At 59.3% G+C, this 57,671-nt stretch carries 43 protein-coding genes and 9 pseudogenes (2 of these 52 running past the window's edge); 21 read left to right on the top strand and 31 right to left on the bottom strand.

Annotated features, from left to right (window positions below; all coding sequences use genetic code 11):
* Window positions 1–145: pseudogene (locus tag ABID59_RS21450) on the top strand (PAS-domain containing protein); its annotated part reaches 11 nt to the left of the window's first position; the annotation flags it as partial.
* A 158-nt stretch (window positions 146–303) separates the two neighbouring features.
* Complete coding sequence (locus tag ABID59_RS21455; protein ID WP_354084686.1) at window positions 304–645, top strand: PAS domain-containing protein; 342 nt, start codon at window positions 304–306, stop codon at window positions 643–645.
* 719 nt (window positions 646–1,364) lie between these two features.
* Here ABID59_RS21455 and ABID59_RS21460 read toward each other — a convergent pair.
* From ABID59_RS21460 to ABID59_RS21485, 6 genes are all read right to left on the bottom strand, one after another.
* Window positions 1,365–2,648, bottom strand: coding sequence for a type II toxin-antitoxin system HipA family toxin (locus tag ABID59_RS21460; RefSeq protein WP_354084687.1), 1,284 nt, complete (start codon window positions 2,646–2,648; stop codon window positions 1,365–1,367).
* Entirely contained in the window at window positions 2,645–2,932 is a 288-nt protein-coding gene (locus tag ABID59_RS21465) for a helix-turn-helix domain-containing protein (protein WP_354084688.1), read from the bottom strand. Before ABID59_RS21465 ends, ABID59_RS21460 begins: the two co-directional genes overlap by 4 nt.
* A gap of 499 nt (window positions 2,933–3,431) precedes the next feature.
* Window positions 3,432–4,307, bottom strand: coding sequence for an ABC transporter permease (locus ABID59_RS21470; protein ID WP_354084689.1), 876 nt, complete (start codon window positions 4,305–4,307; stop codon window positions 3,432–3,434).
* Window positions 4,300–5,163, bottom strand: a complete 864-nt coding sequence (locus tag ABID59_RS21475) for an ABC transporter ATP-binding protein (RefSeq protein ID WP_354084690.1) — start codon at window positions 5,161–5,163, stop codon at window positions 4,300–4,302. The genes ABID59_RS21470 and ABID59_RS21475 overlap by 8 nt, the downstream gene beginning before the upstream one ends.
* Window positions 5,160–6,230: an ABC transporter substrate-binding protein gene (locus ABID59_RS21480; RefSeq protein ID WP_354084691.1), complete on the bottom strand. Its 1,071-nt coding sequence runs from the start codon at window positions 6,228–6,230 to the stop codon at window positions 5,160–5,162. The genes ABID59_RS21475 and ABID59_RS21480 overlap by 4 nt, the downstream gene beginning before the upstream one ends.
* A 26-nt stretch (window positions 6,231–6,256) precedes the next feature.
* Window positions 6,257–7,186: a TauD/TfdA dioxygenase family protein gene (locus tag ABID59_RS21485; protein WP_354084692.1), complete on the bottom strand. Its 930-nt coding sequence runs from the start codon at window positions 7,184–7,186 to the stop codon at window positions 6,257–6,259.
* 565 nt (window positions 7,187–7,751) lie between these two features.
* Here ABID59_RS21485 and ABID59_RS21490 point away from each other — a divergent pair.
* From ABID59_RS21490 to ABID59_RS21515, 6 genes and pseudogenes are all read left to right on the top strand, one after another.
* On the top strand, window positions 7,752–9,095 hold the full coding sequence (locus tag ABID59_RS21490) for an LLM class flavin-dependent oxidoreductase (protein WP_354084693.1): 1,344 nt from the start codon (window positions 7,752–7,754) through the stop codon (window positions 9,093–9,095).
* 303 nt (window positions 9,096–9,398) lie between these two features.
* Complete coding sequence (locus tag ABID59_RS21495; RefSeq protein WP_354084694.1) at window positions 9,399–9,803, top strand: DUF1045 domain-containing protein; 405 nt, start codon at window positions 9,399–9,401, stop codon at window positions 9,801–9,803.
* Between the two features lie 441 nt (window positions 9,804–10,244).
* Window positions 10,245–10,619, top strand: coding sequence for a MarR family transcriptional regulator (locus ABID59_RS21500; protein ID WP_354084695.1), 375 nt, complete (start codon window positions 10,245–10,247; stop codon window positions 10,617–10,619).
* 386 nt (window positions 10,620–11,005) lie between these two features.
* A complete protein-coding gene (locus tag ABID59_RS21505) occupies window positions 11,006–11,269 on the top strand; it encodes a DUF3551 domain-containing protein (RefSeq protein ID WP_354084696.1) in 264 nt (87 codons plus the stop codon).
* Between the two features lie 261 nt (window positions 11,270–11,530).
* Window positions 11,531–12,210: pseudogene (locus tag ABID59_RS21510) on the top strand (aldehyde dehydrogenase family protein); the annotation flags it as partial.
* Between the two features lie 257 nt (window positions 12,211–12,467).
* Window positions 12,468–13,698 (top strand): annotated as a pseudogene (locus ABID59_RS21515) (diaminopropionate ammonia-lyase).
* A 250-nt stretch (window positions 13,699–13,948) separates the two neighbouring features.
* Here the strand turns inward: ABID59_RS21515 and ABID59_RS21520 are convergent.
* The 11 genes and pseudogenes from ABID59_RS21520 to bioB all read right to left on the bottom strand — a co-directional run bounded on the left by ABID59_RS21520 (window position 13,949) and on the right by bioB (window position 29,006).
* Window positions 13,949–14,521: a GNAT family N-acetyltransferase gene (locus tag ABID59_RS21520; protein ID WP_354084697.1), complete on the bottom strand. Its 573-nt coding sequence runs from the start codon at window positions 14,519–14,521 to the stop codon at window positions 13,949–13,951.
* A 1,224-nt stretch (window positions 14,522–15,745) separates the two neighbouring features.
* Window positions 15,746–16,519 (bottom strand): polysaccharide deacetylase family protein, encoded by a 774-nt coding sequence (locus tag ABID59_RS21525; RefSeq protein ID WP_354084809.1) that lies wholly within the window; start codon window positions 16,517–16,519, stop codon window positions 15,746–15,748.
* 1,138 nt (window positions 16,520–17,657) lie between these two features.
* A complete protein-coding gene (locus ABID59_RS21530) occupies window positions 17,658–19,577 on the bottom strand; it encodes a methyl-accepting chemotaxis protein (protein WP_354084698.1) in 1,920 nt (639 codons plus the stop codon).
* 1,017 nt (window positions 19,578–20,594) lie between these two features.
* Window positions 20,595–20,834 carry a hypothetical protein gene (locus ABID59_RS21535; RefSeq protein ID WP_354084810.1) on the bottom strand — a complete coding sequence of 80 codons (240 nt, stop codon included), beginning with the start codon at window positions 20,832–20,834 and terminating at the stop codon, window positions 20,595–20,597.
* 439 nt (window positions 20,835–21,273) lie between these two features.
* Window positions 21,274–21,474 (bottom strand): hypothetical protein, encoded by a 201-nt coding sequence (locus ABID59_RS21540; protein ID WP_085398914.1) that lies wholly within the window; start codon window positions 21,472–21,474, stop codon window positions 21,274–21,276.
* A gap of 479 nt (window positions 21,475–21,953) precedes the next feature.
* Window positions 21,954–22,805, bottom strand: a complete 852-nt coding sequence (gene panC, locus ABID59_RS21545; RefSeq protein ID WP_354084699.1) for a pantoate--beta-alanine ligase — start codon at window positions 22,803–22,805, stop codon at window positions 21,954–21,956.
* A gap of 13 nt (window positions 22,806–22,818) precedes the next feature.
* Window positions 22,819–23,691, bottom strand: a complete 873-nt coding sequence (panB, locus tag ABID59_RS21550) for a 3-methyl-2-oxobutanoate hydroxymethyltransferase (protein ID WP_354084700.1) — start codon at window positions 23,689–23,691, stop codon at window positions 22,819–22,821.
* A 1,212-nt stretch (window positions 23,692–24,903) separates the two neighbouring features.
* Complete coding sequence (locus ABID59_RS21555; RefSeq protein ID WP_354084701.1) at window positions 24,904–26,169, bottom strand: adenosylmethionine--8-amino-7-oxononanoate transaminase; 1,266 nt, start codon at window positions 26,167–26,169, stop codon at window positions 24,904–24,906.
* Window positions 26,166–26,798 carry a dethiobiotin synthase gene (bioD, locus tag ABID59_RS21560; protein WP_354084702.1) on the bottom strand — a complete coding sequence of 211 codons (633 nt, stop codon included), beginning with the start codon at window positions 26,796–26,798 and terminating at the stop codon, window positions 26,166–26,168. Before bioD ends, ABID59_RS21555 begins: the two co-directional genes overlap by 4 nt.
* Window positions 26,795–27,790: pseudogene (locus ABID59_RS21565) on the bottom strand (8-amino-7-oxononanoate synthase); the annotation flags it as partial. The gene bioD and the pseudogene ABID59_RS21565, both read right to left, overlap by 4 nt.
* The gene (gene bioB / locus ABID59_RS37445) at window positions 27,678–29,006 is read right to left on the bottom strand and encodes a biotin synthase BioB (RefSeq protein ID WP_502916814.1); all 1,329 of its coding nucleotides are present in this window, start codon (window positions 29,004–29,006) and stop codon (window positions 27,678–27,680) included. The gene bioB and the pseudogene ABID59_RS21565, both read right to left, overlap by 113 nt.
* A gap of 202 nt (window positions 29,007–29,208) precedes the next feature.
* Here bioB and ABID59_RS21580 point away from each other — a divergent pair, with 202 nt between their 5' ends.
* The 4 genes from ABID59_RS21580 (at window position 29,209) to ABID59_RS21595 (ending at window position 32,449) form a co-directional block, all read left to right on the top strand.
* Entirely contained in the window at window positions 29,209–29,853 is a 645-nt protein-coding gene (locus ABID59_RS21580; RefSeq protein ID WP_354084704.1) for a GntR family transcriptional regulator, read from the top strand.
* Window positions 29,854–30,009: 156 nt separating this feature from the next.
* The gene (locus ABID59_RS21585; protein WP_354084705.1) at window positions 30,010–30,369 is read left to right on the top strand and encodes a Dabb family protein; all 360 of its coding nucleotides are present in this window, start codon (window positions 30,010–30,012) and stop codon (window positions 30,367–30,369) included.
* Window positions 30,370–30,485: 116 nt separating this feature from the next.
* Window positions 30,486–31,883: an aminodeoxychorismate synthase component I gene (gene pabB / locus ABID59_RS21590; RefSeq protein WP_354084811.1), complete on the top strand. Its 1,398-nt coding sequence runs from the start codon at window positions 30,486–30,488 to the stop codon at window positions 31,881–31,883.
* Window positions 31,880–32,449, top strand: coding sequence for an anthranilate synthase component II (locus ABID59_RS21595; protein ID WP_354084706.1), 570 nt, complete (start codon window positions 31,880–31,882; stop codon window positions 32,447–32,449). The genes pabB and ABID59_RS21595 overlap by 4 nt, the downstream gene beginning before the upstream one ends.
* Before the next feature lie 881 nt (window positions 32,450–33,330).
* On the opposite strand, the pseudogene ABID59_RS21600 reads toward ABID59_RS21595, so the two are convergent.
* The 4 genes and pseudogenes from ABID59_RS21600 to ABID59_RS21615 form a co-directional block, all read right to left on the bottom strand.
* Window positions 33,331–33,528 (bottom strand): annotated as a pseudogene (locus ABID59_RS21600) (hypothetical protein); the annotation flags it as partial.
* The gene (locus tag ABID59_RS21605; RefSeq protein ID WP_148750447.1) at window positions 33,525–33,749 is read right to left on the bottom strand and encodes a hypothetical protein; all 225 of its coding nucleotides are present in this window, start codon (window positions 33,747–33,749) and stop codon (window positions 33,525–33,527) included. The pseudogene ABID59_RS21600 and the gene ABID59_RS21605, both read right to left, overlap by 4 nt.
* Window positions 33,750–34,568: 819 nt before the next feature.
* A pseudogene (locus tag ABID59_RS21610) lies at window positions 34,569–35,126 on the bottom strand (transposase); the annotation flags it as partial.
* A gap of 180 nt (window positions 35,127–35,306) precedes the next feature.
* Window positions 35,307–35,663 (bottom strand): annotated as a pseudogene (locus tag ABID59_RS21615) (transposase); the annotation flags it as partial.
* Between the two features lie 552 nt (window positions 35,664–36,215).
* On the opposite strand from ABID59_RS21615, the gene ABID59_RS21620 reads away from it, so the two are divergent.
* The 3 genes and pseudogenes from ABID59_RS21620 to ABID59_RS21630 all read left to right on the top strand — a co-directional run bounded on the left by ABID59_RS21620 (window position 36,216) and on the right by ABID59_RS21630 (window position 39,666).
* Entirely contained in the window at window positions 36,216–38,018 is a 1,803-nt protein-coding gene (locus tag ABID59_RS21620) for an ABC transporter ATP-binding protein (RefSeq protein ID WP_354084707.1), read from the top strand.
* A gap of 100 nt (window positions 38,019–38,118) precedes the next feature.
* Window positions 38,119–38,448: pseudogene (locus ABID59_RS21625) on the top strand (transposase); the annotation flags it as partial.
* 191 nt (window positions 38,449–38,639) lie between these two features.
* Window positions 38,640–39,666 (top strand): annotated as a pseudogene (locus ABID59_RS21630) (IS110 family RNA-guided transposase).
* A 944-nt stretch (window positions 39,667–40,610) separates the two neighbouring features.
* Here ABID59_RS21630 and ABID59_RS21635 read toward each other — a convergent pair.
* The 3 genes from ABID59_RS21635 to ABID59_RS21645 all read right to left on the bottom strand — a co-directional run bounded on the left by ABID59_RS21635 (window position 40,611) and on the right by ABID59_RS21645 (window position 42,504).
* Window positions 40,611–41,051: a hypothetical protein gene (locus tag ABID59_RS21635; RefSeq protein ID WP_354084708.1), complete on the bottom strand. Its 441-nt coding sequence runs from the start codon at window positions 41,049–41,051 to the stop codon at window positions 40,611–40,613.
* Between the two features lie 198 nt (window positions 41,052–41,249).
* A complete protein-coding gene (locus ABID59_RS21640) occupies window positions 41,250–41,651 on the bottom strand; it encodes a hypothetical protein (protein WP_354084709.1) in 402 nt (133 codons plus the stop codon).
* Between the two features lie 721 nt (window positions 41,652–42,372).
* A complete protein-coding gene (locus tag ABID59_RS21645) occupies window positions 42,373–42,504 on the bottom strand; it encodes a hypothetical protein (RefSeq protein WP_354084710.1) in 132 nt (43 codons plus the stop codon).
* 515 nt (window positions 42,505–43,019) lie between these two features.
* On the opposite strand from ABID59_RS21645, the gene ABID59_RS21650 reads away from it, so the two are divergent.
* Window positions 43,020–43,883, top strand: coding sequence for a radical SAM/SPASM domain-containing protein (locus tag ABID59_RS21650; RefSeq protein WP_354084711.1), 864 nt, complete (start codon window positions 43,020–43,022; stop codon window positions 43,881–43,883).
* Window positions 43,884–44,697: 814 nt separating this feature from the next.
* Here ABID59_RS21650 and ABID59_RS21655 read toward each other — a convergent pair.
* The 7 genes from ABID59_RS21655 to nifH all read right to left on the bottom strand — a co-directional run bounded on the left by ABID59_RS21655 (window position 44,698) and on the right by nifH (window position 51,688).
* Window positions 44,698–45,225: a hypothetical protein gene (locus tag ABID59_RS21655; protein ID WP_354084712.1), complete on the bottom strand. Its 528-nt coding sequence runs from the start codon at window positions 45,223–45,225 to the stop codon at window positions 44,698–44,700.
* A gap of 242 nt (window positions 45,226–45,467) precedes the next feature.
* Window positions 45,468–45,764, bottom strand: coding sequence for a ferredoxin family protein (locus ABID59_RS21660; RefSeq protein ID WP_354084713.1), 297 nt, complete (start codon window positions 45,762–45,764; stop codon window positions 45,468–45,470).
* 41 nt (window positions 45,765–45,805) lie between these two features.
* Entirely contained in the window at window positions 45,806–47,113 is a 1,308-nt protein-coding gene (locus tag ABID59_RS21665) for an FAD-binding protein (protein WP_354084714.1), read from the bottom strand.
* 10 nt (window positions 47,114–47,123) lie between these two features.
* Window positions 47,124–48,239 (bottom strand): electron transfer flavoprotein subunit alpha/FixB family protein, encoded by a 1,116-nt coding sequence (locus tag ABID59_RS21670; protein ID WP_354084715.1) that lies wholly within the window; start codon window positions 48,237–48,239, stop codon window positions 47,124–47,126.
* 1,110 nt (window positions 48,240–49,349) lie between these two features.
* Complete coding sequence (gene nifW / locus ABID59_RS21675) at window positions 49,350–49,682, bottom strand: nitrogenase stabilizing/protective protein NifW (RefSeq protein WP_354084716.1); 333 nt, start codon at window positions 49,680–49,682, stop codon at window positions 49,350–49,352.
* Between the two features lie 344 nt (window positions 49,683–50,026).
* Window positions 50,027–50,731 (bottom strand): nitrogen fixation protein NifQ, encoded by a 705-nt coding sequence (locus ABID59_RS21685; protein ID WP_354084717.1) that lies wholly within the window; start codon window positions 50,729–50,731, stop codon window positions 50,027–50,029.
* 66 nt (window positions 50,732–50,797) lie between these two features.
* A complete protein-coding gene (nifH, locus tag ABID59_RS21690; RefSeq protein ID WP_085398584.1) occupies window positions 50,798–51,688 on the bottom strand; it encodes a nitrogenase iron protein in 891 nt (296 codons plus the stop codon).
* 536 nt (window positions 51,689–52,224) lie between these two features.
* Between nifH and ABID59_RS21695 the strand changes: the two genes are divergently transcribed.
* The 5 genes from ABID59_RS21695 to ABID59_RS21715 form a co-directional block, all read left to right on the top strand.
* Complete coding sequence (locus ABID59_RS21695; protein WP_354084718.1) at window positions 52,225–52,779, top strand: peroxiredoxin; 555 nt, start codon at window positions 52,225–52,227, stop codon at window positions 52,777–52,779.
* A gap of 507 nt (window positions 52,780–53,286) precedes the next feature.
* Window positions 53,287–53,679: a DEAD/DEAH box helicase family protein gene (locus ABID59_RS21700; RefSeq protein ID WP_354084719.1), complete on the top strand. Its 393-nt coding sequence runs from the start codon at window positions 53,287–53,289 to the stop codon at window positions 53,677–53,679.
* A 240-nt stretch (window positions 53,680–53,919) separates the two neighbouring features.
* Entirely contained in the window at window positions 53,920–54,111 is a 192-nt protein-coding gene (locus ABID59_RS37450; RefSeq protein WP_502916815.1) for a transposase, read from the top strand.
* Between the two features lie 1,081 nt (window positions 54,112–55,192).
* The gene (locus ABID59_RS21710; protein WP_502916816.1) at window positions 55,193–56,650 is read left to right on the top strand and encodes a M16 family metallopeptidase; all 1,458 of its coding nucleotides are present in this window, start codon (window positions 55,193–55,195) and stop codon (window positions 56,648–56,650) included.
* A 56-nt stretch (window positions 56,651–56,706) separates the two neighbouring features.
* Window positions 56,707–57,671: the 5' portion of a M16 family metallopeptidase gene (locus ABID59_RS21715; protein ID WP_502916820.1), read on the top strand. 421 nt of this gene lie beyond the right edge of the window; 965 of the gene's 1,386 nt are visible here — the first part of the coding sequence; the start codon lies at window positions 56,707–56,709; the stop codon falls past the right edge of the window.

The raw sequence follows: 57,671 nt of genomic DNA on the forward strand, positions 1-57,671 counted from the left end.
CTACCGCCGGGTGTATAATCTGCCGGAGACCATCGAGTCAGGGTCCTCGCTCGAGGAGATCCTGGAGCACGGGCTGTTCAGCGGCGACATCAAAAAGTACGTTTCGGCCATTCTCGTTCGCATCGGAAAGAAGGAGCCGGCAGCTTACGAGGTAAGGCTCAACGACGGCCGGATCGTCAAGATTTATGAACGGCCTATGGATGGGGCGGCTGGGTCTCCGTCCAGGAGGACGTCTCGGAACAGCGGCAGAAAGAGCGTATTCTCGAGCGTACCGAACGGCTGCTCGCCACGGTCGTCGAGAACGTGCGCGAAGGTATCATCGCCAAGGACGCGCGCAGTCTGCGCTATCTGTTCATCAACAAGGCGGCCGAACAGCAGATCGGCATGTCGCGCACCGACATTGTCGGCAAGACCGCGCGCGAATTGTTTTCCCCGGAAACGGCCGAGCTGATCGAAAAGCGCAACCGGCAGCTACTTGCACAAAGCCAGCAACTCGAGCCTATTGTCGATACGATCTGCAATCCAGTTCGTGGCCGCCGGGTGATCTCGTGGAGGCGTTTGCAGATTGGCGCCCCCGGCGAGGACTCGCACATGTTCGTGAGTATGGTCGAAGACCTCTCCGATCAGATTGGGACCGCCGACTAGCAGCCGGCCTTACGTCACCCTCTGCGCAGGCGAATGCGGGCACTGTCGCTCACTTCTGTGCCAAATGGTTGGCTTCCGCCCGAGGAAGAGCTCTCCACCAGTGCTGGGCCTAGCTTGTCAGGTGTGTCGCTCTCGCAACGTCACAATTGTTCCGTTGGCCTTCGAATCGTTTTTGACTTCACTGGGTGGCGAATCCGGCGTTTGATCATGGTGGACCCCGGGGTAAGATCTTTGCCTCGAAGACATTTTAAGGCGGGTTCAAGAGGCCGCTGTCCAGCGCCAGCGGTCTCTTCGTTAGCTTCATCGGGAAAATTCGTCCGATGCCGACGCAAGTATGGGCTCTCGCCACGTCAATCGGCTGGACAGTCGCCGTCGCCGTGATCCTGCTCTATTTGATCTTCGGACCTGGCTAATCCGACGCCCAAAAGGGTGCGAGACGGCCTAATCTAAACGTCATTGATTTGGGGCCCGTGCCAAACAGCGAATTAGAAAAGCCCGCAGAGGAGAGGCGCTGTCTGCCGGAGCCATGTCGTAAGGTGATGCTACCCGCAGGGACTACGCGGCTGCCACAGATCGCGAGGACCCACTGACATCGTCGACATCGATATCGATATCGGGCTGCCGATCACGGTGGCGCTGATGCTGGTGCTGCCGATGATGATCATCATTGGCGTCGACAAAGACATGTCGATCATGCTGCTGGCGGTCATCGCCGGAAACTACGCCTCACCGAGCAGTCGACGGCATTGCCCGGCTCTTGCGATCAGGTCCTCGGCGAGACGTCCGATGATGGCATTGTCCAATCCGTCTCTCTGCGCGTGTTTCCGCACGGTGGCTACAATATCCGGAAGCTGCTCGGCCATGGAAATCAGTCCGGCGATCACCTTGTCAGGATCGAGGCGGGTTTCGCGCGCGAACTTCTGCCAATCGCGCAAACTAATCTGGCTGAGCTTGTAATCACCGCCGATTTTCATCGCGAGCTTGATCTTCTGCAGATCGACGTCATCGTAGGGAAGAATGCTGGCGATGTCGTAAAGCGGGGCGAGTCGTACGTGAGGGCCTCCGGCCAGCAGCAGTGAATAATTCTTGGCATGGGCATCCGTACCCGCAATCAGCCAATTGAAGCCGAGCGCGTCGACAAACGTGTCAACGTCGGCGACGCGATCCGTGGAGTAGGTGCGCAAAAGCTCGATCACATCGGCAGGGCTCGGTCCGCCATCGTTTTGATACTTCCTGGTCGGCAGGATGCCGAGCGCCTGGCAGATATCTTCCTGGTGGACACGGACGATCTCGTTCCCACTGAACTGCCGGTCGTAGCGCTCGATGACGATGGCGATTTCCTTTCCGAAATGCATCACCTGGGTGTCGGCGACGGGCAAACCGAGATTGCGCGCAAGTATGAGGCAAATATGTTCATTTTCCGCGTGTCCATCGAAATGGCCGGTCGGCGGTTTGAGGATATGCGTCGTCGGAATGCGCCCAGAGGGAATTCCCCATTTGCCCTTTTGCAGGAGCAAGGCGGTTTTGGGTTGGGCGCCCGCAAGGCTGAATTGTCCGGTGTCGCGCGGCAACCGCCATGCGGCGTGATCCTCGCGCAAGGTTTGCAGGCGTTTGGCGATCGCCGTCTCATCAAGCCATTCGACCTTGTCGTCGGCACCGCTTCGCAAGGCCTCCAGCCGATCGGGCGTGACGAACTGAACGGCACCCGCGCAGTCCTCGCCGACATGGGAAATAAGAGCAAACACGCTGCGCGCGGACACCTGAAATCTTCGGGCCCACCGTTCGAGCACGCGTTCGTTGTCGGGCAGGAGTCCCCAAAGGAAAGCCTGCACGGCGGAAGGACCGTGCTCTTCGGCCGCGAGCGGCATGGACAGCGACAGCGGATAGGCTCCTTCGGCCTGGCGCCAGTCCTTGTCATAGACAAGGGTGAGCCGGCCGCGGGCGTCATTGCGCACGCGGCCGATTTCCCGACCATCGAGCAGAGCAACAAGTTCGCTCGTCATGCCTTTTTCTTCCTGGCCTTGGCCACGATGGCGTTGATATCGACGGCTGGCCTGGTGCCCCCGCGGGCGGGCGCTTGTCCGGTGCCCGCATCCAGGCGAATGTCCAGGGCGTCAAGGGCGCGAAGGATCAGCCCGAGCTCAGCGCGCGCGTGACCGTGCTCGACTTCGATCACCCATTGGCGGCTGACGCCAATGCTCTTGGCAAACGTCGATTGGTCGAGTTTGAGCTTCTTGCGCCGGTCGCGAAGGACGGCGCCGAGTTCGGCCGGCGTGCGTACAAGCATGGGATTTCCAAATGTCAACGTTCGCTTACTTTTAGCATATGTCGGCATTCGTTGACAATTTGTAAATGTCACCGTTCGACGACATAGCTAGATGTCATCGATCGCTGACATAGCCCCAAAACCCATGTGTTTTCAATTGAGCCAAGCGGCATCGTTTCACCCGGGCGCCAGCATCGGCTTCGGCTCCGGCTCTTCATCGATTACGGCACCGGGTCGTGATCGGCCATTATCGGCGACAATGTCTGCATCTATCAGGCGGTCAGCTCGAGGCGCGACTTTCCCACGAATGACGGGGCAATGTGATCAGGGGCGACAACCGCCATCCGATCGTGGAGGACGACGTCGGATCTACGCCGGCGCGACCATTCTCGGCCGCATCACGATCGGTCGCGGATCGACCATCGGCGGCAACGTCTGGCTGACGAAGGATGTGCCGCCGAACAGCCTGGTGACACAGGCCACCGCTCGAAACGTTCCGGGCGGGGCCTGATTCCAGATCTCACGCCGTCACGGGCGCCTTCCACCGCATGAAGCGCCGCTCCAGTGCCTTGAGGACGGCATTGAATGCCAGCCCGATGACCGTGATCCCGAGGATACCGAAATACATCTGCGGAATCAGGAAGCTGTACTGGCTGTTGATGATGAGATAGCCGAGGCCGGCCTTGGCGCCGACCATTTCGGACGCAACCAGCACCAGCATGGCCGACGCGCTGGCCAGGCGAATACCGACGAAGATAGTGGGAAGCGCCGCCGGAACGATCACCTTGCGAAACAGCTGCTGCGGGGTTGCACCCATGGTCCGCGCCGACTTGATCAGCAACGGATCGACCTGTTTCACCGCGGCAATGGTATTGAGCAGGAGTGGCCAGGCGCAGCTATAGATTACCATTGTGATCTTCGACAGCTCGCCGATTCCGAGCAACAGGATGAAGACCGGCAGCAGCGCCAGTGGCGCCGTGTTGCGGCAGATCTCGATGAACTGGTTCACGAGATTGCCGAGTCGCGCATACCAACCGACCGCCACGCCAAGCGGGACGATCAAGGCGACCGAAATCAGAAATCCGCTCAGGGCACGCAGCAGGCTGGCGGAGACGTCATCATAGAGCTCGCCGGTTTGCGCAAGCTGCCAGCCGGCCGCGATCACCTCCAAGACTGGTGGCAGGAACACGGCATCGATCAGCCCGAGCCGCGGCGCCGCCTCCCACGCCGTCAACAGGGCAATCAGCAGCAATGAGCGGTGCCCGAAGGCAGCCAGCCCGCGGGCCGCGGCGCGGATCCGGTCCACCACCGGCGATGCCGGTCTTTCCACGCTGGTGAGCGGCTCTCGGCGCCCGTGCGCAACCTCCAGCAATGTCAACATTTCGAGACTAGACATGGGCAACCTCTTCCACTTTGCGATCGGCTCGCGCGAAAGTGCCGGCGGTCAATTGCCCTTGCTGCGCTTTCAGCACTTCCTCGCGTAGCAGGCTCCAGACCTCGTGGCGCACGCGGCCGAACTCAGGCCGCGAGCGTACGTCGTCGTCCGCGCTGCGCAGCACGTCCGGAATGTCGATGATCTGTTTGATCCGGCCCGGGCGGGACGTCATGACCGCCACCCGCTGGCCGAGCACGATGGCCTCGTCGATACCGTGGGTGATGAAGACGATCGTCTTGCCGGTGGCGCGCCAAATCCGCAGCAGCTCGCCCTGCACCGTCTCGCGAGTTTGGGCGTCGAGCGCGGCGAACGGCTCGTCCATCAGCAGCACTTCGGGATCGTAGGCGAGGCTTCGCGCGATCGCGACACGCTGCTTCATGCCGCCGGAGAGTTGATGCGGATAGCGGTCGGCAAAGCCGGACAGCCCGACCAGGTCGAGGAAATGCCGCGCGATGTCGATCCGCTGCTTGGCCTTGAGCCCGGCGATATCAAGGCCGAACTCGACATTCTCAGCGGCGGTACGCCAGGGAAACAGTGCATACTGCTGGAACACGATGCCGCGGTCGCGACCGGGTCCGGCAATCGGCCGGCCATCGAGCAGAATCCGGCCGCTGGTCGGCAGTGTGAGCCCGCCCAGCAGATCGAGCAAGGTGGATTTCCCGCAGCCGCTTGGGCCAACCAGGGCCAGGAATTCGCCGGAGCGAACATCGAGCGTGATGTCCTCGAGCGCGGTGAAGCGCTGGCCTGGTCCGCCGCCCTCGCCGCGCAGGACGAACTCCTTGCGGACATGCTCGAAACGGATCTTGACGGAGGTCATCGGGCCTCCGCCGTCTTTCCGGGACGGAAATAGTTGAACGCATTGGTGTAGGTGTCGGAAGCCTTGACCTGACCCGGCTTGAACAGGCCGTCCTTCTCCAGCCAGTCGATCCATACCTGGATTTCGCCATCCGAGATCACGCCGCCCTTGGACGCAACGCCGGTGCTCTTCCAATATTTGATCGAGGAGGCATCCTCGTTGCGCTTGCGCCCCGCGATGATCTTGTCGAACCGGGCCCTGACCTCTTCCGGCGGTGTGATCTGGGCCCATTCGATGGCCCGCGAAATCCCCTCCACCAGCTTGCGCGAGGCATTGGGATTATCCTTGATGAATTTGTCCCGCAGTACATAGGCGCCGCCGGTGAACTGGCCGAACAGATCGGTGTCATTAAAAAGCGAGCGGATGCCGCCCCGTTCCAGCGCCTTGTCGCGCAGGACACCGCCCAGCGCGCTGACCTCGACCTGGCCCTGGCGCAACGCTTGCTCGCCGCTGACCGGCGGGATCGCCACCAGCGTGACCTGCTTGGCCTCGCTTGCGCTGAGGCCGGACCTAGCCAGGTACTCGCGCATCACGAATTCCAGATGGGCGCCGAGCGTGTTGACCGCGACCTTCTTGCCGATCAGGTCGCGCCCCGTCTTGATCGGGCTGTCCTCCTTGACGAAGTAGCCGTAATAGGTGTTGACGTCGGAGCCGTAATAGCCGACGACCGCCTTGACCGGCGCCTTCGCCGCGATCAACTTGAGGATCGCCCCATAGAATGCGCCGCCGATGTCGATATCGCCGGTGACGACGGTCTGAATGTCCTGCGGCCCGCTGATGGTGTTACCGACCCATTCGAGCTTGAGCGGCGCGAGATAGCCGAGGTCCTCGGCCAGCTCGATAAACGTCACCTGCCCGGCCGATCCCTGGTAGCGGATCTCGGTCTTCTCGAGCGGCGGCTCCGCGAATGCCGGGCTCGTGAGGCCGAGCGCCACGGCGCCGGCCAACAAAACCCGCAACGTCTTGCGGGTGGCGCGTCCCGACCGGGCGCGCCTTGCGGGGAGCAATCGAAGTATAACGTTCATCATTGCGAACTCTCCTGAGCGAATCCGGATCAAGCGGCTTTGGCGGACTGGGGCTTGGATGTCTTGACGCGGGTCACGCTGCGGCGACCGTCGACGCTGAGCGGTACATCGCCATCAATGGTGGCGCGGCGCACAACGCGGTGCTGATCGCCATAGTCGTTGACCGCGTAATGTTGCGTGGCGCGATTGTCCCAGATCGCAACGTCGCCGGCCTCCCAGCTCCAGCGAACGGTATTTTCCGGCGCCGTGATATGCGATTGGAACAGGTCGAACAGCTTTTGGCCGTCGTATTTCGGCAGGCCGACGAAGCGCTGCACGAAATTTCCGAGCACGAGCGTGCGCTCGCCGGTCTCGGGATGGACGCGCACGACCGGATGCTCGGTTTCATAGATCGTTCCGGTGAACACCTCGTCGAAGTGCTTTTTGTCCGCCTCGGTCGCCCGCGTCTTCACGGCATAGTCATAGGCGTTGCTGTGAACGGCCCACAGTTCGTCGGCGAGCTTGCGCAGAGGCGTCGGCAGGCCGAGATAGGCGGCTGCCGTGTTCGACCAGACGGTATCGCCGCCGTAGGGTGGAATCACCACGCCGCGCAGCACCGAGATTTTCGGATAGGCGTCGACGAACGTGACATCCGTATGCCATTGGTCGGCGCGGCCACCGCCCCGGCCCGAGTCCAGCTCCAGGATCGACGACGTGCCCTTGATCGCACCGACCGTCGGATGGGGCACCAGCTTGCCGAGCCTGATGGCAAAGCGCTCCTGCTCGGCATCGTCGAGATGTCCCTGGTCCCGGAAGAAGATGACCTTGTGTTCGAGCAGCACCTGATTGATGGCAAGGATGGTCCCGTCCGAAAGATCGCCCGACAGTTTGATGTTCTTGATCTCGGCGCCAAGCCTGGACGCACGCTTGACGATGTCGGCGCGCGGAATGGCGTTATCGATGGTTGTCGTGTTGCTCATGGTCGTGCTCTCGTCACTGCGATCCCCTGGATAAAGCTCCGCCATGCGCCGGTCGCGGAAACGACGGCGCAGATAGATGAAATCATTTCAGGCTAGGGGCCCTAGTCGGGCGCAACGTGCTCCGGCAGACGGCCCGAGCCGGGACATCGGTCACTGGGTTCGGATTGGAGCATGATGAAACGACCTCGCGTTGAGGCCTTGAATGGTACGAGCGATCGATCGTCAGTCAATGAAACGAAACCAGCTTTGTTTTCGGCGATAGGCAACGAACGCTTCGCCGTCGACGCTGACACTGAAATATTCGCAATGATGACTGCCCGCCCGGCTGCAAGAGGAACGCAATTTGACGCGACGCAACGCACTTCTCGTCCAGAGACGCGATAAAATCGCTATGACCGCCGCCGCTTCTCGTCGTGACGACTGCCCTCGTCTTTGATTGGCGTTCTGCTCGCAAGCTTCGTGCTTGCATCCAACTCAACAATGCAAATTCATTTCATCGACATCAGCGTGACTGCAGACGTAGAGTCTCGCTTGTTACAGCTCCCAATGCACACGGATCTCACAAATGAGCGCACGACGGCAGCTTTCCCTCAATTTCTTCATCTATCCAGACGGTCATCATGAGGCGGCCTGGCGCCACAGGAGTTCGGCAGCCAATCGCATCCTCGACGTCACCTACTATCAGGAGCTGGCGCAGCGCGCTGAAGCGCACAAGTTCGACGCGGTCTTCTTCGCCGATGGTCCGGCGCTGGCGGACAATGTCCGCTATGCGCAGCGGTTTCGGCTCGAGCCGATCACCCTGCTCACCGCGATCGCATCCGCCACCCAGCGGATCGGCCTGATCGCGACCGCATCGACCACCTATACCGAGCCCTACAACCTGGCGCGGCTGTTCGCCTCGCTGGATCACATCAGTAGCGGCCGGGCCGGCTGGAACATCGTGACAACGAGCACGCCGCAGGCCGCGCAGAACTTTGGCTTGCCCGAGCATCCTCCGCATCACGAACGCTACGAGCGGGCGCGGGAGTATCTCGACGTCATCACGCGCCTTTGGGACAGTTGGGAGGACGACGCGCTCGTCAACGACCCCAGATCGGGTGTTTTCGCCGACACCGGCAAGATTCACGCAATCAATCACATCGGAAAGCATTTCCGCGTGCGTGGACCGCTCAACATCTCAAGGACGCCGCAGGGACGACCGGTCTATGTCCAGGCCGGCTCTTCCGACGACGGACGCGCCTTTGCGGCGCGTTTCGCCGAGGCGATCTTCACCGCGCATCAGACACTGGCGAGCGCCCAGGAATTCTATGCCGACGTCAAGCGTCAGGCGCGCGCCTTCGACCGCAGTCCCGATCAGATCAAGATTCTGCCCGGCATCAGTCCTTTCATCGCCAGCACGCAGATCGAGGCCGATCGGCTGCAGGACGAATTCAACGAGCTGATCCAGCCCGAGTACTCGCTGACCCAGATGCGCCAGATGATCGGTCTCGACCTCTCCGGATTTGACCTCGATGGCCCCTTTCCTCGTCATCTGATCGATACCGGGGGCGCCCGCGGCGTCGCCAGCCGTTTCAAGCTGGTGATCGACATCGTTGATCGCGAGAAGCCGACCATTCGCCAGCTCGTGCAGCGCCTGGCCGCCGCCCGCGGCCATTGGGTGATTGCCGGACCGCCGGAGAAGATCGCCGACAACATCCAGACCTGGTTCGAGAACGGCGCAGCCGATGGTTTCAACGTCATGCCTCCCTGGCTGCCCGGCGGCTTCGACATCTTCGCCGAGCAGGTCGTGCCCATTCTGCGCAAGCGCGGCCTGTTCCGTCACGACTACACGGGCACAACGCTGCGCGATCATTACGGCCTGAGCCGGCCGGCCAGCATCTTCTCCAACGCCATTCAGGCGATCGCATAATTCGCCTGACAACACTGATTTGAAGATGGCGCGACAGATGCCTAACGGGTTGCTTTCATTGGGTCGCTGGACGGCTAAGGCGTAAGCGAGGGGGCATTCATCTATGCCCCTGATAGCAACCCGGGTTCGGAGCGAGGTTCACTCCCGGTGAACCAGGTTCTCACGGATTCGGCGAATAGATCTGTCCTTCCGCGGCCGTGCCTTCCAGATTCTTATGGTGAGTTGTCGCGCCGGGTTTAGCCGGCGGGTGATCAAGTCTCGACGGCAAGGAAGAATGACTCGGCGTCGGAAGGCGGGATCTGGATGTGCCTCGTCCGATGGGGCTACCCGTACGTTTTCGATCGCCGCTCCCACATGACCCTAACCGATCGCGCTCCCGCGGATACTCAACCCGAGGCACGGCAGGAGTTGGATGCGGTCTTTGCACCCTTTCCTCGAGGATTAAAGGCCTGGATAGTCGGACGGCCCACGATCGAAATCCCCTGCCTCGTCGGGCGGCAACACGCGCTCGTGGGCGGCAATAGAGGAGATGCAACGCTACGATGGCGCTTGAATTCGGCGTTCGGGCGATCGTTTTTGATGAATTCCACCGTATCGATTGTGCAAAGTTGCGATTCCGTTAAGCGCAGAGCTGCCGAGACATTCGAGCCCGTTGCCCGGATCCGAGTACGGCCTTCCCGCATTGGGCAACCTGTGGCCGGAGCGTAAGAAATGTAGTGTCACGCCGGTGCGCGACACCACGAATCGAGGGTCTCTTTTTGAGCGTGCATCTCGGCGAGCCTACTATACTTGGCGAAGCCAATAGGTTGGCAAGCAGTAGCGGCCGACATGTAGGTGTCTCGCCGGGAGTCACTTACTTTGGGCCACTTCTTGGTATTCTCCAATAATCGACGGAAGTAAGCGCGTGAGGCCACATTGTCCCTGTCTTTGAACCTTGTCAGCGCGAAAGAGCTTTGAGCAGGGTCTTAACATTCGACGGCACCGCATTTGGCTAAGCAAGCAACGCGAGGGGGAAATGGCTCTGCTGAGAGTCAGGAGCTGGTGCGGCGATTAACGTTGGAGATCAGGTCCCTCAACGTCTGTCTGGAGGATTTTCTTCACGTCCGAGCCGAGGCACTTGGCATTAGTGGAACACAATTGGCGATCTTGATGGCGGTGATGGACTTAGACAAGGATGGCGGTGCTCCGGCCGGGGTGGTCGCAAAACTGATGAAAGTCGACCCGTCCTTCATCACGCTACATTCAAAGGCGCTGGAGAAAGTCGGATTTGTGCGGCGCAAGACCGGTATCAGGGATGCTCGGGTCGTCCAGCTCTCGCTAACGGACAAAGCCCGTAAGCGTCTCGCGAACATCGCTGCACAACAGGAGGAACTGGATCAATTCGTTTTCGGTGAGCTTGGCATTGAGGAATCGATGAGACTGTCGAGCCGACTTGCAGCGCTCAGGAAGCGGCTGGAGAGAGCTCGCCTGAAAGCCGAACTGGACACCGGCGCGGAGTCAGCCCGAGGGAGGAGCCGACGTTAGAGGGGAGGCGCTTTGGATCATCAACGGTTGCTTGAATGCCTGGGCCGGATGCCCTCATGTGAAGCACCACCACCATGAGGAGCACATCGCTTCCTCGCGCCGGCCAGTCGCAGCGGTGACAGGCTAAAATTACCATTTGTGGATCGGGAGCTAGTCGATTCGGGCGACCAATACGATCCGGTGGGAGGCCAGAGTTTCTCCGCGGAGTTCCAGATTTCTGGCGTCCCCAACCTGTTACACGCGGTCAGCCGCTAAGCCTTTGTGGAATTGCAGATCGCGACGAAGTCCGTCGGCCAAGCCTGTACGAAGGTGTTTGCCATTTACCAAAATCAAAACATCAATTCTAGATTTTCTCCTCTCGAGTCTGAACGGAGGCTAAAGGTCTCATGCGCAACCTTCCCTTTGTCTGTGTGCTTGCACTTTCCATCCTCATCGGATTTGGATCGCCATTGACCGCCGCTCCGCGGGGTCGTTTCATTCCACCGGCTCGGCAGGACGTTTATTGCCTCCAGGGACGTATCTGGGGATATCCAGGCAATTGCCAGTTCTCGACCTATGACCAGTGCATGGCCACCGCCTCCGGAACCCTAGCCTATTGCGGGATGAATCCGATCTACGCATTCCAGCAACAAGGAAAGCACCTGCACTGATGCGTGATCGCCAACTGTGGTCGAGACATCAGTCTTTGCTCCTATAAATCGACCTGCCGTGCTGGTTATGGGTTGGGCTTCCGCTGGTAGGACGTCCTCGCTCGAGTACGCTCGCGTCCTCAGTTGCCACGGGACGCCAAGCACAACGATCGGAACGGGATGGCTCATCGGCCTCACGCTCAATTGGACAATCTTGTCGCACCGGAACTGGCCTCAATCCTCGACCAAATCCGACCCGCCGGTTTCGGGGTATCCTGTCGCGGCAAGCGCTGCCAGGCTCTCGGAGGCGCCAAGAACCACATGATTGTCATGCCGGACGCCGACATGGCTCGGAAAAAGCTGGCGCCTAAGGTCCGCTCCCAGAACGTCGGTCCTGGCACTGGTTCCGATGCCGAAATGGGGGCCACTAGCAACAAAGCCACAGCTCGATAAGGTCCGAGGCTACATCGACGCGGACGTACAAGAAGGTGCAAAGCTGATCGTCGACGGACGCGAACTTCGGCGTCAAAGTTATGAAAGGGGGGATATCTCATCGGTGGAAGTCTATTTGATCGCGTGACCACAGACATGACAATTTACTGCGAAGAGATCGATCTTAGGTCCCGTCCTCGCGTTGGATCGCGCCAACTCCTATGATGATGCAGCGGACATGATTAACAAGAACGAATATCGCAAAGGCACCGCCATCTTCACCAGAGATGGTGATGGGCCCGCAAGTTTGCCCAGCAAACTCAGGTCGGAATGGTCGGGATTAACGTTCCGATCCCCGTGCCAATGGCGTTCCCCTCGTTCGGTGGCTGGAAAGCGTCCCTGTTCGGCGATCACCACATGCATGGTCCCGAGGGCGTTCGCTTCTATACCAAGCGCAAGACGATCACGACCCGGTGGCCGACGGGGTCCGCGCCGGCGCCGAATTCCTCGACGATGAGCTGATCTTTTGAAGGAGAAGGCAGTGGACGGTCCCACGGCCTTCCCACGTAGCTGATCTCCAGACGCGCTGATATCGCGCGCGGGCCGCAGGTTTCTGTGAACTTTGCTCGATTGTTGTAAGAGGATCGTCGATCGAAAACCTGGTCGTGGCAAAGGCGCGTGCAATACCCAGGCGCTGCTTCAAAATCACCCAGAATGCGCCACTTATATCGTCGTGAATGAAGTATTCCATACATAGCGCTACTGACGAGCAAGAAAGCCAGAGACCATGTTTCTCCTCAACCAGCACACCGACCACCGCGCTCCCCTCGATGCCTCGGACGCCCACACGTTGAGCGTCGAAGCCGCTCGCGAGGTCGAACGGTTTCTCGAGCATCGCGATGGCCACAAGGAAACCCCTCTTGATTCTTTGCCAGGCCTTGCCCGCGAGAGTGGGTTCGATCCATCTAAAGGACGAAGGCCAACGTCTCGGCCTTGGGAGTTTCAAAGCCTTGGGAGGTTCCTATGCTGTGATCCGTCTGGTGCTCGAGGAAGCAACTCGGCAGCTCGGTCGCGATGTTGACGTCTCCGAGCTGCACACACCTGAAGTGAATTCCGTGGCAAAAGGTATGATGGTCTCTTGTGCCACGGATGGCAACCATGGCAGATCAGTTGCTCGAGGAGCCCAGCTCGTTGGTGCAAAATGCGCCATCTTCGTTCATTCAGGCGTGAGCAACGAGCGCATCGCCGCCATCGCCCGCTTTGGCGCGCAGATGATCCGCGTTGACGGCAACTATGACGATTCTGTCGTCCAAGCATCCCGAGTTGCGGCTCAAGAAGGTTGGATCACAGTGTCCGACACGTCCTGGCCTGGCTATGAGCGGATCCCGCGCTTTGTAATGCAGGGATACACGGCCCTTGTGAGCGAAGCGCTACGTCAGTTGCCGGAGCCGCCGACACACGTCTTCGTCCAGGCAGGCGTCGGTGGGATCGCCGCGGCCGTTGCTGGACATCTATCAATTCTGTTGGGCGACGACCGCCCGTTCTTCACAGTTGTCGATCCCTCGCGGGCAGCATGCCTCTTCGATAGCGCGCGGGCCGGGCATTCTGTCAAGGTAGCTCATGGGCAATCGACCGTGATGGCGATGCTGGAATGCTACGAGCCTTCGCTCGTCGCTTGGCGCATCCTTTCACGCACAGCGGATGCTTTTATGACTGTCGACGATGAAGACGCAATCAGCGTGATGAAACGTCTGGCAAATCCGAAGGATGGCGATCCCGCCGTCGTTGCAGGCGAAAGTGGTGGTGTTGGCCTTGCAGCCTTGCTGAAGGCTGCTTCTAATCCGACCTTGCGTGGTAAGATTGGTCTTGGAACCAATGCACGGGTCTTCCTGATCAACACCGAGGGCGCGACAGATCCTCTCCTGTACGAACAACTCGTCAATGCGACGCCAGCGCAAGTGACCGCGAAGAATAATAAGCCGGGCAAGAACGGCTCAACAGATGGGGCGGGCTCGTGAGCCTTTCGTAAGCCGTCCGATCCGCACGCCCGGGGAGACGGGCCAGCATTCGGCCCTTACAGAAGGCTCATCGCCGCGCAGAGGCCGGCCCCTGTGGCGCAGGGCTTCGTGTCCCTTTGAGCTGAGCACGCGGATCAGCTCAAAAAAATCGGGGTTTGAGATGCGCCGGTGCTCTCTGACTTGTCGGCAGGACTCAAACCCCGCGCTACAAACCTCATAGCGAATTAATCGGGCGCCGGCAAATCGACGCTCACGCAAATTTTGCAGAAGACGCATCCGGGATACAGCGGCTTAGTGCGCGTAGCCGCCGTGGATTTAACCGCGATCTCCCCGCAGCATTACGTTTCGCACGTTGACCGCCTAAGTCGTGTAACGGCAACTTGAGGCGTGGGCCAATCTCTGCAAAACCGGCTTTCAGGTACAATGCTGAGTTCGGGCTACGGCTCCAAATGGGTTGCCTCGGCGCCCCCACTTCAAGCTGGCCCCAGCCTTTTGCCGTGCCCAAGCCCACCGCAGCCTCAATGAGACGCATCGCAACCCCAGACGATCGCTGATCCGGCACCACGTAGAGTTCGGTGATAATACCGTACGCTCCGCCCGCAAAAAGGGCGGCGCTTTCCGACAACATGATGAGGCCGACCGGGCGCGCCTCCGTGAAGGCCAGAAACCCATACACACGCTCTTTCATGGCCAGGAGGTCGACAACAAGCCGGGTATCTAGTCCGCCCTGCTTTTGTCCGCCCTCAAGTTCAGCAAGTAGGGCAGCAACCATGTGAGTCACCGTTGTGGCGTCATCAATAGAGACTTCACGCGTGGTCACCATGTCATATCCTCTTCCAAGTTTAACCAACATACGACCTGATCCAGCGGCGGCATCGGAGCAGGAGGCTGCCGCAGCACCCGATCCAAAACAGATATGCCGCACGGTTGAAGGTCAGATGACGTCTTAGTTCACACCGAGGTGATAGCGTCTTTGTGTCACTTCTGGCTAAGCTAAACATCTCTCAGAAAATCGAAAGATAACTTGTCGAAAATCGTGATGGTCGCACGGCGCCGTCTCTTCTTCTTTGGACTTGCGTGTCCCCCAACATCGGGGCCATCGTGTTCATGTTCGGTCGTTACAAGAGCGAGGCTGACCGCTTGCGAACAGGCTCACGGATTTGGATCTACTCTCCCCTCGTAGAAAGCTCGAGGGCAGGCCGACCAGCGATTTGCCGGATCCAGTCTCGAGCAATCACATTCGACGGTCCCACCGCAATGGCTGCGCGCGTCGCGGAAGGAACGCTCATCGGCCCGCGGTAATAACTGAATCACTCAACGTGTCGAAGATGTTGTTGGGCATCATGAGCGCCCCTCGACCGGCTCTATTGCCTGAGATCAATGGTCTCAGAGACTCGTGGAATGCGCGAGTCCAAAGCACACTGTTTTTGGTAGTGTTTGGATAATCAGTTTTTCTAATTTCTCATCGGGCGCGCCATTTGTTACCGCGCGATCAAGAACATCACAGACGCCCGACGAAAGCGTACAACTTGGTCGTTGAGATCGCGATTGAGGCCGGTTTCTCTCGTGTTCTTCGAATAGACAACGTCCCGTCCTGATGAGCCGGGTTCACGGCCTGCCATCGCATTGCCGTTAAATGCTTTCTGAGAGCACGTTGGGCCGTGTCGCGCGAGATCGTTTCTACCGTTCAGTTGGGATCACTTTACGATCTGTTTGTTGGAAGACTGTTCTAATGCTTGCCGACACGCGTTACAGCGCGAGCCGGTCGCAGCATTTCAGCAGAAGATGGCGAAGGTCATCGATGAAGCGGAGGGCTTCTACCATTCCAGAATCAGGTAGGCTGCACGACGAAGATACCGGGCTATGCGCGCCTAGCACTCCTGCCAACGCGCAAACGGCAAGGATGGGGTAGACGTCTGAAGTAACCTACTACGTCAGTTCGCAGCCATCCTATGACAGAGCGGGCCCGAAACCGCTCAGGCGCGATTCCTCCTCCATCATTTGATTCGGGATTACTGCATTCTGCGCCCGCCGTGACATTCCACCATCAATACGTGTCGGCATTCCTCTGCAGCGGCGCCGTCGGAACAATGTGAACGACGTGGTAGCCGTTGTCGTGCAGGTACCGTAGGAAGGCGGGCATCATCGCGGCGGTATGTGCCTTGCCGTCGTGAAATAGAATGATCCCCCTCCCCTCGGCATTCAGCCGGCTGGTGATGAGCTTCAGCTCCTGGTCTGGCGTCATTTCCTCCCAGTCGCTGGCCGACAGGTCCGCTCCGAACACGACGATGCCCCGAGACTGGAGTCGCTTGAGCGTCTTAGGGGTCGAGTCGAAATAGGGGAAGCGGAAGAACGGCGTCGAGGGCGCCATCGTCGATACGCCATGGAGCGCCATTTCGTCGGCCGCAATCCCACGGTCAATGTCCTCTTTTGCCTTCTCGAAGCTGATCTTCGACGCCATCGAATGCGACCAAGTGTGGTGCGCTATGGTGTGGCCTTGCGCAGCGGCGTGCCGCACGAGCTCGGGAAATTGGGCCGACGACTTGCCTACCAGGAAGAACGTGGCTCGGATGCACTCCTGCGCGAGCGCCGACAGCACCTCTTCTGTGTACGGCGGCTGGGGCCCGTCGTCGAAGGTCAGCACAACTTCGTGGTCGGCCAAGGGCAGCGTCTGGGGAAAGCTCTTCAGTCCGACCCGCGGATAAGTCTTGGCGTCAACGACGAGCACGCGCGAGGTCCCGAGCGCGTCCTTTCGCGGACAGTCGGCCGCGCCCGCAGCCGTGACGCCGGCAAGCACCGCCGTCGCAGCGCTCACGAGCAGCAACGTCCATCCGTGCAGACATCTGCCATCAAGGTCGTGCCCGGACGGGTGTCTGGTTGCGGCCTTAAACAAGATAGTCCTGCCGTCCTGGCTGGAGTTACATCAGCATGCCGATGGCTTCAGCCACCTCGTTTTCCATTCCGGACTAGGTGATCCGTCGCAGTGGACCTGCGCTCAGATCGGACTACTTCGCTCCCGAGCGCATCAGATTGTCTGCAGCCAGATCATTTGCTGCGTCGTCCGATTGGAATTGATTTAGCCGGCGCCATTGTACTTTGCCGGCCTCACAAACGTCGGCTCGTCCAATGGTCACGTTCGCCCCTACACAGTAGCCACATGGCGATATTGATTAATGCAATGGCGCGGCACTGCCGCCGGAATTCCGCGTTCCGATGCCGTTTGTCGGCGGATCTCACCCACGACTGTCGGCTTGGGCCGACGGCGCTCCAGCGACCGACAACTACAGCGACTGACCGGCAATACCGTCACCTTCATGAGGCGACGATCTTTCCCGAGGACATGATATCAATCGAACCGCTTAGAAACGGCGGCTTTGCCGCGGAGCCGCCAATGCTGCAGAACGCCTACTGGATGCCGACGTTCAGCGTCCTTCTCCGCAGCACGACCATCGGCTCAAAATTCCATATGCTCGATATCGGTCGTTCCTCGTTGTCGGATGCAGCCGCTAAGCGAAGGCAAAGACGAGCAGGCTCGAGCAGAGCAGCGCGAGGCCGGCCGCGGTCAGTGCCAGGAAGCTTCCGGAAACACGGTCATGATTGCGCATGAAATACCCTCGATTGCACCGCAGAAGAGAGAGCAGCAATCGCTGCGTTGCGCCGTTTGACCGGTCAGCAAATAAATGAATAGTCAAAACCAGCGCATTATTCCTGCTGTTGTTAGGAGAGAAAGCATTTTTCCAGCGTGGCTACGGCTCGCTCCGCCGTCTTGCGGCGGAGATAAAGAAACCGCGCATGAGAACCGCAGGAGTGTTCAGCGCTTCCGCGTTTGCAGCCCTAAGAGGCTCGGTCCGATTGAACAACTAGCATTTACACGCAGATCCGAGAGCAGATGGGCAACTTGGCTTCGGAAGAAAGGTCAAATTTCAGGCGTGGAGAGCTTGCGACGTTGACGCGCCGATTTAAGCCGCTTGAACCCTGCACAGGTAGCTGTCTAGTTCGTGCTTCAGCCGAGAGCTTTCCTCAGATAGCAGTTCGGCAGAAATCAGCACCTGCATCGAAGCCCCTCCGGTTTCCTTTGCGCGGTTGGTGACTTCACCGGCGCTCGCTGCCACCTGGGTCGTCCTGGCCGCCGCTTCCTGCAAATTGAACGCGATGCTCTTGCTGGTCGCCTCCTGTTCCCCGATCGATTCGACCACGGTCATGGCGATGTCCGAGATGCGGCCGATGATGACGCCAATTTCGGTAAGCGCGCCGACCGACTCTGTCGTCGCGGCCTGAATGCCGCCAATGTGCTCGCTGATCTCAACAGTCGCGTGCGCGGTTTGCGTCGCGAGCGATTTCACTTCCTGGGCGACAACCGCGAAACCTCTGCCACGATCGCCGGCGCGCGCGGCTTCAATCGTCGCATTCAGCGCGAGCAAATTGGTTTGCCGCGCGATCGCGGCGATCAGCTGGACCACGCTGCCGATTCGCTCCGCCGCGGCCGTCAAATTAACCATGCGCTGGTCACTGAGTTCGGCCTTGCGAACCGCTTCGCGCGCCATATTGGCCACTTCTTCGACCCGCCGGCCCACATCGGCGATGGTTGCCGCCATTTCGCCCGTCGCGGCTGCGACACGTTGGACGTTTTCAGACGCATCCTCCGATGAAGAGGCGACCTCTATGGAGAGTTGCCGGCTGTGATCAGCCGAACTGGTAAGGCTGCGTGCGGAGACTTCAAGTTTTGTGGAGGCGGACGAAACAGTGTCGATCACCTTGCCTACGGCGGCTTCGAATTCGCCGGCGAGCCGAGCGATATCGGCCCTCCGCTGCTCGGCTGCGGTACGATCCTGTTCGGCCTTTGCGTCGAGCTCTGCCTGCGCCTTCTCGCGAGCTCTCAGCTTGAACATTTCGACTGCCTCGGCCATCTCGCCAAGCTCATCCTTTCGGCCAAGGCCCGGGAGAACCACATCGAACCGACCGTCGCCGAGCTGGCGCATGGCAGCCGTCATCGAAGCGACCGTTTTGGCAATGCGCTGGCCGAACAGTAAGGCGAGCAGGCCCACGACCATCGTTGCAAGCCCGATCACCCAGATCAGCTTCCGACGAATTTCTTCAGCCCGCATTTCCGCAGCCCGCGAGCGCGCGTCAGCGGCAGCCATGATCTTCACGAGCGCCGGGCGGATACGGTCGTAGATCTGTGCGAGATCGTCGACCTGGTCGCTCAGCGCTTGCTGCGTCACCATGAACGACATAAAACTCGACTTGTATGCGCGGATCAGTTCGAGGATCTGGGATTTCAGCTCTGCGGGTAGGCCGCCCTGAGCGAGCGCGGTTTCGAATTCCACCTCCCGGTCCGCCAGTTGATCGCCATATTTGTCTTCGCCGCGCAGCATGAAATCTTTCTCGTGCCTGCGTATCATCAGCATCAAGATCGTGAGGCGTGGCTGGTTCAGCTCTGCCAGCCGTTGCTCGACGGTGTGCACGGCCTTGCGCAGCTTGCCCTGAAATCCGTCCTCTTCGTTGAAGCCGAGGTTGCGTTGCGCTGCCACGAGGTTATGAAAGCGCGTTGCATAGAGACCAATCACCGGCCGCAGGGAGGTCGCCTGCTTCAGCGGGTCATCCTCCAGCAACCCCGTCACAAATGCTTCGATGCGACTCAAGTCTGCGAGCTGCTGCTCATAATTGTCCGCATACTTCTTGATCGATACTTCACTGGGCTTGCGCAGGAAGTCGCTCGCGATTTGTCGTGACTCGAGGAAGCTTTGCGACAACGATATGACATCGGCTTTGAATTGGTTGCTATCGTTCGAAGCGCTCTGGACGAGGCTCGCGTAATTCAGGGCGGCGGCGCAGATTGCACCGGTGACGAGGACCCCGGAAATCCCGAGTAGTGCCATTTGGCCGCGCAATCCAATGCGTACGCCACGGCAGCCCTTTGATTGCCCGAAACTCCTCGTAGCAATTTTACTCATTTTACCCCTTCAATAAGTTTTTGCCCCCGCGCAGTGCTGGTTATCGCGAGTGCGACGGGCGCATTTCTATATGGAGCTAAACGGGAGAGGACGTCATTCGGTCGATGACAACCTGCCAATTAAATTACATTGATTTCGAAATCCTGAACTCGCAGTGTAGGTGAAGCACTATTGCTCGGCGTCGTGGTGAGTGAACTTTCCCCGACGAGGGTTGCGCCGCGATGATAGGGAGCGAAGCTCGCTGGGCGAAAACGGTCCGAGGCGCGCTACATAGCCTTGAGGACACTTTGCAGATTTATCAAAGAGAACTCAATTTACAGGCCGACGATGAGATGCGAACTGCCAGAACAGGTCGGTAGTGGCTCACGGCGTGTGACACGTTGATCATTTTTGCATTAAAGATGCGAAACATGCGCGAAAAACGCCGCCAAGCGGCGCTGAATTCGGTTATCCGGATCACTCATGCGCGGATCAAAGATGATTGAAGCGCTCGCAACGGTGATTCTCTCACAAGCTTGGAGCGGTCGATGAGTGATTGATCTGCTCATCTCGATGCTTCTTCAATGGCCCCTTGGGGCGTTTTCCTCCCTGACTTGGCCGCGCGTAATGTTCGCGCGGCCTTTTCCGCGTCCAACAAGGTGCCGGTCGATAGCAGGATTCAGCGGGTCTTAAACGCAATAAACGCGTGGAACGCTGTTAGGACACAAGGCCACGCCCCGGTCGCCTCATCGAGGCTCCCTTTTTAAGTTCAGGGCGACCAAGTCAAGTAAGCAGTGAATCTCTCCTCGTCCATCTCGCGGCCATTCTGTCGACGCTATGGCCCGTAAATGACCTCGACAGATCGACTGTCTGCGAACGTCACGGCGCCTCGCCGTGAACGCGCGATCGCCCCTCCCATTAGCCAAACCGAGCGTTTCGAGTGCCGCCCGCCGCTCCCGAGGCTCAGTGCTGGCGTCTCATCCATGACGGGACCGGATCGAGTGGCGTGCGATAGACCTCAGCGTTCTCGGGGCTGGTGACCCGAACCGCACAGCCTTTCGCCTTCAGGTCCGGATGTACAATAGACAGTTCGGTCGCAAGCTGGTCCGCTTGATCGGAGGCAACCTCGATGTTTTCGAGAATGAGGCTGCCTTGGTTCTTGTACTCCTCGTCAATCACAAGATCAAAAGAGTAGTACGGCATCCGAAGGTCACCCATTTGATCGGATTCGTCCCTTGGGGCGCATCCTTACCTCCACTCAGGCTTCGTCAGATGGTCCAGTCGTTCGTATGGAGAGAGATAACTAGGAGCCGCATCGATTCTACCGACAAGATAGTCGGTTCGCAGAGTTCGGCTTATCTCCATCTCCTGCAGTAACATTTATCGGCTTCCTAAAAGCGAAATTCGCTAATCAGGGACCTCGCATCGGCGACAATCTGCGCCAGCTCAGCAGAATGCAAAGTTTTTCCGTGCCGTGATGGCGTCAACTTTTGGGCCAACGCGGGCAAGGCAGGAGATCGCCAAAAATGGCTATGTCACGCTTAAGCTCAGCATCGGTGCGGCCTCGTCCAGATAGCTCACCAGGAGCTTCACAACTGTGATCTCGAAATTCAACTGAGTGACAACATCATGTTGTCTACGCCTACCTCCACATGGTCGGTCTTTCGGAAAGGGCCTCGCGGCCGATCTGTTTGAGGCGGTCGGGCATCGTCTCACCTCTGATGGCGGCTTCCAGAATCTTCGAGGCGACGTAAGTGCGGGCGCCGGTATCATACGGCGAAAGGCTCTCGCAGACCTCGTCGAGGATCGCGCGCAGAAGCGCGGTGGTAGCGGCATCCAACATTTGGAGATCTCCCCATCCCTAGTGAGGAGGATAATGCACATTTCGTGTTTCGCGGTTCAAGTGTGTTTGATCGGGTAAGAGATCTGCGACTGCCGCGCCCCGCCACAGAGCGGTCTCCACCTTCTCTTTCTGCTTCGCCCAACACACGGTTTCTCGGCTTGTGCCGGTGTTCGATTGGGGCTGTCCAGCCTCGATCGCGCTTACGTTTCGATGGACTTTACCGCATCGATGACGCGCTCGTGCTGGTCGGCGAAATCGCCGTGGCCGCCATCTTCATCGCCTGAGATGGGCGGCTAATACGTCTGTCATACCGTTCCGCGAGGTCCAGTAGTCTCTTTCTGATGAAGGGGTCTGCCTTGTCCGCTAGATCGCGAATAATGCGAGCCCGGTCTCTCAAAAACTGTTCGTCCACGAAAACACCCATTCACTGCAAACTTCAGTATTCTGAGACTATTCAGTCGTTTAGTTGTGGAGCCGCGCTAAGGAGTCGGCAACGACAGTATCACGTTGTCGATCAGACGTGTCGAGCCGACATAGGCTGCGGCGCATAGTGCAGCGGTACGCCGCAGAGGACTCTCGGCGGGCTTGAGCGTATCAGCGTCGACAAGCTCAAGGTACTGCAGTCGATCGACCGTATTCAACCGCTCCTTTGCGATCGCAATCAGCTGTTCCACGTCGCGCTCTCCTGAGCGAAACTTATCCGCTGCGGCGAACAGCCCACGGCTGATGGCAAAAGCGCGCCGACGTTCTTCCTCGCTTAGATAGCGGTTGCGACTGCTCATCGCGAGCCCGTCCGGTTCCCGGACCGTTTGTACGGTGACGATCTTAGTTGGAAGATTGAGGTCAATTGCCATGCGGCGCAGCACCGCGCATTGCTGAAAATCCTTTTGTCCAAAAAACGCGACATCCGGCTGCACCATGTTGAATAGCTTGCCAACGACAGTCGCCACCCCACGAAAATGCCCAGGCCTGAAAGCTCCGCACATTGGTTTTGCGAGCTCGCCCGGTTCGACGAAGGTCTCAAATTGAGCCGGATAGATCTCCTGTATATCCGGCGCAAAGACGATCGCAACGCCGGCATCGCGACACAGCTCTTGATCGCGCAGGAAGTCGCGCGGATAGGTGCTGAGATCCTCATTTGGCCCGAACTGAGTGGGATTGACGAAGATGCTAACTACGGTGACGTCGCATTGCGTCCGGCTGGCCGCGACCAGCGCCAGATGGCCGTCGTGTAGATAGCCCATCGTCGGCACAAGTCCGACGCGTTTATCGGCGCTGCGAAACTCTGCGAGCGCGCGACGAAGCTCTGCGACCGTCGTGATCGTTTGCATGTTGTGCTTTACATCAGGTTGGATTGGAGGGTGTCCAGTTCGCGACCGTGTCGCGAAGGCTTTCAGGAAGCAGATAGGACTCTTGCGATGTCGGGAATGCACCGTTGCGGACATCGGCTGCCCAACGCGACAGGGCCTCCTGCAACAACTGGAAACCATTGGCATAGGCGCGAACAAATTTGGGGCGATGACCTTCAGTCAATCCCAGCACATCGTGAAAGACGAGCACTTGGCCTGAGCAGCCAGGACCCGCACCGATTCCGATGGTCGGTATCCTCAGGGATTCGGTCGCTCGCTCCCCGAGCTCAGCCGGAATACCCTCCAGGACGAGAGCGAAACAGCCGGCCTCCTGTAGACGGTGGGCGTCATCGAGCAGGCGCAAGGCATCATCGGCCTTCCGGCCCTGCACCTTGAACCCACCCATGACATTGACGCTCTGCGGAGTCAGGCCGAGATGGCCCATCACAGGAATTTCGCAATCGATCAGGGCGCGCATCATCTCGATACGCTTGGCACCCCCCTCGAGTTTGACAGCGCCGGCGCCACGCTGCAGGAAACCTCCGGCATTGCGTATCGTCTCCGCTGGACTGAGATGGAAGCTAAGAAAGGGCATATCGGCCACGAGCAAGGCACGAGGCTTTGTGCGTACAACGGCTTCGAGGTGATGGTTCATGATCGCCATGCTCACCGGCAACGTATCATCGAATCCAAGACAGACGTTGCCGACGCTGTCCCCGACAAGGATGACATCCACGATCGGATCGGCGATGCGTGCTGTAACCGCGTCGTAAGCGGTGGTCATCGCGATACGACGCCCCTCCTCCTTCCATCGCTGCAGGACCGGAATCGTGACGCGTTCAACAGGCGGCTCAGAAATGTGGCTCATCTTAGATCCCGATCCACCCCCGCATGCGTGGAGTCGGCGCTTCCTTGGGAAGGCGAGAGGAAGCTGTCAATGGGGAGAGGAAAAAAGGAAATTACCTCTCCAGGGTCACTGACAGACGCATCAAAACCTCCAATGATCGCGCGATCATCAAATAAGAACTTCTCAGCCATTCTTCCTCATGCGGAGCGGCTTTGGGTCACGCCGACGCACACCGCGCGACTCAGCCCAGCTTAAGCCGAGGGAGGTCGCTCAGCCGCGGACGGCTCGTCGGCATGCGCGGCTGTGTTGATCCATGACATCGAGGCCGCGCCAACCTGAAACCAGAACGACGCCGCGCCCAGCAAGGCTGCGAGCCCAAGAGGCACGAGATCTTTCGGGTCGGAATTAGAATTGGCACGCGCCGTAAGGTACGGGAAGGCGATGTCCATTAAGTGGCAGCGTCGGTAGCAATCGTAGTTGCAATATTCTCTCCGCGTTACCACCTCTCGCACGTAACCCGGACCTAAGGACCGAGAACATTCGGCGCAGGTTCTGTCGCCGCGCGGGGTCCTTTGATTCACGAGTATAAATTTCATAGCGTGGCAGCCATGCATTAAGCCGCTCGCAACCAGCGAAACCATTTATGGTCGGCCTCCCGCCGCGCCTTGAAGCGGTCGACGCATTTCTTGGAGCAAAGGGCCGTTCGCCAGCAGTAATAACGGATCAGCCCGAACCTTCCACCGCATATCGCGCAGCACCTTACTGAACCGCGGTGCGAACTATGAGAGCTGTTGCGCATTCCTCGCCTCCTATCGGCATTAGGTGGGTAGCCCCCTTTCTTCGCTGCAGCACCATGCCCGCACGTGAAGTGCGACGCTGGCGATGCCTAGTCTCGCGGCATGTGCGGACACCGGGCGCAAGAGTTTGAGCTCTGAATTGCGCCTCCTTGGCGAAGCGGCACGCTCCATCGGGTGCTTCGCCGGCCAAGTCTTAATTGTTGACTGTAACGATATTTCCATCTTGATTAATGCAATGAGTCGCGCGTTGGCGCTTAAATGCCGCGTGCGGGCTGCTTTCCTCGACGGAATTCAACTGTCGCCGACGGGGTGCGTACAGCAACTGATCTGTAGCTATCAGTGCCACCTCTTTGCCTTTACGCGGTTAAAGGACGGCAATCCGAAACCCGACGGTCGAACCTTGGGTTCCCGCTCGCTAAACGCGCCAAGCGGGGCCTTAAGCTAACGCATCGGCGGCATCTCTGATGCCGACGTAGATTTCATCAATATCTGCCCTTGTGACGCAATATGGTGGCATTACATAGATTGTATTGCCGAGCGGGCGCAGCAGCAGATTTCGGTCCTTAAAGAAAGCCTGAAGCTTCGGACCGACGCCCGCGAGATAGCCTGCATCCTTCGTTTTCAGATCGAGTGCTGTAATCGTGCCGGTCCAACGGACGTTTGCGAAGCGCGGGTCGGCGCGGAATGGCTCAATTGCCTGCTCTTGCATCGTGGCGACCGACGCCACACGTTGGCGGGATTCCGGATCTTGCCAGAGATCCAGGTTGGCCTTTGCCGCGGCGCAGGCCACTGGATTTGCCGTATATGAACTCGAATGAAAGAACGTACGCGTCCGATCTTTCGAATAATGCGCGTCGAAAATATCCGCGCGACAGAGTGTCACCGCGAGTGGAAGCGCCCCTCCCGTGAGGCCCTTCGAATAGCAGGCGATATCGGGGGTGACATTAGCTTGCTCGCAGGCGAACAATGTTCCGGTGCGGCCCCAGCCTGTCATGACCTCATCGGCAATGAACAGGACGTCCGAGACCTCGCAGATCCGCTTCATCTCTCTTAGCACCCAGGCTGGGTACATCAGCATTCCGCCCACCCCCAATATCAGAGGCTCCACAATAAAAGCTGCCGGCATTTCGTTTCGACATGCAGACTCGAGCGCATCGAGCGTCGCCTGTTCATGACCTCTCGTCGGGAACGGGATTGACGTCACGTCGAACAGCAGGGACCCATAGGCCGCATTGAACACGCCGCGGGCACCGATCGACATCGCCCCAACCGTATCGCCGTGGTAGGAATGTTGCATCACTACAAGGCGTATTCGCTGTCTCCCGATATTATGCCAATAGCCGAGTGCCATCTTCAAGGCGACTTCCACACTGGCTGAGCCACTGTCAGAGAAGAAGACATAGTCAAGACCAGGGGGTGCGACTTTCAACAGCAGTGCCGCAACCTCCTCAGCCGGATCGTGAGTGTAGCCAGCGAAGATGATCTGGTTCAGCTTGCCTGCCTGGTTCTGAATGGCGCTCACGATATGTGGATGGCAATGACCATGGGTCACGACCCACCAGGATGAGATTGAGTCCACGATTCGACGACCATCCGCGGTGTGGAGATAAGCACCATCGCCGCGCACAACCCTTGTCATCTCGTCCTGAAGGGCGTGTTGCGTGAACGGATGCCAGATTGGCGACCTCGTCTTTGGCATCATCTCTTGAAATCATCAGCACGGAACGAGGTTTTGAACGCGGCCTGCAGCGTGTCTGCCGTGAGAGGCGAAAGCCAAGGTAATCGCCCTAACCAACGCACCCGCCCGATCTCGCGAATTGCAGTCTGAATCTCAGCATTTCTTTCGCCGATGAAGGCAATCCCAAGAATGGGGATCTGGCGCTTTCGCAGAGCCTCTATCGACAGCAGCGAGTGATTGATGGTGCCCAGTGCCGTGCTCGCGCAAAGCACGACTGGAAGCCGCCATCGCTCGAAGACATCAATGTAGAGTGTCTCGCCACTCAGCGGGACCATCAGGCCGCCAGCACCCTCAATCACTAAAGGTCGATTCCCGGTGTCCGGCACATCGAGCACATCTGGCTCGATGCGAATTCCGTCAATTTCGGCGGAATGACGGGGCGACGCGGGCGTTTGGAGGCGATAACCCTCCCGCACGATGCGATCGGACGGGAGATTGCCCAGTCGCGCGACGAGCTCAGTATCGGTCTCTCCTTCAAGGCCGGCCTGAATCGGTTTCCAATAACTCGCGCCAAGGAGATCGGCGAGCCCCGCGGAAAACACCGTTTTTCCAATTCCGGTATCGGTGCCTGTCACGACGATCCGCTGGCTCATAAAACTTCACCTCTCGTCTCCTCGATCAGAGCATCGAGCATTGCAAGCACGTCATCCTCCCCAACGTTGAGCGTCAGTGAAATTCGCAAACGGGCCGTGCCCGCCGGCACGGTTGGCGGCCGGATTCCGCGGATATCGAAACCGCGAGCCTGCAATGCAGAGGCAAGTCGGATCGCCCGTGCGTTGTCGCCAACGATATACGGCACGATCTGCGAGGCCGAAGGACTTCGGCAACCGCGCAAACCCATCTCCCGATGCGTGAACGCGACCAGCTTGGCCAGACGCTGCTGCCGCTCAGGTTCATGTTGCAGGATGAAGAGTGCCTCCCGCACGGCAACAGCCATCAGCGGTGAGGGCGCGGTGGCGAAGATAAAGGGACGGCAGCGATTGATCATGAAGTCGCGCAGCACGCCGGAGGCAGTGACAAGCGCACCGGCTGCACCCAGCGCCTTGCCGCAGGTATGAACGACCAGGAGATTTTCGCGCCCTTCATAGCGGGCGGTCAGCCCCCGTCCCCGCTCGCCGTAAACGCCCGTGGCATGAGCCTCATCCACCATCAAGAACGCGCCGTACCGGTCCGCGATCGCGACCAGGTCTTCGAGCGGTGCGAAATCGCCATCCATGCTGTAGATACTTTCGACCACGATCCAGACGCGGCCTGTTCCGCCCTCGGCCCGCCAGTCACGAATTGTGTCTTCGATCGATTGGGTATCATTATGGGCGCTTATCCGAAACTCTGCACGGCCAGCGCGCGCGCCTTCATGAATACTGGCGTGCACCAGAGAATCGAGAACAAGCAGATCGCCCCGCTGCGGCAGCGTTGTCAGGATGGCAAAATTTGCGACATAACCGCCACCAAAGAATAGCGTCGTCTCGGCCCTAAAGAACTGAGCCGCTTCTTTTTCGAGAGTTTCGTGTTCCTCGCAATTGCCGCGCAGAAGCCGCGACCCGCCGGCTCCGATCGGCGTGCCGGCCACCAGCGCGGCGGAGACAGCCTTTTTCATCCGTGGCGCGCTCGCCAGCGCTAGATAATCGTTCGACGCAAAATCGATGCCCGCGCGCGGCTTGAGGCCACGCAGCCGGTTGTCTACCTTCAGGGCATGCAAGGCCGCGACATAGTCGCCAAGATTGGCTGTGTGGATTAAATTCATTCTTCACTCGCAAAGTAGCGGTCGATCTCTCGAAAGTTCCTGATGGCCGCGAAGAACAAAGCTTCGGCATCGGGCTCTTGGTTTTCAACCTGACAAGATGCGCTTTTTTTCGGCCAACCACCACAACGCGCGGTCTGAAGAGTTTCGCTTCCGCTTCATCGAAGGAGGCATATGCAACGATAATGATTTTGTCTCCGGGCATCGCGAGGCGCACAGCCGCTCTGCTCAAATCTATGGTGCCAGATCCGCGGGGGCGTCCTCCACATAAGGTGGCGCGCACCAGTGCAACCGGATCGGGACGCTCCGCAGTATCATTGATCGGCACGCCCTTGACCTCGTTCCACAGGTTAATCGGCACGCTTTCCGGATGGCTTCGAAGATTGGCGAGTAGCACGAGCATGCCGAGCCGATCCTCGACGCGCTCGCCCATGCCGACGATACCGCCACAACAGACCTTGATGCCGGCGTCGCGCACGTGTGCCAGTGTGTCGATGCGATCTTGCAGGGTGCGGGTGGTGATGATCTTGTCGTAGAACTCGGGCGAGGTATCGACGTTGTGATTGTAGAAGTCGAGCCCGACCTCGGAGAGCCGGGTGGCCTGCTTCGACGTCAGCATGCCGAGCGTGACGCAGGTTTCCATGCCAAGGTCTTTAACAGCGCTGATCATGTCGCAGACCTGATCGAGATCTCGGTCGTTCGGACTGCGCCAGGCCGCGGCCATGCAGAAGCGCGTCGCGCCAGCGTCCTTGGCGGCTCGCGCGGTGGCGACCACTTCGGGGCGATCCATCAGGCGGGTGGCTTTCAGGCCGGTGTCGTAATGCGCGCTCTGCGAGCAATAGCCGCAGTCTTCCGGACAGCCACCGGTCTTGATGCTGAGCAGGCTTGCTGTTTCGACGTGGTTTGGATCGAAGTTCTTGCGATGAACGCTCTGCGCCTGCAACATCAGGTCGGCAAACCGCAGGCCATAGAGTGCTTCGGCCTCGGCGCGCTGCCAGTCATGGCGGACGGGCGCGCTGTCGCCTCCGTCATTCCGTTTCACTCCCACGGCAGCAACCATAAGTCTCGCCTTCCTTATAATAGATAATCCGGGCGATTATCTATAATGTGACCGCCCGTTCCTGCTTGCTTTGCTTCTCCAACATGAAACATAACCGTATGCAGACGCCCAAAGACCGCGAAGGTCTGCAGGTACTGCAGAAATTCTGCAAAACGAGCGGCCTTATGCCGACCATCGACGGAGGGGCAATGATAGATAATCTATGATGACTGACGAGAACACGACGATTGCGGTGCGCATTGCGGAGTCAATCAGTGAGCGCATCATCAGCGGCGCGCTGCAGCCAGACGTCCCGCTCCGGCAGGATCATGTCGCGCGGGAATTCAATTCCAGCCACGTCCCGGTGCGCGAGGCTTTTCGGCAACTGGAGGCTCAACATCTTGTTGTCGCTGTGACTCGCCGCGGCGTGCGGGTTGCCCCGCTCGATACCAATTCAGTGAAGGAGATCGCCGAGATGCGTGCAGCGCTCGAAGTGGTCGCGTTGCGCAATGCGGCTTCAAAGCTCACATCGGCACAATTGGCACGGATCGAGCTCGCCCTGATTGAAGGAGAGAATGCCCAGACGATTCAGGATTTTGAGATGGCCAACCGCGCCTTTCACCACGCGCTGATGGCGCCCTGCGCGATGCCGCGCCTGCTCGCGAGCCTCGATGGACTACAGCTTGCAAATTCGCGATTGGTGTTTGCAACGGCGCGCAGTGCAGGCTGGCAACCGCGGTCCAATCAGGATCACCGCCTGATTCTGCGGGCACTGCGAGCACGCAACGTCGATCAAGCCTGTAATCTGCTCGCGCGCCACATTCAAACGATTGAGCGCCTTGCCCTTCCCGCGCCTGACCAGGAATGAGATCTGGCGAGGTCAGCTGCAGACAGCAAGCCATCGCAAGACTGTCAAACGACCGACCGTCTTGCCGAGCGATATAACCTGCGACGACAGCGTTGCAGCGGGGTCGATCCCAAGATAGTTATGCGATCTACTTCCGTAATCACCCAACGGCCATCCATGATTCGTCACATCGTTCTATTCACCGCCAAAGATGAGGCCGACATCGACCAAATCATCGAAGGCCTGTCGGTTCTCACCAATATCCCACATGCACGCCGGCTCGAGGTTGCTCGCAATCGCAAGACCGACCAGCTCGACAACGATATCGACGTCGTGGTCTATGGTGAGTTCGATAACGAGACGGAACTCGCAGCTTACAAAGCGCATGAGCTATACCAGGAAGCGATCAGGCGGGTACGACCACTCCGGGAGCTGCGGTTCGCAGCTGACTACAATTTATCAACGGATGCGCGTTTCGCCTCAACGACAGTGATAAGCCAAGTTACTCGGCCCACCGCGTCCACTGGCGGGGGTTAACCTGAAAATCGAATTCAAGAGCTTGCGGGTCCTTGGCGAGCGTCGCTCTCGTTGGGGTAAGGATCACAATCGGAGCGCGTCTCCCAGCACGGCAGTCCTCGGTGACTGACTGGCCGATGCACGTCCGCGAGTTACCGTGGATTGGGCCTGTCACAGCGATGCGATGTCTCGCGCATCGACCGCACCTTACGTTTCTTGATAGCGCAGCAAGGCATGAGTTGCTCGGGCGCTACTCATATCTGTCCTGCGACCCCTTTAGCACCTACATGGTCGCGAACGGACAGGCGAGTTGCAACGGAGAGGCTCTCGAGGGCGATCCATGGGAAGTCCTTCGCACCCTGCTCGCCGAGTATCCGCAAGAGCATCGCCTCGATCTCCCGCCGTTCCAAGGAGGTGCGGTTGGGTTCTTTGGTTACGATCTGAACAGGACTCTCGAGCGATTGCCGGCGCCGGCAATTCCCGGTCAGCGTTTGCCGCAATCCATCCTGCATTTCTATGACGTGGTCATCAGCTTCGACCACCGTGACGACAGATGCTGGATCGTTTCTACCGGATGGCCGGAGCAGGATCCCGCACGTCGCGCCGAGCGCGCACGCCGTCGAGCCGACGAGTTTGCAGCAGCATTGCTTGCTGGCCCAAAGACGTCGTGGAACGCCTTCCCCGGCCGAACTGCCGCATGGCATTCGAACTTCAGCCGTGAGGGCTACATTGCGGCGGTACAGCGCGTCATCGACTTGATTCTGGCTGGAGAGGTCTTCCAGGCTAACATTGCGCAGCGCTTCAGCGCCCGCCTGTCGACCTCATTTGATCCTCTTGCCTTCTACTGCCAGCTGCGGTCGTTGAACCCGGCTCCCTTTGCGGCCCTCCTGCGCTACGGCAAGCTTACCATTGCATCGAGCTCGCCGGAACGATTCCTGAGGCTCGACGGACGACAGATCGAAACGCGCCCCATCAAAGGCACGATCGCGCGTTCTGCTGATTCCAAGGAAGACCAGCGTCGCGCTGAAATCCTAGTCACGTCCGAAAAGGACCGTGCCGAGAATACTATGATCGTCGACCTCATGCGCAACGATCTGTCGCGCGTTTGCACTCCACATTCGATCGACGTTCCAGTGCTGTGCGGCCTCGAATCCTACGCCTCAGTGCACCACCTCGTATCGATCGTTACGGGTGAACTTGCAGACGACCAAGACGCTATTACCCTGCTTCGAGCTTGCTTTCCCGGAGGCTCCATTACAGGGGCGCCAAAGGTGCGATCGATGGAAATCATTGCGGAAATCGAGCGGGCGGCGCGATACGTCTATTGCGGGGCGATTGGCTTTATCAGCTTCAACGGGCACATGGACACGAATATCGCGATCCGCACTGTCACGATCGACGACGATCTGGCCGTGTTTCATGCGGGTGGCGGCGTGACGGCGATGTCGGATCCAGAGGCCGAATACGAAGAGACGCTCGCCAAGGCGCAGCGAATCTTTGACGCGTTTCGTGCTGAAACATCCGGTGCATCTTGATTGTCATCATCGACAACTACGACTCCTTCGTCTTCAACATCGCCCGCTATTTCCGCAAGCTTGGTGAAGCAACGGAAGTGATCCGGAACGACGTGGTCGGCGTTAGCGATCTTGTTGGCCTCAAGCCGCGCGCAGTAGTTATCTCGCCCGGTCCCTGCGGTCCAGCTGAGGCCGGAATATCCACCGCCGTCGTCCGCGAACTTTCGGGTCAAGTCCCTATTTTAGGCATCTGCCTCGGTCACCAGTGCATTGGGAGCGTTTTCGGCGCTCAAGTGGCGCGTGCACGTCGCCCTATGCATGGTCGATCCTCCTACGTAACTCATGATAGCCGAGGGCTATTCAAGGAACTCCCGTCCCCACTTCGCGTCGGGCGCTACCATTCTCTCGTTGTCGAGGTCGATGAGTCATGCGCCTCGCATCTCACGGTGACAGCGCGTTCGGAGCAAGGCGAGGTCATGGCCATCGCACATCGATATCACCCAACTATTGGTGTGCAGTTCCACCCTGAATCGATACTTACCCAACAAGGGCACGTGCTGCTGCTCAACTTCTTGCGACTCATATAGTCTTCCAGGGGGTGAGGAGCTGAAGTTGCGTCACACGCATGGGCTCCCGGCCTGCTCAGAATCCCGCTCCGAGCGGTTGGTCTTTTCGATTTGAGTAGAGCGACGCCGCCGCGTTCGTTCGACGGCACCAAAAGCGTTCAGCATGCCGAGTGTGCCGCCCATCAGGATGGCAAGGAAAGTTGCCGCCGCAGGATCCCGATTGAGAGTGCGCGCCGACAACGATGCGGCTGAGGACGCGCGGCCGAGGTAATTGCTGCCGAGCGGCAGCGCCGAGCACGAGCGCGCGAACAGTCATTGTCGACCGGCGCGCCGAGTTGTGAGGGGCGATGTACGGGACGTGTGATCGCCATCAGGCGGCAACGATGCTAGCGCCGATTCGTGCCTGCGAGCGGACCGCCCCAGGTGCGACCGGGGCGAGCGCTTCGACTGCAGCAATGGTCTGATCAGTTTCAATGATGACCGCGCCTCGGGTCAGATGGGATCCCGGCGATATAGACCAGCAACCCAAGGAAGAGATAGACCGAGCAGAAGATCATGACGCAGACCTGGATGAGCGGCATGTCGCGTGTCGAGACCGGTATCGATCAGACGGTGCGCAAGCCCTGGGTACCCACAATCGACAGTTTCAGACCGCTCTTGCTCTAACACTTGGCCGCTGGTGGCCCAAGGTCTGGCTTCCTTCAGATGCGTGCGATACGGACCAGCGTTGGCCTCATCGCGGAAGCGGCCAACGATTTGAAGGCGGATTGGCAGCCCACTAGTTTGTGCCGAAGCCAGAGCGCTTCGTTCTCGACATGAGGGCTGCTGTACCTGGGCGAACTCTCTGACGAAACTGGGAGCACTTCTCGAGCAGCAGCGCCAGAACTGCAATTTTTTCTGCCACCGCATGTCAAGCTGATCACGCAGCGCCAGCCCGCCGGGCGTTCTGCCGGATGAGGCTTCATCCACTCGGCGAGCTGCGGCGCACCCATCAGACAGGACTGCATCGAGACGTCGGCGAAGTCCGAGGTGGTCACGGTCTGCTCGTGGCAATTTGCCGGAGAGGAGAGACCGCAGAGCACAGCGATGATCTTGATCACGACTGGAGAGCCCCATCGCTGCGATGGGCATTTGCCCGGATGATCTTGATGGCTTTGGCCACCGTGCGCGGATGCAGGCCTAGCGCGTGGATCACTTCCTTCTTCTTGCAGCCGAGATTACACTCGAGGTAGCCGCGCACACGCTCGACGTTGAATGCCTCCAGCTCCTTGGAGCCGGGGCGCAGGTTCAGCGCTTCAATGGTACAGAATTCGGGGAACATGTTTGAAGCTGCCCACCCGGTCATGCACGCAATTCGCGTTCAGCGCTAGCAGCCGATCGGGCGAATGCTTTGGCCGCATCAACATGCCAAGCTTTCTCAGCACGCCGCTCGTAGTCGTCGGCAAGCACCTTAAGCTGACCCGCAATCGCTGAGTCGGTCATGGTTTGGGCTGCACGGAGCAAAGTCCGTACTGTCTCTAAATATGCCTTGCCTCGATGAGAGATCTGGACCATCACAAAGCCCTCGCGCGGTTCTCTGGCAGCTGGTTGAAGGTGATCTGGAGCCAGCCCACCCAATTGCGGTCACCTTCCCTGCGAGCTCTGAAGCGATCGACGCACTTCTTGGAACAAAGAGGCGTTCGCCACGAGTAGTGCCGGGCGAGACCGAACTTGCCGTCACAAACTGCGCATCGCGCGGCACCGCCAGATCTAAGACTTTCGGAGCAGTTGGGCATTGTACTCTCCTCTTGGCTTTATCGCAGCTGTTCGTCGATCATCCTTTTTTCACTGTCGCACTTGATGAGCCTGTGCGCGTTTCCAACGCATGCAGCCTAAGACGATCACGATCAGCAGCTCAATTGAACGTAGGTAATCGTCCGGCATCTAGATGGGTGACGGAACAATACGAAGGTTTAGGGCGCTCCTCCTTAAAGCCGACCACTTCCGCAATGGGTCTTGGTTGTGTGGAAACGGATAGCTCAGAGGCGGCCGTGATCGACAATCGTTCCAGGCCGCCAATGTTTTCGCTTCGGAGCGTCTAAGTAGCCGGCCAAGGTGGTTAAGCGACGCGCGGCGTCGCCTTTGGCGCACTTCGCCGCCTTCAAGTAGTGCGGATGGCTGCAATCAGGCCCGGTTTGCCGACGATGTTCATCGCCCTTGTGAGGTTATAGGCGAGAACAGGCAGCGCCATCTCAGCGGCTACATTCCCTAGGCGCTTCATCAGGAAGTGTGTCGCACCCATACGGGCTTTGATCGTGCCGAAGGGATGCTCGACCGTCTCGCGCCGCGTCCGCATGGCATCGGGCTTGGAATCGAGCCGTCTCTGGACCTCCTCGACCACATGCTCATGCTCCCAGCGCGTTATGCGGCGCTCCTTTGACGGCGTGCATTGGCTCTTGATCGCGCAGCCTTGGCACGCTGCTGCCGACCAATAACGGTGCAGCGTCATTCCGTGCTCGACGTTGGTGTAGTGATAGGCAGCCGCTGGCCGGATGTGCAGCGGTAGACGTCCTCATCAGGCAGATAGGCGAAGTCCTGTTTGCCGAACCCCCGAACCGGCCTTCCGCCTTGGCATTCGACGTCATGGGCTTGGGCAAGGTGACTGCAACGCCAGCCTGTTTGCAGACTAGACTAATATCTCTTCTCCATCGAAGTAGCCAAGCGAGTCATCAGACGGCCGTTAGGCGACGCTAGAACCGGTCTTGGAGAGCCTGCCAGGCGCCTTCGGGCGCCCCTGGACTGTGTCGGCACTCGGCGGTGGAATGACGCGTCCTAAAGTCGAGGGTCTAACCCTTTTCTCATGCGCCACCACTGCCGCAGTCCGCCTCGCCCGCGCGCACATGAGGCGGCTGGAATTATCGATACGGCGGTCCAGGCATCGGCCGCGCAGGACCGCCGATCTCGATTTCCACCATGTTGAGCCAGCTGGCGTGTTTGGGGTGTAGTGGAACTCGAGGCGGCGCAGAATACGTCTGGCCTTGGCGGGCGGGCAAGCCTCATAGAGGGCGCCGGTCGAGTGGTTCGACAGATTGTCCTGCACAACGCGGATGCACGCGGCATCGGGACAATGGACATCGACGAGTTCGCCCATGCACTGGGCGTAGTCTTCGGCCGCCGCCGCTGGGTGACTTTGGACCTTGCGCCAGGGCCTGTTCACATCGAGGCAGACGAAGAGATTGACGGTGCCCTTGCAGCGGTTGCGGCGCGGCAATCAGGATGGAAGTGCTTCCCGTCCAGATTGATGGTGTCTGCGTTGCCGCCTACTGGGGCGCTGCATGGCAAAACATCGCAAGACTCCTCCGGAAGAGTTTTACCTGGCCGGCGACAACAGCGCCGCCAATGAGCTCACGACAGTGCCAAGGACTATGCGGCGCTCCCAAAGGATTTGCCAGACTTGAGCCGCCTTTGCCGGACGACGCATACGAGGCTGCGCTTTTGCGGCCAAAAGGTTCCAAATCGAACTGCGATCGTAGGCTTCTTGGATTACACCTTTATCGCATCTGATGCCGACTGTCGGTTCCGCGACAGGCTGTCGGGGACACGACAGGTCCGTTCGAAAATATCCCACAAATCAAGCTGTTGCTAGTGGCACGAGCATTGAAGGGGAGCTGTGGTTCAGAGGCGCTTGCTCAAGGACCGTTAATAATGACCTACAAGATTATGGCCTCCCATCTTTTTGGACGGGGGTACAAATCGAAGGTTCAGAGGTGGGAGCGGCTCCGTGCGTCAGAAGCGGTCAGATGACGCCATGACCGCTCTGTCAAAAAAGCCCGCGGCTATTCGCGTGGTCCTGCCCTTCGTGTTCCGGCACTGGCTGAATCAGCCGGGGCGCACGCTCGCCATTGCCGTCGGTCTGTTAGGGGCGACCGTCGCCGACCTGTTCATGCCGGTGCTTTCAGGACATCTGGTCGACGCGCTGACGCGTGGTCCGTCCGATCCTGCCGCGCGCCACGCCGCGCTGGTGGCGCTCGGCGGCATCGTGGGGCTGGGCGCAGCATCGATGGTGCTGCGCCTGACCGGGCTGCAAGTGATCGTGCCGTTCACGCTGAAGATCATGTCGGACGTCGCGCAGGACGCATTTCTGCGCGTGCAGCGCTTCTCGACCGACTGGCACGCCAACTCCTTCGCGGGCTCGACCGTGCGCAAGATCACGCGCGGCATGTGGGCGCTCGATCTGTTGAACGACACCATCCTGCTGGCGCTGCTGCCGTCGCTGTTCGTACTGATCGGATCGATGATCCTGCTCGGCGTGCACTGGGCCTCGCTCGGCATGGTGATCGCGCTCGGCGCGGCTAGCTATGTCACGATGACGGTGCTGTTCTCGACGCGCTACATCGCGCCGGCCGCGCGAATTTCCAACGCCTGGGACAGCAAGGTCGGCGGCACGCTCGCGGATGCGTTGACATGCAACGCGGTGGTGAAATCCTTCGGCGCGGAAGCGCATGAGGATGCGCGGCTCGCCCGCGTCATCAACCGCTGGCGCGTGCGGGTGCGGCGGACCTGGCTGCGCTACAACGACACCGCCATGTCTCAGCTCTCTCTGCTGCTATGCCTGCGGGGGTCGGTGATTGGCGGTGCAGTGTTGCTATGGATGTCCGGACATGCCTCGCCCGGCGACGTCACCTATGTGCTGACCAGCTACTACGTCATCCACGCCTATCTGCGTGACGTCGGCATGCACATCAACAACCTCCAGCGCTCGGTCAACGACATGGAGGAGCTGGTGGCGATCCATGACGAGCCGATCGGGATCGCGGATGCCGCCGACGCGCGGCTGATCGCGATCGCGGGCGGCGAGATCGTGTTCGACGACGTCACGTTCCACTATGGCGGCCATCGCGCGCCGCTGTACGACGGTCTGTCGGTCACGATCCGTGCCGGCGAGCGGGTCGGCCTCGTCGGCCGTTCCGGCTCCGGCAAGACCACCTTCGTCAAGCTGGTGCAGCGGCTCTACGATGTCACGGACGGCCGCGTGCTGATCGACGGGCAAGATATCGCGCTAGCCACGCAGCAATCGCTGCGCAGCCAGATCGCGATCGTGCAACAGGATCCGATCCTGTTTCACCGCTCGCTCGCCGAGAACATCGCCTATGGCCGGCCCGGCGCCAGCCTGGAGGCGATCGAGCAGGCAGCGCGGCTGGCGAATGCGCACGACTTCATCCTGCGCCTGCCGAAAGGTTACGGCACGCTGGTCGGAGAGCGCGGCGTCAAACTGTCGGGCGGCGAGCGGCAGCGCGTGGCGCTGGCGCGCGCCTTCCTGGCAGATGCGCCGGTGCTGATCCTGGACGAGGCGACCTCGAGCCTCGATTCGGAATCGGAGGCGCTGATCCAGCAGGCGATGGAGCGGTTGATGAAGGGCCGCACCGCGATCGTGATCGCGCACCGGCTGTCGACGGTGAAGAGCCTCGATCGCATCCTGGTGTTCGATCGCGGCGAGATCGTCGAGCAGGGCACCCACGCCGTGCTCGCGGGCAAGCCCGGCGGCATCTATCGCAGCCTGTTCGAGCGCCAGACGACTGAATTGGGTCGCATAATCTCGGCCGTGGAGTAGATGGGTGCACCTGTTATGGCATACCAGTTGCCTCTTGAAGCTTTCTGCGCAAGCGCGTGTGCGATGTGCAGCCCTGTTCTTGGAGGTCAGCTCGTGATAACGGCGCAACATCGGTTGGAAGCGGCCGGAGGCGGCTAGCGATCCCGGCCCATGGCGGCAGCATGCAATTCTGGGGCATGGGGACTGGGACGCTGATGCGCGATATCGTGCGCGACTATGTCGAGCATTTGGCGGATGACGATGCCGTGCTGGTGATCGACGAGACCGGCCTTCTCAAACAAGACAAAAGCGTAATGCAGAGTGGCGCGGCAAATACACTGGTTTGGCAGGCAAGATTCGAATTGCCAGATCGTTCGCTACCTAAGCTTCGCGTCATGGTCATCCGTTCATGGACCGCGCGCTGTATCTTCAAGGAAGGACCGATGATCCGGAGTAGCGTGATAGGACGCGCACTTCGCAAGTTCGCTTCTGAATCAAAAAATGGATCGCCACGATTGCCCCAAGCTGCTGAGGTGTCATTCGGCCTGCAATATTTGCAAACGATGACGTAATTGCGGTCAGCGCTCGGGGCACGAAAGCTCCGTTATCGTCGAGCTCTCGCAATCAAACGATTCGGAGGAGCTGTCATGGCAATACGTCGGGCTAGATGTCTCGCAAAGAGAGACTACGGTTTGCGTAGTCAACGAGACAGGTCAAGCCGTTTTTGAAGGAAAGGCCAAGTCTCATCCCGGAGATCTCTCAAGATTACTTCGTAAACATTCGCCGCAGGCGGAGCGTACCGGCTTTGAGACGGGCGCAATGGCGAGCTGGCTTTGGCATGAGCTTCGTAGGGTCGAACTCCCCGTCGTTTGTATCGATGCAAGGCATGCACACGCAGCACTGTCGGTCCGCATAAATAAGAGCGATCGGAACGATGCTCGAGGCCTTGCCGAACTGGTGCGGGTTGGTTGGTATCGAGAAGTCAAAATCAAGAGCGAAGAGAGCCAAAAGGTTCGAGCAATCCTCGTCGCGCGGTCCCGCCTTGTGTCCATGCGCCGGGATATCGAACCAGGTCCGCAGTCTGATCAAGGAATGTGGGTTGCTATTCCCCCGCGCCATCGGCCAACAGTTCCGCAACCTAGTCCGTGAGCTGTTGAGCGAAGGCCATCAGCTCCTCGCCGTGGTAGAGCCGCTCCTGTCGATTCATGAGCATATCTGCCAGCAGCAGAGCAAATTTGACGACGAAGTCCGCCGATTGGCGAAGTCGGACGAGACGACGCGTCGCCTGATGACAGTTCCTGGTGTGGGCGTGGTCACCGCCTTGACGTTCCGCCATACGATCGATGACCCGTCCCGCTTCCGATCGGCCTCGACAGTTGGCGCCTATCTTGGCCTCACACCTCGGCGCAACCAATCTGGTGAAACCGACACTAGTGGCAAGATATCCCGATGGGGCGACAGGCTTCTCCGAACCTACCTGTTCGAGGCCGCAACCGTCCTTCTCTATCGGACCAAAAAATGGTCTTCGCTCAAAGCTTGGGGAATGAAGCTCGCGAAGCGCGTCGGCATGAAAAAGGCAAAGGTCGCCATTGCCCGCAAGATCGCTGTAATCCTCCACTGCATCTGGGTCGACGGCACGTCGTTCGACTGGAGCCACGCACCGGCCTAACCCTATTTTGCAAGATCCTGGCCCGGTCCGCCGGGCTGGCGATGTCCCGCTGGGACGGTGGTCGTGGTGACCTCGGTCAATCGGCTGGCGGCGGCTCAGCCGCACTCCGCTGCAAACGATGAGGCACCCGATCCGGACATCATCATGAGGCGCTCGCGACCTCGGAAAGGACCATGACCCCAGCTACGGGCAACAGTTCGCATTGAAACTAGGTGACAGCTATCGGCCTACTATTATGAGCTGGCTATCGATCTACCAGCCGCGCTCGCCCCGTCTGCGCAACCCCGACCTGCTCCGACGGGCCGAGCGCTACCGTCTTGCCGAATGTCTTCAAAAAGAGAATTGACATCAATCCGCAATTAAAGGGCCGATTGACGGCCAGTTCTCAAGTGGTTTCAGCACCCGGCAGGTGTCGGGCTGCTCGGAAAATGAAACTCCGTGCCGCGCAGCCAACGTCCCTTGAAGCGAGCCCAGAACAGAATCGCGTCCATTTGCCAATGAATTCATAAACCTTCCAGACGACGTCATTTTTTATCACTTCGCCGGTCGCGTTGAATGGCAGGCTGTTCAGCCGGCAAAGGGCGTAAGTTTCGTCCAAGCGCGCTCCTTGGCATGAGGCGCTGACCTCCAGAAGAGACTAAAGCCGGATCGGGCATTGCCTTCCCGCAGGTCTCGACCCGGAAGAGAGCGAGATTGGTCTCCAATCTCAAACACGTTCTGGTCGCATTAGAAATGAAGACCGCCTTGATCGTTCCTCATGCAAAGCGAGACAACTCGGTCAGTACCGCCGGCCAGATCGCTCTCGCTGGCTGCTTGCGAAATTGCGTAGCGTCCGTGTCATTGCGGGCGCTACTTCGGTCGAGCAACTGAGGACGAACATCGTCGCAGCACAGTTCGTCCTCACTCGGAAACGGTAACTCCGTTTCCGACCGAAGGCGCTTCGATTACCCGATGCTCTCGATCGCCGGCAAGCACTTTTCCAGATTGGCCTTGGCTTCGGAGAAGTTCTTCTTCACAGCCGTGAGCCAATCCGCATCCGGCTTCGAGCGCCCGGACGAGGTCGCGGCCAGTTGCTGGCACACCGTCGTCAAAGCGTTGGTCATGTCCTCCAGGACAAATGCTAGATTGTCGAGCGTCACCAACTGATAGAATATCGGCGTCGCCGGCTCGCCATCCTCCGGAAGTGGACCGTCTAATCTCACATCGACGAGAGGCACGAGCATCTCGGGTCCTCCCCTCGTTCTCCTTCCCATACTCATCAGCAGGGTCGTGTAGGACGACGATATGGAAGAAACTCTATCCGCCATGGATTGCCCATATAGGATAAGCGTATCTTCCCCGGCATTGCTGGTCGCGTCCGGCTCGAACTGCTCCTCGCTAGGCATGGTTATCCTCATAGGAGGCGTGCAGCGTGAAAGGATGCGGCTTTTGCTGGCTTGTCGGTTCAACCGTCACGTTCTGCTGAGTATCGGGTTTCTTTTCGCTTTTCGTGACGAACTGATGGCCCGTATACCGGCGTTTCCATCCCTTAAATAGCCTTGCGCCTCCTGCCGTCGCGGGCGCGGGCGGGTGCGGACGGAGCATTACCGAACCGGTCGTACCATTCTGACCGAATTACACGTTCGCCATGCGATCCTTAACAATCCGAAAGATGTCTCTGCCAATTCTTGGTTGACTTTGGTGAAACGGTTCTCGACCGGTGGCGGGGGGCTGGCCGCTTCGTGTTTCGCAAGCGCGCTCGATCCGTCGCGCGTGATAGCGAAGAAGGCTTTCTTGCCGTAAGTCGTGCGCTCCAATAGGCGGGCATTGCCCATCATATGCAGCACTCGACTGAGGTTCTCCGGTCCCAGCCCGAGTTCTTGCGCTATTGCAGCCTTCTCCACCGGGGCATGACCAGCTTTCCCCAAAATTCTCAATATGTTGATGACGTGCTGACGGCTGAGTACCTTTCCGGCATCCGAGACCGCGGACGTCGCGATCGACATATCCAGCAGGTCGTAGAATGCTCTAAAATCCGCTCGCAATAACCAGGGCTCTTGTCGGCAAGCGTGGCGCTAGACCGGCGAAGAATGTCGTACCACTCTCGCAGTTCCTGGTCCCAGCGCCGACCATCCAGCGCCTTCCAGAGCCATGCTCCGAGCGTCGAGTAAAGGCGTTCGTAGCTGACCGGAGACCCGTCTTTCAGGAGCGCAGACACGATCTCCCTTGCTTCCGGCGCGCTGGCATCTCCGAGTTCAATTCTTTCGAGTTTCCGTTCCATGGCCTCGGTCATACTGCACAACCATTAAGAATGCTTCACAACGCTTTACTCTGATTTGACCACGAAATCGGGGCCTGAGGAGCGCCCGGCTGTTGGGGCGCCGACTTAAATCTCCGTTGACACCGATCTCCAGTACGCCAGTTCCGGGCAGAGTTCGGCACGGCATCGTGCCCGCAACAATCTGCAGGGGTACCCCGGACTTCTGCCCGCTCGTTCTCAAGACGCCAGTACTGGTGGGTCTGTTGGCAGGATATCAAGGAACGCGCCCGCGCCGTAGTGAGTCAGATTCTAAAAGATCTGCCCGCGCGAACCGCTGCCGTTCTTCTCCTCAAAGACTCAAAGTCGAGCTACGTCAATAGAAGGCGAGAGACCACCGCAGGACCGTATCCAGCGATGGGGAATGGTCATCGGGAAGGCGGGACGGGCCGCTCGATGAGGCAGAGGTTCTACGCGTGCAGCGCATCGCGATCGACGATGATCGCTTCGTGAAGCTCGGCGTCCGTACCGACGCTGGTTTCGTCGGCGACCACGACCGCGAGACGCAAAGACCGATCCCGGATCATATCAGCGCGCGCCACGAGATATCGCCTCCTGGTCCGCGGACACCAATCGCGTTCGATCATGCACCACGATCATGATGACGAGGCGCTCGGGGGCAGCGGCAACGCCGTCACATGTTCATAGAAACCCGCAATTCAACTCATTTTCGAGAGAGATTGAATCGCACGTAAGGTCATATTGTACTCTATCGATCGCGCAGAGCTGCGCCTTGGTTGCCGCAATTGGGACGACATTTATCGCGAACGTGTCGACTTATGGACACAGTACCGCCTGGCATGAGTGATGCTTGTTGAAGTAAACGAGACGTTAGACCAACCCCATCGATGCAAGCGCACTCGGCAGCCGCCCGATCCTTCTGGACTAGGCGGGAGAGAGCCGTGGCGCTTTCTTCATCTTTCGCGGTCGCGCTTGCAACGGTGCCGTGTCGCGCTGATGGGCGACGAACGAAAACGATGCATGAGCGAACTGGCATGAGGGATACAACTCGACGGTCACCCTCAAGATCACTTATTCCAAACGGGGAAGCGCGGAAGTGGATAATATCAAATCGATGACTCTACAGGAGCTGCGCTCTGCAGTCACCGGCGGCAGGGTCTTGGAGATAAGTACGACAACGGGCTGTGTCGTCGGGTGTTCTTATTGCTCGCAGAACAGGTTTGCTGAACGGCAAAGAGCGATATCCGACGTAAAGCATCTTTCTCTGCAAGATTTCAAGCGATGCCTGGCGAGCGTACCAGCAGCTGTCGACATCAGCTTTTCCGGGTATTCGGAGCCTTGGCTCAACCCAGCTTGCACCGAAATGGTTGAGCATGCCTACGCGTGCGGCCATGGAATCCGGATTTTCACAACCCTGGCCGGAATGAATGGGCAGGATCTAAGACGCTTACGTTCGCTGCAGTTTCGCGTTTTCCTGGTGCAGGTTGTTGATGACGGCACGTACATGGATAGTGGTCTCGTCAGGCGCAACTATGTCGATTTGATGCGCCAACTTGTCGACGCCGACATTTCATCACTGTTCTTCATAGTCATGGGCGAGGTTCATCCCGAACTTGTCGACATCATTCCTGACGAAGCGCTGGTCCGCTTGCGTCCGCCGCGCAGGAGGGCTGGCAGCGGCGAGCTTGAGATGGTTGAAGCACGACAGCCAATCGTTGGAACACTAACGTGTCCCGACGAACGGCAATATCGTAATGTTCTTCTCCCAAACGGCGATGTTACTTTCTGCTGCATGGATTTTGACCGACGACACGTCTTGGGCAACCTCCTGCGCGACAGGTACGAGGATCTCTTCGAGGGGGCGACTTTTCGCAACATTGCCGATCGCATGAACGGAACGGACGGCTTTCTGCTTTGTCGATCGTGTGAATTCGCTGAACCAGTAACGTCGGAGAGCTGATCTTTGAGAGCAGTTGGCCGCTGCCTGATCGAAGCGAATCGCGAGCCCTGGCGAAGCTCGGCTGCCCTGCAGCTCATCATTACATCAGCCGCGGGGACGACCCTGCCATGAACGGAGGGTCGCCATGGACCGGAGCATTTTGTTGGTCACCGGTCTGCTGGAGGTCGCCTGGGCTACCCCGCGGAATCTGATTGTTGTTTCCGTGCCACGCCCTTGTCTTGTCAGGCCCTGGAGAACCCCGTCATCCTTCTGAGGCGAATGCGGCTTTCTCTCGAACTCAAAAGGCGACGTCTTGGCATGACCGCGAGTCCATGGTTCCCAAGATTCACGGCCGAGATGGTGTCGTTCCTGCGGAGCTCGCGACTTTGTGTCTTGCGCCGTTCGCGCTTACGAGAGTTTGAGACCATCTCACTCCTTTGAGCATGGTCGGGAGGAAGCGGCGCCAAACCGGACGCTAAGGTGAACATGATCAACTTGCGCCCGGCAAGCCTGCCATCTGCGGAAAAGCGGCATCGGCCTCGCCGCTGCTTGGCCTCTTAACAGCCTAGCAAGGGAAATCACGGCAGACGAACGGTTCCATGATTCGCCAGCGCAGCGCACCGCGCGTGCTGCAACTGAACACGAAAGCTCAGAACTGCGGATCTTGTGCTCACTATAAGGACCCGAGCTTGACGCGGCCGGGGACTGCGACCGGGCGTGCATAGCGGCTCCGCCTCGGCGATGAATGTTAAACGGAGGACAAGGGAACTCCACCGCGACTTTCGAGGCGGTTTTGACCTCTCTGCAGGGACTGTCCTCAAAGCGCCCTGAACACTCACACGCCGTCGGCGGCTCCCCTCAAGTCCGCTTCCGAACCGATCCCGGCATGACGATCCTTCGCTGGCTCATTCAGCAGCCCGGCGAGCCTGAGGCCTTCAAGGACTCCTTCGAGCCGCTGTTCGCGAATGATTGCGGCGAGCAGCAAAACGGCCTCCTCCCGATGGACGGTGAAGCAGACGTCAGGCGCTTGCTGAACCAAGAAGTCCAGCAAGTCCGGAAGGTCAACAACGTGGTGGCGTAAGGTCGAGACCGCATCATTGGCGAGATAGGTCGCCAAATCCGCATTCGCCGGCGGATCAAAGTCCAAGTCGACCTCGGCGCGCTTCTCGATCGCCTGTCGGATCAACTCGCCCTGCCGTCTTGCATTCATCGAGAGCATGAACACCGCATCCGCGAGCTCCTCGCGCGGCAAGCTTCTCAGTCCGGCTATGCATGCCTGGATGTCGCCAACCGAACTCTCACGGCCTACCTCTGCTCGCCGCGCGTTAGCGGCTGCCCTGCTCTTTTGTACTCGAATCATCATAATGCTCTCCGGCCGACGATATATCCCCGCGATACAATGCGTCGCGCGCTTGTTTTGGATCCGCTCGCTTTGGCTATCTTCGGGAATATTATGGGGGGAAGCTGGGAAGCTGCGGTTGTCTCATGCAAGGGCCTGCCCGTGGCCCCGATTGAATGTGCCCGGGTTGAAATCTCAAGTCCCGCGCATCTCGTTGCATCGCGACAACGCCGCATCCTGCCAAAGCCAGGCCCTCCCCTGGAGCTTCAACCAAACTTGAATAGCACACCGTAACCGCCCCGTGGGTAGCTCCACTTGATATCACCGCTTTCTTCGCAAATCACCCGGCAGGTGCCGCACTCGAGACACCCGTCGACTGTAACCTCAACATGACCTTTATCGTTGAGATCGTAGCACCGTGCTGGGCAAGCCTTCAGCATCGCTAGCAGCTGCGACGATGGCGTGGTGTGCGGCCGCACCTTGATATGGGCGCGGCCGGAATCAACAAGATAACGGTTGTAGAATAGTTTGTCCTCGACACGTTGGGATGGCTCGCTCGGCATTGATTCTGGCTCCGTCAATCGTCGTTGTCTTTGCTTCGTGATCAGCGCCAGGCCCGGGCAATGCGGAGGGCATCGCTGAACAGTCCACTCCACGATCGCGCCTTGATGAACGAGTTCAGCATCAGCTTCTCTTTCTCGAGCTTTGGTGTACCGTCGACGCGCAGGTAATCCTGCATCGCCTTCGAGAAGAGCTGCGGATATGTGAGAAAGAAGTTCTGCGAGTGGGTATGCAACAGTGCCGGCATATCCTTGTACTTCTTCAGGTCCTTGATTACGAAGGAGTCATTCAGCATTTTTTTGTATAGCGAAAGATTTTTCGCCGTCATCGGATCATTTCGCGATCTGATAAGACAGATCGCTTCCGCCGCGATACGGCCCGACGTCATCGCCAGATTGGACCCCTCGCGATGGATGGCGTTGTTGAGCTGGGCGGCGTCCCCGACGACGACCCAGCCCTCACCACAAAGCTGCGGGATCGCCTTGTACCCACCTTCGGGGATCAAGTGCGCGGAATATTCCTTTACTTCCGAACCCTCGATCAGCGGCGCGACGGAGGGGTGACGCTTGAAAGCCTCGAGCAAGCCGTAGGGCGTCTCGCCGGTACGCTGGAAGTCGGCAACAAGACAGCCAATACCGAGCGAGATACATTCCTTGTTCGAATAGATGAAGCCCATGCCGGTCATGCCGCGGGAGATGGTTCCGGCAGCTTCGATGACGAGCCCCTCGTCGCCTTTGAGACTGAAGCGAGCATCGATTGTCTCGCGCGACAGGAAATGCATCTCCTTGACCGCGAGTGCCACCTTATCCGGTTTCAGTCGCCCTCTTAACTCCGCACCCGTCCCGAGCACTCCGTTCACCCCCTCGGCCAGCACGACGACATCTGCATGGATTTCACCGCCATCGCGGTCTGTGCGCACCCCGACCACCCGCCCATGTGAATCCTGGAGGAGCTCGGTCACCGTGGTCTCGCACAGGACCGTGGCGCCGGCCTCGCGGACCTTCTGCGAGAACCATTTATCGAACTGAGCGCGGATGATGGTGTAGCGGTTCGGCTTCTCCTCATTGAAATCATCGGAGCGATAGTGAAGCCCCGTGTGCGAACGCTCGTCCATGATCCAGAAGCGCTGCTCGACCAGATGCCGCTCAAGCGGTGCATCCTCGCGGAAATCCGGGATCAGCTTCTCCAGCATATCGGCATAGAGGATGGCCCCTTGCACGTTCTTCGACCCCGAATACTCGCCGCGCTCCAGCTGCAGCACTTTCAGGCCGCGCTCGGCCATGGTAAGCGCCGCCGCATTCCCGCCCATGCCAGCACCGACGACGATCGCGTCGAATTTTTCCTCGATCATAACAAGCTCCCTAGCCGGCGATGCGGTCGTGCGAGTGCGGCGACAGCCGCGCGCGGAATGCAGAGGTCAATGCCGGCAACAGTCGAATGGCGTCGGTGACGATACCGATATGGGCGAAGTCGAAGATCGGGGCGTTCTTGTCGGTATTGATGGCAACGATGAGGTCGCCACCCTCCACTCCGACGCGATGCTGGATCGCCCCGGAAATACCGGCCGCGATATAAAGCTTTGGCCTAATGGTTTTTCCAGTCTGGCCGATTTGTCGGTCCGAGGTGACCCAGCCCTTCTGGACGAGCGGCCGCGAACAGCCATATTCGGCGCCAAGCACGTCGGCGAGCTCCTGTACCAGTTGGAAGTTCTCAGGCGATCCCAGACCGAGCCCTCCAGCGACGACCACGTCCGCATAGGCAAGGTTGGACTTTTTAGAATCGCGGTCCGGCAGGAACGAGAGGACTTTTGTGACGATATCTTCTTCTACAAGCCCGAGCGGATGCGAGATGACGCGCCAGACGGCGCCCGTCACGCGCTCGGGCGTCGGCATCACGCGTGGGCGGACGGTTGCCATCTGTGGACGATAGTTGAGTGTGTAGATCGTGCACAACAGTGAACCGCCAAACGTCGGCCGCGTCGCTGCAAGCGAGCCGTCGGGATCAACATCGAGCTCGGTGCAGTCGGCAGTTAGGCCGGTGAGCAGTGTGGTGGCCACTGAGCCGGCGAGATCCCGGCCGAGTGTAGTTGCCCCTAGGAGTAGAATTTCCGGCTTGTACGTATTGACCAGCTCTGACAGGGCCTTGGTATAGGACTCATTGCGATAGTCGGCCAAGAGTTGGTCCGCGACGATATAGGCGAGGTCGGCGCCGTAGCAGAAGGATTCGGCGACTGCCTGCTCCGTTGTCTCGCCGACCGGGCCGATGACAACCGCGGCGAGGTCGACGTTGAGCTTGTCGGCGAGCCGGCGGCCGGCACCCATCAGCTCCCAGGAGACGGGGTGCACAACCCCGCGTTCCTGCTCGATGAAGACCCAGACGTGCTTATACGCCTTAAATCGTTCGGGCAGCTCCCTCTTGGTCGCTGCGCGACCACCACCCGCGGCCGGCGCTGCGCCTTTGGGTCCGGTGCTCATCATCTGTACTCCCATCCGTTGTTCAGCAGCGGCTCGCCAGCGGAGCGCGCTCCGCCCTCAGCTTTGAATTCGCGCTTGAGGATTGCTTCAGTCAAAAGTTCGGCCGGGTGCCCGCCGCCATTCAGTCAGCACTGTCTGACAGCAGAGCGGGGCCGAGACAGCCATTGCTCGATGTGTCGACGACCACGGAATCACGCGTTTCGGGTTCTCCGCGCCGGTCACGCGAGCCGATCGATTGGTCCCCTCATCTTCGAGGTGCAACCGAGCTGGAACGGATCGAGGATGTGGCAGAGGCTCGGCTGATATCATTATCCGCCACGTGCTTGCCGGTGAAAACCCGATCCATTGCTCCGAATGCCCTCGAGATCTCGCCGATTGCAGCGACAAGCCCGCAACTCTTGCCGAGAGCACGAGCGCCGGGGTCAAACCGCCCGTCAACGGCGCCGCGCGACCGGCGCTGGAGAGCAAGGACTGCCCCCGTGAAACCTCGGCCATAGCTCGGCCAACGGGGGTGATTTCGTCGACGAACCTTTGGCGCGGATCACGCCCAGCGTTCAGCTCAGCCAAGTCCGAATATGCGGCCATCGCGTTGGCGTCGCGACGCATCATGGTGCCGACAGGCAGCGCGCGCGAACCTGCGCGACGTCAAAAACACAATCGATGCGGACCAAGATGTGCATGCGCTTCTCCAGACTGGCTGAGCATATGTCAGCAATTGTCGTACCAATTGCGTAGGCGATTAAAATTGGGAGCCAATACAGACTCTTACCGAACGAAAGTGGTTGGCAGCCTCTCACGACGATCGGAACATTCGATAACCGAGTCCAGCAGTGTCAGGAATGCGACAGAAGACAGTCATCCGAATCTGGTGCGCTTTCCTCGCCGAATGTTCGCTTCCCGCTGCCGGCGTACCATTGCAGGAGATAGGTGCGCCATGGGCACCAGCTTGAAAGGATGGACAAACCAGCGCTCAGTCGTGATTGGCCCTTAAGGAGAGCGGAGTAAGTGTTAAAGCTGCGGATCCACGAGGCCACTGCAACTTCCGTTCGAATTGCAAGCTGGGGCTGTCAGCTCCGAACCTTCACGGTCCAGAGCACGAGATGTAAACTCGAGTCACTCCAAGGAACCGAGCTGGACCAGGGCTTGATGCTTGTTCGGTTGTGGCGCTGCCGCATCCTTGAGGACCTTGAACACGCGCTGTTCGATCGGGGAGGACGTGACGAAGTCGGCATAGGCGCGCTCAAGCGTAGCCTTACAACGCAAGGCGATGTCAGGATCGGATGCACCGGTCAACTCCTCACCCGCAAGATACTGACCCATGCGACGCAGGATGTGAAGCCGCGCCACGTTGATGATTTTTTCGTCGTACTCGACGCCGAGCAGTGCAAAAAACTCCTCTGCCGCCGAGGCCTTCTTCAATTGCGAAAGGATGCCGTCCGTCATCATTCTCAACCTCCATCTAGATCCGTGCCCAGAAACCATCCGGGCCGAGTGTTTCAACTTGATCGCGCGGCTCTGGCTGACCCACCGATCACGCGCCCTTGACGAGGGAGCCCTCGTGAATGTCGCGCCAGATTGCCACCACCGTTCCGGGGCAACCGGCCCTTTGTGCTCGATGGCATGCTTGCGGACGCGCGCGAGGATGGTTTCGGTTTGCTCGGCGGTGACCGACAGCTGCAACTCGGACAACAGCGAAGTGATTGCGGCAAACCCTGAATGCTTAGCCGATCACAATATGGTGGGAGCGGCCAAGCAATCGCGGGTCCAGCGCTTGGTAGGGCGCCGGTCTTTTAAACGGAATCATCGAGACGACGCAGATGATCCCGCCGTCGTCCGGCCACCCGGCTCTCCCCGCTCTCCTCGCCGAAGCAAAGATCAAAATCATTGCATTCCGTGCAGACCGGCGTAGTACACATCACCAGACCGTCATCTTCGCATAGCATGCGATATAAGAAGCGCTTCCAGCGCATCTTCTTGGAGTTGCGAGCCGCTAAGGGCCCGAAATGGCGCGTCAGGAGGCGGGACAATTCGTCCCGCTTCCGCAGACCAAGATCTTCCCACAAGTGATTGGGCTCCATAGCGCGCCGCGCGATCATCGTCGCCAACCAGCCGCCGACCTCGCTATAGGTAGAACGTTGCGCAAGCAGGAGGTCGCGCACCATAATTGTCTCGGCAGGAGCCGATAACGCGGACTGTTCGCGCCAGGTACACCTTCTGACCGGGCTGGACGGGAAGTATTGCACTAGGAGCGCATTGAGCTCCTGGTTAGTCAAGCCAGCCCGTTCGGGAAGTTGGCCGCCATCCATAGCGGATGCGGCGAGAACGCAGGCGAGCACATGGCGATCGAAATCGTAGTTATCGCTGATGTCGACTTCTGTTGGATGGCGTCCAGTCAGAAGGCCGTAGAGCTTACTTGCATCGCGCAGCTCGGCGACGTGAGCTGCCGATACAGGAGGTGACACCGTATCGGCCACTTTTCTTTGTGTACCAATCATGAAGGTCCCCCCGCATCTGAGTGGACGATGTCGGCCTTCCCGGGTCGAGAAGGCCGACATCATGAACTATGCCGAAGCAGCGGCGAGCTCGGCGGCGGTCTTGCCGACCAAGCTCTCGTCGACGGGCTTGATGATGCCGTGCTCCATGAGCATATCCTCGAGCTCGTCCATGCTGATTGGCGTCGGGATAGCGCCTTGTCCAGCATTATTGTGGATCTTGGTCGCGAGATTGCGATAGTGATCCGCCTGCTTGGAATCTGGCGCGTATTCCAGCACCGTCATGCGGCGCAGCTCCGCGTGCTGAACGACATTGTCGCGCGGCACGAAGTAGATCAGCCGGCTGCCGAGCTTCTTGGCAAGAGCATCTGCAAGCTCCAGCTCCTTGTCGGTCTGCCGCTCGTTGCAGATCAGGCCGCCGAGGCGCACGCCGCCGGAATTCGCATACTTCAAAATACCCTTGGAGATGTTGTTGGCGGCATACATCGCCATCATCTCGCCGGACATCACGATGTAGATTTCCTGCGCCTTGTTCTCGCGGATAGGCATCGCGAAGCCGCCGCAGACGACGTCGCCGAGCACGTCGTAAGAGACGTAGTCGATGTCCTCATAGGCGCCATTCTCCTCCAGGAAGTTAATGGAAGTGATCACGCCTCTTCCGGCGCACCCGACCCCCGGCTCCGGACCGCCGGACTCGACGCATCGAATGTCCTTGTAGCCGAGCTTGATGACGTCCTCGATTTCGAGGTCCTCGACGCTGCCGGCATTCGCCGCCAGGCTCAGAATGGTGTCCTGCGCTTTGGCGTGCAGGATGAGGCGGGTCGAGTCTGCTTTGGGATCACAACCGACGATCAGAATCTTTTGGCCCAGCTCAGCAAGGGCCGCCAGCGTATTTTGCGACGTCGTCGATTTACCGATGCCACCCTTGCCATAAAACGCGATTTGTCTCAGCGAAGACATGTTGCTCTCCATCAACCGATTGCCAACTTTTTCGCGCCGAACGCGCGGGGCTGTTTCTCTCTCAGAAACGTGGGCACACGGGTTTCGGGAAGGAGGCCATCGCTCGCCATCGGCGTCGGCGTACCCTCAGCCCTCACTCGTTGTTGCTGCATCCATTTAGCAACCGGCGTGCCACTTCGTTCGCAGGTGCGTCAAGCGCCTGAGCATGCTGGACTAATCGCGCGGCGTCCAAGACCGGATGCCGTGGCGGACGCGACAGCGGCAAGGGCTTTGACAGAAACCGGACAAAGCCCTGGCGCCTTCGTTCCGTTACGAGCGCCCGGCGAAAGGGCGCGGAACGGGGAACGCCGGGCCTTAGGCCCGAGGCGATTGAGGGGATCATACGGTGCAGATCGGGTTCGAGGACACCGCCATCAAAGGCGAATGTTTCATGACCGGCACGGTGGGTACTTGCCGTCTGATCGGGTGGCATATCGCTTGCTTTGCTAGTCCCGGAACGCAGTTTCCGCGTGACGCGATGTTGTTGTGAGGACAATATGTCTGGAATTGGAAGTAAGTTGCCGCCGTTCGAAATCACAGGCGTGAAGCCCGGCTTTCACCTGCAAGAGGAGAACGGGCAGAGCGCCTTCGAGACGCTGACTGAGACGAGCTTTCCCGGCAAATGGAAAGTCATCTTCTTTTACCCGAAGGATTTCACATTCGTCTGCCCAACCGAAATCGCTGAGTTTGCCCGCCTATCCAAGGATTTCGCCGATCGCGATGCAGTCGTACTTGGTGGCTCGACCGATAACGAGTTCTGCAAGCTCGCCTGGCGGCGTGAGCACAGGGACCTGCACCGTCTATCGATCTGGCAGTTTGCCGACACCAAGGGCGCACTGGTCGATGGCCTTGGAGTGCGCTCGCGTGATGGCATCGCGCATCGCTACACCTTCATCGTCGATCCTGAGAATACGATCCAGCATGTCTATGCGACAAGCCTCAATGTCGGCCGCAGCCCAAAGGACACGCTACGCGTTCTGGATGCGATCCAGACTGATGAGCTCTGCCCTTGCAACCGAGAGATCGGCGGCGACACGCTTAAACTTGCCTGAGGCAACATGTCGATCGTGCAGTTGGAGGAGGAGCTCCCGCATTCGAGGGACGTCAGACTCGGTACCGTCTAACGTGGAGGCCATTTCCTGGATCCGCTACCCGGCAGAACCACACGAACCGGCCGTCGCCCGAGCTGGCGCATGGCTGCCGTCATTGACGCGACTGTTTGTGGCGATGCGGCAACCCCACAGTAGGGCGAACAGGCCCATGAGCGTCGTTGGAAGCCCGATCATCCAGATCAGCTTCCGCCGAATGTCTTCAGCTCGTATTTCAGCAGCCTGCGAATTGAGTCCGGCCGACAAGTCGGAGAGCACCGGCGCAACTCAACCCCCTCATTCAGAATGAGCCGATCCGCCTGCCCAGCTCGAAGGTGTCCGCCGCCACATCAAGAGCATCCAGGGCTGGGAAGTCACCGAGCCGGTGACGCTCGCGACGCAGTTCTTCACCAAGTAACTGATATGGGAGGATCTCGTCGACCGCGCAGATTGCCCAAGAGCAATCCCGTCGTGCGTCACCTGATCGATACCCCGACCCACAGCTACGATGGGTCCCGGGCGAGCTTCATCGATGCGCGGACCATCGACGATATCGTTGACCCGATCGAACTGTTCGCGCCGCTGTCGGCCGATTCCTCGCAGATCGCTGCCGTCGTCGCTGCCCAACGTGGCGCGGGCTATGTACTGTTCGGCCCGCCCGGCAGGGGCAAGAGTCAGACTATCGCCAACACCATCACCAACGGCCTTGCACACGAGAAGACGGTGCTGCTCGTGGCCGCGACCGTCTCCTTCGATATAGCGTTGATGACCTGGCTGTGCTTGTACGGGCGGTTTGGCGCCCGATGGGTCACGAACAGCGTGCGCGTGGTCATTGAGGTTCGCTCCTCCGTGGATACCGGATGATCGCTTTACCACAGGGCTACGCACCGAGCGATTTCGGCCAAGAAGCTTGCGCTCGGCCTGCCATCACATGCGTGGCACAAGATCACGTGGCGTGGGTACGGCAGAACGGTTGTCCTCGCGCTTCCCCCGTGTGCGCGTCCGTCCGGCACATCGAGATTAGTGGCGTCGCCGAAAGCCGGCCGGAGGAAATGGCTGCCGATCGAGGGGCCGGCAGGCGAAGAGGCGCCGATCAAATATTAGTTGTCAACGTTTCCGGCGAACATTGGCTTCCGTCAGCTCGTCGATGCCGTCAAGCTGCGCTGGCGCATTGAGCGCGACTACCACGAACTCAAACAGGAAGTTGGCCTTGGCCACTTCGAGGGGCGAAGCTGGCGTGGCTTCCACCATCACGCAACACCGTGCATTGCCGCCTACGGATTCTGGTCTCCGTGAGCGATAAACGATTCCCCCTCAGAAACAGCCTCCACCAAGCTGTTCAAGGAAGCTGCAATTCCCGAAACTTATCGACCGAGGGATCCGCCATTGCGGCCTGAGCGACACCTCCCAAATTTGATCGCCACCGTTCGGAGAAGATTGAACGCGGCTCTCGTGTCCACACTATTTCGATACCCTTTCTGCATCAGGCGAATCTGACGTCGACGTCGGTGCGAATTATGACGCAGTAAGACTAATCGCTACGGATGACGCCGGGGCATTCTTTAATTATGGGCAGCCGACGAAGAGCGCCACGCCGATGGGTCATCCGCACCACAGAGCTGTCGCTAACGGATCCGAAACGGACCTTCGAGAGAGATTAAACATTCGATCACATGATTTTGGTCCATCGCTGACATCTGAAAGACGAATTCTCCCTGATGGTTATGATCGCATTTGACGAGATGTGCACTTGCCGCGCGTATGCTGCAGAAAAGCCATTCTACGACGCCCTAAGGAACAACACGCTTGTTGATTGCTAGCTGCTCGCCAACTCCCGTCTCGCGATCATGAGAAATATTGCGAAGCCACTCACGGCGCAGAGGGAGAGTGAGCCATTAGCCGAGTTGAGTGCGATGCCGTGGCATCCGCTGCGCAGAAATTTGCGCTCCAGCGAACAGGCAATCGTTCACTGCCCGCCCGAGTTGGACCGTCGGTACGACGCCGTGCGTCAGACTTTTCGATGGGCGATCGTCCTTATGCGTGTAACAGCGAGCCAGGCGAAAGCTGAGACGGCGTTGTAATCGCCGCTCGGTCTGTCGTTTGCTGCAAGTTGCCATTCTGCCAGTCGGCGCCAAGTTGTGGTGCGCTTTCGTGCGCAATGTCGTGTTCACGACATGCCGGTGGTTGACCTTTGGCCAGAACGTGCGCCCCACGTTTTGTTCTGCGTCCAGTTGGCGCGTAGCGTGGCCGTGCGCAGGCCGCCAGGCAGTTGGCCCGGTCTTTGCTCAGCTGCTTGGCAAACGGTGTGCAGCTTCCCGCTTTTGTAGGGATTGTCTGTCACAGAACGTGGCTCTCTGTGGAACGAAAAGGCGATGCGATGAAGAACTGGAGTTCGGTAACCGCCAAGGTGGGAAGCACCGAGGCTGGTGCCTTCGATTTGATGACGCGCACCGCACTGGCTGTCGAAACGTATGATAGCGCGGATGGTAACCTTCGGTACGTTCCTGAAGAAGGGAGCGTGCTTGCCCGGGACACAGTCAGGTCGGATCGACCAGCCAGCTTCACGCTTCAGAACGGCCTGCAGGTCGTGGTGATTGCGGATCGTCGGACGCCCGTTGCGACTCAGATGATCTGGTATAAGGTCGGCTCCGCCGACGAGCCACCCGGCAAATCGGGGCTTGCGCATTTCCTCGAACACCTGATGTTCAAGGGCACATCCAAACATCCGGCGGGTGAATTCTCCCAGACCGTGCGGCGCTGCGGCGGCAACCAGAGCGGCTTCACCGGGACCGACTATACCGCCTATTTCCAGCAGGTGCCGCGCGAGCAGCTCGGTAAGATGATGGAATTTGAAGCCGACCGCATGACCGGTCTCATCCTCAAAGAGGAGAACGTGCTGTCGGAGCGCGACGTGGTGCTGGAGGAACTCAATAGGCGGGTCGCCAACGAGCCGGATGCGCAGCTCGCCGAGCAGATGATGGCGGCTCTTTACCTCAACCATCCCTACGGCCGCCCTTTGATCGGCTGGCGTCAGGAAATCGAAAAGTTCGATCGCGAGGACGCGCTCGCCTTCTACAAGCGTTTTTACGCGCCGAACAACGCCATCCTGATCATCGCCGGTGACGTCGACGCAAATGCGATCCGCCCGATGGTGGAGAAGAATTATGGCCACATCCCCCCGCAACCATCAATTCCCGCGGAACGCCTGCGACCGCAGGAGCCGACGCCGGCCGCGCCGCGTACCGTGACGCTGACCGATCCCCGCGTCGAGCAGCCAGCCTTGCGCCGTTATTATCTCGTGCCGTCGGCTCACCCCGCGGCCGCCGGCGAGAGTCCAGTTCTTGATGTGCTCGCGCAATTGATGGGTGGCGGCGCCAACTCACATCTTTATCGCGCGCTGGTAATCGACAAGCAGATTGCGATCACGGCGGAGACAAGCTACGAGCGTACCTCGCTCGATCCTACGCAATTCGAGATTTATGCGACCCCGAAACCCGGCGTCGGATTCGGGGAGATTGAGTGCGCCATCGACGAGGTGATAGCCGATATTGCGCACAGTTGCGCGCGCGCCGAGGATCTCGAGCGGGTCAAGACGCAGCTGATCGCGCAACCAACCTACGCCCAGGACAGCCAAACAAAGCTTGCGGTCTGGTATGGTGGTGGGCTCACGACTGGGCTCAGCATCGACCAAATCCGAGGCTGGCAGGACGGCATCCGCGCCGTCACCGCCGACCAGGTGCGCGCGGCCGCTGGGAAATGGCTCCACAAGAAGCGCTCCGTGACCGGCTATCTTATGAAAGAGTCAACGCGGAACCACCAGGAGAAGCGATCATGACGTATTCCTTCACACGTCGTGCGGTCTTCGCTGGCGGAGCCTCGCGCTCGACCGCGATGCTCGCCTCGCCACGTTCACTTTCCGCGGCCGGAACGCGTGGCGCGACCAAGATCCAGCGCCTGGTGTCATCTTGCGGTATAGTAGCCTGGTTCGTGCAGGACGCCACTGTCCCGTTGATTGCGATGGATTACGCATTCGGCGGCGGCGCGACCCAAGACCCCGCCGATAAACCCGGCGTCGGCTACATGGTTTCTGACCTACTCGGTGAAGGCTCCGGCGATCTGGATTCCCAGACCTTTCATGAGCGGCTCGACCGTCGCGCGATTGAGCTGAACTTTGAATCGACCCGCGATCACTTCCGCGGTGCCTTGTGCACGCTCGAAGACAACAGGGACGAGGCCTTCGACCTGCTACGGATGGCACTAACCTCGCCGCGTTTCGACGCGGCCGATGTCGAACGGATTCGTGCCAGCATGCTTGCGAGCCTTCGGCAAGGCTCGGCCAATCCCTCGTCCCTCGCCAAGCGCAAATTCCTCGAGGTCGCCTTTAACGATCATCCTTATGCTCGGGAGGCCAGAGGCACGATCGAGAGCGTGCCAAAGATCGAGGTCGCGGATCTCAAGGGCTATGTCCGACGCGTGATAGCAAAAGACGCGCTCAAGATCGCGGTGGTCGGCGACGTCGATCCAGAGGCCCTGTGCAAATTGCTCGACAGGACTTTTGGCGGCCTGCCGGCCATGGCGGAGTTGGCGCCGGTGCCCGACGTGGTCGCAGCAACACCGCCGCAGCGCGTCTTCATTCCGCTCGATGTGCCCCAGACCGTTGTGACCTTCGGCGGTCCCGGCGTCCGCCGCAGCGAGCCCGATTTCATGGCGGCCTATGTCGTCAACCACATCCTCGGCGGCCCCGGTCTGACGTCGCGGCTGTTCCGCGAAGTCCGCGAGAAGCGCGGGCTGGCCTATTCGGTCCATGAGCGCTTGGTCTGGATGGATCATTCCGCCATGTTTGTCGGCAATAGCGG

The sequence above is a fragment of the Bradyrhizobium sp. S3.3.6 genome, from assembly GCF_040546905.1.
In the GTDB taxonomy this organism is placed as follows: Bacteria; Pseudomonadota; Alphaproteobacteria; order Rhizobiales; family Xanthobacteraceae; genus Bradyrhizobium; species Bradyrhizobium cytisi.

What these genes read in the sequence shown, in the direction of transcription:
- ABID59_RS21580 (WP_354084704.1), top strand. Translation starts at nt 29,209, where the DNA reads ATGATGACTGACGAGAACACGACGATTGCGGTGCGCATTGCGGAGTCA.
- ABID59_RS21540 (WP_085398914.1), bottom strand. Translation starts at nt 21,474, where the DNA reads ATGTTGGATGCCGCTACCACCGCGCTTCTGCGCGCGATCCTCGACGAG.
- ABID59_RS21640 (WP_354084709.1), bottom strand. Translation starts at nt 41,651, where the DNA reads ATGTCGATCGCGACGTCCGCGGTCTCGGATGCCGGAAAGGTACTCAGC.
- ABID59_RS21620 (WP_354084707.1), top strand. Translation starts at nt 36,216, where the DNA reads ATGACCGCTCTGTCAAAAAAGCCCGCGGCTATTCGCGTGGTCCTGCCC.
- ABID59_RS21465 (WP_354084688.1), bottom strand. Translation starts at nt 2,932, where the DNA reads ATGCTTGTACGCACGCCGGCCGAACTCGGCGCCGTCCTTCGCGACCGG.
- ABID59_RS21530 (WP_354084698.1), bottom strand. Translation starts at nt 19,577, where the DNA reads ATGGCACTACTCGGGATTTCCGGGGTCCTCGTCACCGGTGCAATCTGC.
- ABID59_RS21710 (WP_502916816.1), top strand. Translation starts at nt 55,193, where the DNA reads ATGAAGAACTGGAGTTCGGTAACCGCCAAGGTGGGAAGCACCGAGGCT.
- ABID59_RS21605 (WP_148750447.1), bottom strand. Translation starts at nt 33,749, where the DNA reads ATGTTCCCCGAATTCTGTACCATTGAAGCGCTGAACCTGCGCCCCGGC.
- ABID59_RS21505 (WP_354084696.1), top strand. Translation starts at nt 11,006, where the DNA reads ATGCGCAACCTTCCCTTTGTCTGTGTGCTTGCACTTTCCATCCTCATC.
- nifW (WP_354084716.1), bottom strand. Translation starts at nt 49,682, where the DNA reads ATGATGACGGACGGCATCCTTTCGCAATTGAAGAAGGCCTCGGCGGCA.
- ABID59_RS21460 (WP_354084687.1), bottom strand. Translation starts at nt 2,648, where the DNA reads ATGACGAGCGAACTTGTTGCTCTGCTCGATGGTCGGGAAATCGGCCGC.
- nifH (WP_085398584.1), bottom strand. Translation starts at nt 51,688, where the DNA reads ATGTCTTCGCTGAGACAAATCGCGTTTTATGGCAAGGGTGGCATCGGT.
- ABID59_RS21485 (WP_354084692.1), bottom strand. Translation starts at nt 7,186, where the DNA reads ATGAGCAACACGACAACCATCGATAACGCCATTCCGCGCGCCGACATC.
- ABID59_RS21475 (WP_354084690.1), bottom strand. Translation starts at nt 5,163, where the DNA reads ATGACCTCCGTCAAGATCCGTTTCGAGCATGTCCGCAAGGAGTTCGTC.
- ABID59_RS21635 (WP_354084708.1), bottom strand. Translation starts at nt 41,051, where the DNA reads ATGCCTAGCGAGGAGCAGTTCGAGCCGGACGCGACCAGCAATGCCGGG.
- pabB (WP_354084811.1), top strand. Translation starts at nt 30,486, where the DNA reads ATGCACGTCCGCGAGTTACCGTGGATTGGGCCTGTCACAGCGATGCGA.
- ABID59_RS21470 (WP_354084689.1), bottom strand. Translation starts at nt 4,307, where the DNA reads ATGTCTAGTCTCGAAATGTTGACATTGCTGGAGGTTGCGCACGGGCGC.
- panC (WP_354084699.1), bottom strand. Translation starts at nt 22,805, where the DNA reads ATGCAAACGATCACGACGGTCGCAGAGCTTCGTCGCGCGCTCGCAGAG.
- bioD (WP_354084702.1), bottom strand. Translation starts at nt 26,798, where the DNA reads ATGAGCCAGCGGATCGTCGTGACAGGCACCGATACCGGAATTGGAAAA.
- bioB (WP_502916814.1), bottom strand. Translation starts at nt 29,006, where the DNA reads ATGGTTGCTGCCGTGGGAGTGAAACGGAATGACGGAGGCGACAGCGCG.
- ABID59_RS21585 (WP_354084705.1), top strand. Translation starts at nt 30,010, where the DNA reads ATGATTCGTCACATCGTTCTATTCACCGCCAAAGATGAGGCCGACATC.
- ABID59_RS21670 (WP_354084715.1), bottom strand. Translation starts at nt 48,239, where the DNA reads ATGATGAGCACCGGACCCAAAGGCGCAGCGCCGGCCGCGGGTGGTGGT.
- ABID59_RS21655 (WP_354084712.1), bottom strand. Translation starts at nt 45,225, where the DNA reads ATGATGATTCGAGTACAAAAGAGCAGGGCAGCCGCTAACGCGCGGCGA.
- ABID59_RS21685 (WP_354084717.1), bottom strand. Translation starts at nt 50,731, where the DNA reads ATGATTGGTACACAAAGAAAAGTGGCCGATACGGTGTCACCTCCTGTA.
- ABID59_RS21495 (WP_354084694.1), top strand. Translation starts at nt 9,399, where the DNA reads ATGTGCCTCGTCCGATGGGGCTACCCGTACGTTTTCGATCGCCGCTCC.
- ABID59_RS21660 (WP_354084713.1), bottom strand. Translation starts at nt 45,764, where the DNA reads ATGCCGAGCGAGCCATCCCAACGTGTCGAGGACAAACTATTCTACAAC.
- ABID59_RS21490 (WP_354084693.1), top strand. Translation starts at nt 7,752, where the DNA reads ATGAGCGCACGACGGCAGCTTTCCCTCAATTTCTTCATCTATCCAGAC.
- panB (WP_354084700.1), bottom strand. Translation starts at nt 23,691, where the DNA reads ATGAGCCACATTTCTGAGCCGCCTGTTGAACGCGTCACGATTCCGGTC.
- ABID59_RS21520 (WP_354084697.1), bottom strand. Translation starts at nt 14,521, where the DNA reads ATGGTGACCACGCGTGAAGTCTCTATTGATGACGCCACAACGGTGACT.
- ABID59_RS21695 (WP_354084718.1), top strand. Translation starts at nt 52,225, where the DNA reads ATGTCTGGAATTGGAAGTAAGTTGCCGCCGTTCGAAATCACAGGCGTG.
- ABID59_RS21500 (WP_354084695.1), top strand. Translation starts at nt 10,245, where the DNA reads ATGGCGGTGATGGACTTAGACAAGGATGGCGGTGCTCCGGCCGGGGTG.
- ABID59_RS21480 (WP_354084691.1), bottom strand. Translation starts at nt 6,230, where the DNA reads ATGATGAACGTTATACTTCGATTGCTCCCCGCAAGGCGCGCCCGGTCG.
- ABID59_RS21665 (WP_354084714.1), bottom strand. Translation starts at nt 47,113, where the DNA reads ATGATCGAGGAAAAATTCGACGCGATCGTCGTCGGTGCTGGCATGGGC.
- ABID59_RS21555 (WP_354084701.1), bottom strand. Translation starts at nt 26,169, where the DNA reads ATGATGCCAAAGACGAGGTCGCCAATCTGGCATCCGTTCACGCAACAC.
- ABID59_RS21535 (WP_354084810.1), bottom strand. Translation starts at nt 20,834, where the DNA reads ATGCCGTACTACTCTTTTGATCTTGTGATTGACGAGGAGTACAAGAAC.